Here is a 57,671-nt window from a genome sequence, read left to right as displayed (position 1 = left end):
TCCCTCTACTGATTTTTGTGCTTGATTTCCTGGCACAGCATGTCCTGTAGATTCAAAACCGATCCCTTTGTTGATATAATACTTCCCATCATCAATTTTTTCAGGCAATCCATCCCCATTTAAGTCCATATAAAACACTTGATCTCGAGAGGTACTTTCTGAAAAACTGAGACCTAAGGAAATATCCATATTAGATATTGCCGAGAAACCTCCGCCTCCGCCTCCGCTTTTAGTTTCTGTAATATTTTTTTGAAAAGGTATACTACCCCAAGTAGTACTTCGTCTAAATACCCCTCCATAGTTTAACAATACACTGCCATCATCTTGGACAATATCCACCAATCCATCTCCGTTGATATCAACATAAAAACGCTTGGTGGTATTGGTTGTACTGAAGTGACTACGGCTGGCTGATGCACTTCCTTGATTCCCTACTACCAAATTCATTTTACCTGCATTCGCCGCTCCTGAAGTAGCCCCACTGCGAACACCTGTATAAGATCCTCCTAATAATGCACCAGTACCTCTAATGGACGTAGAGATTGTAAAATTAGCATCAACAACGCGATTAGAAAGCCCGCCTCGCTTAGCTGTTAGTTGAACGCGTTCACCAATAATATCTGGAAAACCATCTCCATTCACATCCATAAACTCATTCAACAATTCACTAGATCCATCTACGTTGGTATCGCCAATGGAGAACATACCAAATCCTAAAGCTCGATTTTTACTCTTGTTCTTTACAGCAGAATATTTGTTAATTCCCGCTGCCCCGTAATTCCCAACGGGTACAGTAGGCGGACGCAAATCTGGAATTTCATCCGTTAAAAATCGCGTATAGGGGCTAACTCCTGTACGAGAAACATACAAATGCTCATGACTTTCCCAACGCTCTTTTTGTTTGTTAGGCAATAACATCGCAAAGGATTCCGTCATATTCCCCGCCATCCCTTGGATATCCTCTATATTCATTTCCACTTGATTTAAGGTCATGTTGGGATCTCCTAAAATATCTTCTGCTGTTGCTCCTGTACTTGTCGTACTCGAAGAATTAAACGGGTGTATATTTTTACCTACAATCGCTTCATACGGTTGCCCAACATCCGCTCCTTTATAAGCGAATTGTCCCCAATTTCGAAACATGGGTCCCCAAGCCGTATTTTGTTCAGAAGTGTAAACATTCGCTTTTACCTTACCTGTATTGTCTACCCCTGCCATATAGGTATAAGGTGCAGGACTTCCTCCTGTTACATAAATTAAGGGAGTTGCTGTACTGTTTTGATAGGCATCCAACAATTCTCCAATTTTATATTCTGTAGTATAGTATTCAAAAAAGAATCGTTCTCCAATACTAGTAGTTAAATTAATATTATTGCTGTTATCTAAATTTTGGTAAACATAATTTTGATTTAAACGTTGTTTTTGTACAATATTACCCGCTGCATCAAATTTATAACGAAATTTAGTATACCCTGATGGAGCACCTGAACTAGAATTCACCAAAGGAACAATTTGCCCATTAGAATAACGTGCGACCAAATACACATAACGATCTCGACAAACAGCCTCTGTACAAGCAGGTAAACTAAAATTATTTTTTATTGTTACTCGAACATTAGGCCCAGAAGCAATAAACTGCAAAGGAGTATAGCTTGTATGAACTTTACTGTAATTACCATAGTAAGGGGTTAAATATACATCCGTATTGTCGCGATTTAGAGAGACTAATTTGGGTTTAAATTTTCGATCTAATTGCCCCCAATCAATTTCAGAATCACTCAATACTTCTACCTTGACATAAAGAAAACTACTCGGTACACTGGTAATCGAACTCATGTCTAAGTCAAGATTAGGTGAATTAAAGCCCGTATACTCACGTATATTACTTGTTTTCTCGTAAATCACCACATTATTTCCTACTACAGGTAGGTTTCCTCCCCCATCGGTTCCCTTTTTGAAAAAAGAAACGCGAATCGTCACGCGATCTTCATCATAATTATTAAAATTAGGCCACTCCAAACGGAATTTTCCTTTCTTTTTAAACGTATGTTCTAAGTTAGTTCCTACTAAAACTCCTTCATCATAGGATGATTCATGACGAGAAGCCGCTTGAATTGGATCTGGATTTTCACCTGTATAGTCAACACGCGGATTCCACTTCACTCCTAGTTCTTCAAAAGGGGTTTGATTGGTATGGGCTCTAAAGAACAACAAATCTCCTTTAACTACTGTCAAGGTATGGGTGTGGCTTTCACGCGTAGATAGCATTAAATTAGGACCTAAAACATAGGTTGCATTTCCCATACTGCTTTCATGCAAACGCTCAATTGAAAACTTCACTCCATTTTCTAAATCCACGTGATCCTTGGTAATGGTTCCTGATACCCTTACTTGTCCTGGTTTTGGCGCACGCCAAACCATAACAATGTCCATCGGACCATTGGTCATATCCACCTGAGGTATTGGATTTAATATAGGCGCTACATCCTCTTCTTTTAGAATAATTACAGGCGTAATCGAACTATCTAAACTATACGATGGTGCTTTCGTTCTTGGATCAATATACCCAAAATACACGCGTTCATTATCCACAACATCCAACAACCCATCCGCATTTACATCCGTCATATAGGTCGTTGTTTTAGATGCACTTTTTGCATCGGATTCGGTATAATTTCCAACCATGATATTGGCACTAAACCCCTTATCACTGTTTGTATTTCTAGAGTAACTTAGGTTAGGAAGATCTTTAATCGGGTAAACCTCTGACGAAAACTTGTCTCCTAAGTTCTTACGATAGAAAAATTTACTTCCATCCTTGAATATTTTATCTGGTAATCCATCCCCATCAATATCCGCCATCATTACTTTGGTTTCAGAATTAGAAGATCCCCCTCCTAAATTTCCTCCAAAGGTAGCAGCCCAACTAAATGGAATCCAAGAACTGGGGAAAACTGGGGTAACAATACCTACAGAAGCCCCACCATTAAAGTTCGTCGATTTTCCTTCTGTTCCACCCAATGCCGAAATATAAATTTTAAAATCATCATAATCCGTCGCATAATCCTTAAATGTATTATAGGTTTTTCCACTTGTTTCAAATAAAGAACCACTTCCTATATCATCGTGATAATCAAAAGTATATTCTTCGACAACAGGCTGTGTCGCATTAAAAGTACGTTCATAATTATTATTGCTATTCTTATTGATTATTTTATATAGCAAACTTCGTCCAAATTGACCTGCCTTATACTTAAATTGATATTCATTAGACATATGACCAAGGGATACAAGTTCATGCTCTGGTGTATAAAAATACCAAGATTTACCTGTTAAACTAATCACTATTTTATCAATCAAATCTACACTTCTGGATTCCTCTCCTGAGCGATTGTTTACTTTCACATCACGACGAGGGCCTGATGGAGAATCAATCGTCGTTTTTCGTTGAATTTCAATTTCAAATTGGCTAAAATCAGAAAACGTAGTTGTATTCGATTCCTGTATATTATACATAATTCTACTCAACTGATAATCACCACTGGCATTTCTTCCATACTCATATCGCATCGCATTTTTGTAAGCATCACTTACCCTGGACAAATACCACTTTCCTTTTGCATAGGTTTTATATTCATAAATCCATCCCGTAGCATAATCAGTCACTTCCCAAGTATAGTTATTCGCAGCTCCCAAGCGTTTGATGACCTGATTGGGGTTGTGCTGTGCTTTTTGGAAGGTCGCATCTGCTACACGGTTAATCAAACGATCTTTATGGGGTGCATATAAGGTATTATCACTTTGAACTAACAACAACTCTTCTCCGTTGTAGAGGTAAGACTCCGTTTCCTTTCCATTGTCATACAACGGAACTCCCCATCGGGTATCTACGGATATGGTCGGCACAGATAAACTCCATCCCAATCCAAAATCCCCTTCATCTGCACTACTGTTGTAATTCACCGAAATATCAGGAGTCATCCCGTGAATTCCCTTAGGTAATAGTAAGGGAAATTGCAAGGCTGCATCTCCTTTATCATTAATTTGAGGCACACTAACCATCGGAATACTCTCCGTTGGATTCACGGCTTGGATGCCGCTTAGTGTGGTTGGAGCAAAAGCTTCTCCATCAGGGCTTTCAGGTTCTTCAATCACGCCTGCTAAATAGTCTGTGAAGTGATTGGTCAATGCCACAACTTGTTGTGTCTCTTCTAGTACCTCAATCACCTTTACTTTAGTCCATTGCTTATTATCGATATCAAAGTAAAACACCTGAATATCTTTCGCGCTATACCCTCGAGGAATGGCCGCTACATCATACGGGATTTTCACTTTGACTTCTTTGTCAAACTGAATTCCATCAGGTAAAAAACGATACGCTCCCTTGTTTGCTGTTACATTGACTAAGGCCATACCCGTCGGAGCATAATCACTCACTCGCAACTCTTGCATAGACAAAATAAAGTCTTCCTTAAAGCTTCCTTGAGGAAATTCAAGAGCCACATGACCAAAACCAAAAACAGCAGCTTCCTCGCTTTTCTGTACCTCAAAGTGATGGCGATCATAAGCTTTAGCGACAGCCTTCGCTTGAGCGAATACTTTGCTTGTTTCTACTGGGATCAATTGGGTATACACCACTTGCCCTTTTTCCTTAAGTTCTACTACTAAGGGTTCTACAACTGCCTTTTCTCCTTGGGTTACATACTCAAATGTATGGTGGGTAATTGGAATGGGCTGTCCTGAAATAAACAGTTCCATCTGTTGATTTGGAGGAACAACCCCTGACACATATACTTTACCCGTCAGGCTATCGCGCACTACATCATTAACCTGAATCTGATTTTCTTGTGGTTGATTCAAGCGTTTTTCAAGCTGTACATTGCGAACCAAATAGTATTTAGTCTGAGTATCTGCAGTAAACAAAATCGTATTCAGGCCTTGTTTTAAATTCGCAGCCGATACAAATTCCTCTACTCGAGTCCACTGATTCGTTTTGCTGGTCAAATATCCCCCCACACTCGTGGTGGTATTGATACTCTTCGCTACTTCAACCGAACTTGAAGCACCATATAATTCATACGAAAGTACATAAGTAGCCGAGCGATCAATCCCATCAGCCAGTTGTATTTTAAATACGTTATCACTTGGGTCATCGTAAGGGAGAAGTTCATTGTGACCAATCACCCCATACGGTATATCCGCTGCATAGAGAGTAGAAGATCCCTCCATTCTTGGAGCCATTCTAGCCTCCGTTGCAGTTTTAGTAACTGAAACTTGAGGTGTAGGTGTTTCCGCTTCTTCTTTTCCTTCTTCAACTGTAAACAAATCCTCTGGATTCAGGGCATACACACCCTCTTCTTCACTCAACTCTTGGCTATTATATGGCTCTTCTTCCGTTAACACAGGAGAAGTTCCATAAAGATACACACGTTCAGCAATAGGAATGGGTTTTGCATAAGCTGTAAAAACCTCAAATACGAAGCTTTGTAGTAAGCTTATCAAAATAAAAGTTGAAATCTCTCTTTGATATCGTTTAAAAAATTGCATCATAGTAAGGTTATTTGACAATTAAGGTTTGAAAAGATGTTTTATTGTTGATGATAGAAACCAATAAATAGGTTGTTCTACTTGCTAGACGATAGGTGTATTGCCCTCCTTCAATGAGGCCTAGCTTCTTGCGTTGGATAAATTTCCCTTCTAGAGTATAGATATAAAAATCAACCTGTTTAGCGGATGCAAAATCATAGTGTACTGTAAATTCCTCTCCTGCCTTCACCGGATTAGGAGTGACTAACCACTGCTCCTCAACACCCATCGTTGTTTTTATTTGCTTGTCTACAGTAAAACCAAAACGCTGGGACTTCCCTCTGACATCTGTAACCTCCAACGAGAAAGTACCCGGGTAGTTTACGCGTAAAACTGGAGCTGTAGATATTAACTTATCTTCCAAATACCAGCGGTATCCGTATTGTTTGTTTTTACTTTTAATTTGGGGTTTAATCTCAATCAAATCACGCCCTTGTAATGCCCAACTCGAAGCTAAACTCAGCTGATCTGTCTCGGAGAAATCCAAAACAACAGATGCTATATCTGCTTGTTGTCCTTGGGTATCTTGCACACTCAAAGCATAGGTAGCACTAGGCAACCCTACTAGAGGAAAGGATGTACTTTCGCTAATAAAAGCATGGGTTTCTTGGGTTTGTAAATCCCTTGCTTGAATGTAAAAAGGAGGCTCTCCTACCTCATTCATCCCCAATTTATACAGGCGATTAATACCTAGTGTATCTTGTTGAATATCTATTTTAAATGGTTTTACTCTGCCGATTGACAAATAAGTATGAGACTGTGGGGATACGGTGATGTTAGCAAAACGCAAGTTTACAGTATCCTGTTTATCATAGGCAATCTCACCGCCTTGTGAAGTATATAAAACATAGGTTTCATCCTTTTCGGGTTGAACCCCAACCTCCATATCGAAAGTCAGCGCGTGTTCTCCTTTATTTTGAACCAACCACTGGCGTTTAAAGCGATTGTTCTGAGAATCAAATGTTTTTTCCTTGCCATTATCCCCGATCAACACATAGGTTTGGTCTTCTAATCGGGTTGTAGCATCTGATTTTTTAAAGGCAACTGCTAGTTCTACATTACTCTTTGTTGCGGTTTGATTCAAACCAAAATAACGGTCTTTTGCCAAACCAATAATGCGATTGTTGAAAGAAGAATCCTGCTTTTCATCCCAAACTTTTACTTCCTGACTACTCCAATACTTTGATTTATCACCCAACGTAATACCATACTTCAACCCCAAATAGGTATCAATTTGATCGCGCTTTAAAGTCGTTGAACAGTCGTTACAAATCAAAACCTCATACAGGGCAGTTGTGGTCTTATCATAGGTATTGTCTAAATACATAATCCCTTTAGATTTTCCCTTTTTATAGTTTTTATTGTAAAAATTAAAATTGACGATAGCCCCTTGATTCAAATAAGACAAATCAACCTTTACTTCTGAATTGGATTTTATTACATCGGTATAAAACGTATGCAACTCATCCGAATCATAGAGTGAGAATAATTTCTCCCCTCCTTTTGTCGTTTTTACCACATAAAAAACATAGCTAAATGTAGAAGAAGTAAATTTCTTATTGAGCACTGGAAATTCACCACTAAATAAAATAGGCGCATGATAATTAAATCCAGTAGAGCTATTGGGTGCATCCACACCTTTTACCCACAACAATTGATGGGTGTCTTTAAACGTTTTTTGTCCGAAACAACTCAAGGTGCCTGAACATAAAATAACAAGAGAATAGAGTAAGGTTTTGTACATATGCTAAGATTTAAATGCAACGATTGAAAGCAAAGAACAGAACAGCCTAATATCCTATTCCTTCCTACTCCAAGTATGAATTTCCTTGTTCTACTTGGGTGCACAATCGCTATTTTTAACTAATATTCTATTATAACTTTAAGAAAAAACAGAAAAACAAATTTAACTACATTCACAAAACATCAAACTACATGCCTTTTTGAATATAAAAAAACATCATTTATGTTTATTTTCAATTAAAACAAAAAATAATAGTAATAATAGCGAATATTTTATTAACTTAAAATTAACCTAACAAGAATTATATCTATTCGATAAAAAACAGAATAAACCAACGATTAAAGCAAAATTTACGTTAATATTAAATCATAAAAACACGCATTAACGTAAAAAAATAAACTATATATACCAAACCTTAAAACAAAATACTAACTTACAGTTGTTAAAAAAGAAAAAAAACGACTTATTGTGAGTCAAAGACTTATACTAGCGGAGCAATTGGAGAAGAGAAAGTGGAGAGGAGAAATGAGAAATCGAAACGTAGTGAAGATTCATCGAATACCAAAACAAATATAAACGTAGTGAGATAAAAGGGAAAGAAGTAAATGTTCTAAATCGTATAAATTTTCTTTAATCAATAAAACCAACAACTTCACAAACTCATCTTCTCACCACCTCACCTTCTCACTGCCTCACAAAGCACAAATTAGAGAGAAGAAAAGGGAAATCGAAACGCAGTGAAAATCGAAACGTAGTGAAGATTCATCGAATACCAAAACAAATATAAAATAGGTGAGATATATTCATCGAACACCAAAACAAATGTAAACGTAGTGAGATAAAAGGGAGAGAAGTAAATGTTCGATTAAAACAGAGTTTCTTCTTGAATCGATAAAACCCACGATTTCACAAAAAAGCAAAAAAGCAACCTACGACTTCACAAACTCACCACCTCACAAAGCACAAACTGGAGAAGAGAAAAGGGAGAGAAGTAAATGTTCTAAATCGTATAAATTTTCTTTAATCGATCAAACCCACGATTTCACGAAAAACCAAAAAAGCAACCTACGACTTCACAAACTCACCGCCTCACAAAGCGCACCCCACTACCCTCACAAAGCACAGTTGAATAACGGATGCGACCCTTCTCCTTCCTTCGTCAGGATGACAAAAGTTGAATAGACCTTTTTATTTTCAGGGGGACATACAGCGCGGAGCAACGGATTAGCGTATTGCTTTTTTGCAACAATCCTCTTTAATCGATAAAACCTACGATTTCACAAAAAAGCAAAAAAGCAACCTACGACTTCACAAACTCATCTTCTCACCGCCTCACCTTCTCACCGCCTCACAAAGCGCAAATTGGAAAAGCGAGAGAAGTAAATGTTCGATTAAAACAGAGTTCCTTCTTTAATCGATAAAACCTACGATTTCACAAAAAAACAAAAAAGCGACCTACGACTTCACGAAGAGCAAAGCACAAAAAAAAAGAGAGAATGATTACTCATTCTCTCTTTGGGGTGATTAATGGGTTTCGAACCCACGACCTTCGGAACCACAATCCGACGCTCTAACCAGCTGAGCTATAACCACCGTGTATTCTTTTTTGGGTGACTAATGGGTTTCGAACCCACGACCTTCGGAACCACAATCCGACGCTCTAACCAGCTGAGCTATAGCCACCGTGTATTTTTTTGTAGGTGTCTTAACACATTCACCTTTTTTGTTTGTATCCGTGATGATTATGATCATCAACTCATACGTGTATTTTTTTTGGGTGATTAATGGGTTTCGAACCCACGACCTTCGGAACCACAATCCGACGCTCTAACCAGCTGAGCTATAACCACCGTATTTGTCTTATTTTGACGCTTGCAAAGGTAGCCATATTTCCTTACGTTGCAAGCATTTTTTTAAAAATTTTATACCAAATCATCTAAACGATTGACTGCCAAATATCTTTCTACTGTAAATCCTTCCGCATGTTCTTTATTTATCAAGCGTCCTAGGTCTTGTGCGCGATACACAATGCTATCCAAGAAATTTTTGGAAGTAATTGGCGTTGAGGGTTCTTTGGAGTTTGCATCATAAAATTGCGTTCCGTACGCCAAAACTGCTTGTACTTTTTGATCGATGAATCCTGTTACATCCACAACAAAATCAGGCTCGATATTTTTCCATTGAATGTAATGATACACCAATTTTGGACGCCAAGCTTCTTGTACTTCTCCATGCACTGTGGTTTCAATACGTCTCAATCCCGCTAGAAAACAAGCATCAGAAACTAATTTACTTCCTTTACTATGGTCAATATGACGATCGTCAATCGCATTACACAATACGATCTCTGGCTTGTACTTGCGGATCATTTTAATGATTTCTAGCTGATGTGCTTCGTCATTTACAAAAAAACCATCGCGAAAACCTAAATTCTCACGCACAGACACGCCTAAAATCTGAGCGGCTGCCGCTGCTTCTTGTGCGCGAATTTCCGCACTTCCTCTTGTTCCTAATTCCCCACGAGTTAGGTCGATAATTCCCACTTTCTTCCCTCCGTGAATTTCTTTCGCTAATGTTGCTCCACATCCCAATTCTACATCATCTGGATGAGCTCCAAAGGCTAATATATCTACTTTCATAGGCTTAAAATAAAACTTTTTTCATGGTGGTGGACTTATTAACGGTTTCGACAAACTCACTAGCTGGATCGCTGTCTTCCGTTACTCCACATCCAATGTATAAATTAACGTGATCTTTCTCTATCTCCATGCATCTCAGGTTGACGAACAACTGACTGTGTAATTCTCCTGCTGCTGTAGCACTATTCAATTCTCCCAGATATCCTGCATAGTATTTACGCGCATATCCTTCTTCTTTCAATAAGAAATCTCGACTTACCTCTTTTGGCATGCCACAAACGGCGGGTGTCGGATGTAAAGCTTCTACAACCGTCTGCACATTGACGTCTTTTAGTGTTGCTTCTATAGTTGTACAAATATGCATCACTTTAGCTGCTCGTTTCGTAAAGGGTTCAGATACTTCAATATGTATACTCAATGGTTGTAATTTATCTACAATAAACTCCGTCACATAGCGCTGTTCTTCTTGCTCCTTTTCTCCCCAAAACACCTCATCTTTGCCATGGTTTACCTGTGTACCAGCTAAAGCCATCGTGTGCAGGGTTTGTCCTTTCAGCTCTACTAACGTTTCAGGAGTTGCCCCCATCCATAGTCCGATTTGAGGGTGGTAAACCACATAGCAAAACGCTTCTGGATAAGCCCTTAACAAATTAGTAAACAAGGGTTGGATATCCTGTATCTCCAATGCGACCTCCTCTTTTCTTGCAGGCACTACCTTACTAAATTTTCCTTCTTTGATTGCAGCAACACATCGTCTAACCAAATCTTCAAAATTGGCCTTTGCAGGTTGCGCCTCATAATCCAACTCAAAGGCACCCGATTCAAAGGGATGTCTAGCAACCTCCTCTTCTATTCTAGTTGCATGAGCCAGGGGTATATAAAAGCGAATGCCTTCGTAAAAAGGCGCTACTATAAATCCGGATGCTGTAAAATGTTCTACTTCGTGCAGGGTTGTATCGTGTTGAAACAATCCGATTACATGGGTTTGACCTGGTTTTTTATAGAGTACAAAAGGTTTATCTTCTGCTATCTGTTGGGTCCATGTCTCGTATAATCTCATTCTCCCTTGTTTTTATCAATTACAATATTGGTGATTTTACACACGGACAACAACACATCATTTTCATCTGTAATTCGAATTTCCCATAAATGTAAAGTACGCCCACGGTGTATCAATCGCGCAGTTCCTGTAACAAACCCCGCTCGCTTACTGCGCACGTGGTTGGCTGATATCTCAATTCCTCTTATTTCTTGCTGCGTCGGATCAATGAGCATCAAAGAGGCACCACTTCCCAAACTTTCTGCTAGTGCAACCATAGCACCACCATGAAGTAAACCTGCTGGTTGATGTACCCGTTCATTTACAGGCATTTTTGCCACTAAAAATTCAGGACCTGCATCAATATATTCAATTTGCAATGTCTCCATCAACGTGTTCTTACACACCTTCGCATACATCGCTAATACCTCTTCTTTATTAAAGTCCTTTCTTCTTTTCACATGCATAATATAACTAATTTTAGGCGTCTTAAAAGTAAGCCAAAAAAGATGGACTTCCCTTAAAAATATTATAATTCTTTCTTTTTTGAAAGTGCCATTGCATTTCTTCTGCCCCAAGGCTCCCGTGTATGCCATTTTTTTAGTATTTTTAAGCCCTTAAAATAAAGAACCAATTTTATTGTAAGGAAACGACAATGGAAGATATCCAAAAAGAAGTTCATAAAGCTTTTGAAGTAATTAAAAATGGCGGTATCATTTTGTATCCCACAGATACCATTTGGGGGATTGGCTGTGATGCGACCAATAGCGAAGCCATTAAAAAAATATATCAATTAAAACAACGTGCAGAAAGCAAAAGCATGATTGTATTAGTAAATGGTGATCGATTGTTGCATCGCGTTTTTCACAATATTCCTGAAGTGGCTTGGGAGATTCTCGAATTTAGCGATAAACCAACAACCCTAATTTTAGATAATCCTAAACTAGTGGCCCCAGAAATTATTTCTGCAGACCAATCTTTAGGTGTACGTATAGTAAAAGATCCCTTTTGTTATAATTTGATTGAGCGCATGAAAACTCCTCTTGTTTCTACTTCAGCAAACATCAGTGGTTATCCTTCGCCTCAAAATTTTATGGACATCGATTTACGCATTATTGAGGGAGTTGATTATGTGGTAAACCTCAAACAGCAGGAAACCAAACCCAATAAACCTTCAACTATCATTAAATTAAAAGAAAACGCACAGGTAACGATTATACGCAAATAGTCTGTGCCATTTGACATTATGACCCAAGAACACCCAACCTATAAAGAAGCACTGCAACATCCCATTTTTGAGATTATTACCCAAGCGGCAACAAACCTAGGGGTAGAAGCTTATGTAATTGGCGGTTTTGTACGCGATTTTTTACTGCAAAGAGATTCGAAAAAAGACATTGACATTGTTGCTGTAGGCAGCGGTATTGCCTTGGCTTTAGAAGTGTCTAATTTATTGCCAAATCATCCGAAAGTACAAGTTTTTAAAAACTACGGTACGGCTATGTTGCGCTACGATGATATTGACATTGAGTTTGTGGGTGCCCGAAAAGAGTCCTATCACTTTGACAGTCGCAAGCCTGTTGTAGAAGATGGTACACTAGAGGACGATCAAAACCGAAGAGATTTTACCATAAATGCCTTAGCAATTTCACTAAGTGCAACTACCTATGGTCAACTCATTGATCCGTTTAACGGCGTTGAGGACCTGAGAAACAAAATAATCCGCACACCGCTAGATCCAGATATCACCTATTCTGATGATCCTTTGCGCATGATGCGTGCCATCCGATTTGCTACACAGCTTCACTTTACCATTGAAGAGGCTTCTTTAGCCTCCATTGCAAAAAACGCTGAGCGCCTTGAAATTATTTCAGGGGAACGCATTGTCGATGAGCTCAACAAAATACTACAGGCAGATGTTCCTTCTACGGGGTTCTTACTCCTATATCAAACAGGATTACTCCACCTTATTCTTCCCGAACTGATTGCTTTAAATCAAGTAGAAGAAATTGAAGGGCATACACATAAAAACAACTTCTACCATACCCTAGAGGTCGTAGACAATATTGCGCGCAATACAGATGATGTATGGCTGCGCTGGGCTGCTTTATTACACGATATCGGAAAAGCACCTACCAAACGCTTTTCTAAACGACAAGGTTGGACCTTTCACGGACATGAATTCTTGGGCGGTAAGATGGTCAAGAATATCTTTATGCGTCTGCATATGCCGTTGAATCAGAAAATGAAATTCGTACAAAAAATGGTGATGATGAGTTCACGCCCTATTGTACTGTCTCAAAAAGAAGTAACGGATTCTGCCGTACGTCGTTTGGTATTTGATGCGGGTGAACACGTAGAAGATTTGATGACGCTTTGTGAAGCAGACATTACAACGAAGAATCCAAATAAGTTTAAAAAATACCACCACAACTTTCAGATGGTACGCCAAAAGATTGTAGAAGTGGAAGAACGAGATCATGTGCGCAACTTCCAACCGCCTATTACAGGAGAGGAGATTATGGCCTTATTTAACCTACAACCTTGTCGAGAAATTGGCACGTTAAAGGAAGCCATTAAAGAGGCTATTCTAGAGGGCGTTATCCCGAATGAATATGAGGCAGCCTATGATTTTATGCTTGAAAAGGCAACTAAAATGGGACTAACAATTGTAAATAAATAATATGATGAAAAGCTCTTTTTTACCATTAGCAAAACTATCCTTGGTATTGGTGTACCTGGTGATTTTTGCTGGGGCAGCAGTTCGAATGACTGGTTCCGGAATGGGATGTCCAGATTGGCCGAAGTGCTTTGGTTACTACATCCCTCCTACGGATGAGGAAGTACTAACTTGGCAACCTAATCGAGAATACAAAAAGGGACAAATGATTATTCACGATGAAGCCCTTTGGAAAGCCAAAGATACCTTCACTACTCCATCGCTTTATGATGAAGCACATTGGGAGAAATACACCAAGCATGACTATGCTAAATTTAACCCCCAACACACCTGGACGGAATACATCAACCGCTTATGTGGTGCTGTAGCCGGATTGGCTTGTTTAGCCCTAGCGATTGCTTCTTTTGGCTATTGGAAAACAAATAAAAAATTAGTCTTCGCTTCTTGGTTGGTGGTCTTTTTAATGGGATTCCAAGCGTGGCTTGGTGCTACAGTGGTTTTTTCTGTATTAAACCCACTTAAAATTACAGTACACATGGTCATGGCGCTTGTTATTGTGGCCTTGTTAATCAACATCATCAAAGTAGCCAAAGCAAAAACCGAGATTAAAAAATACAACGCTACCTTCCGTACCTTAACTGTAATTACCTTATTGCTTACCTTGGTACAAGTTGTATTGGGTACACAGGTGCGCGAATTTGTAGATGAACAAGTAAAGGCCGGAATTACCAATGAATACTTGTGGTTAAACACACCTACTCTCGACTTCTACATTCACCGTAGTTTCTCTATTTTAGTGTTTGTACTCAACTTCTACTTGTTCTTCTTAAACAGACAATTGAACTTGGGCTTCTCTAAAGTAAAATGGGTAGCTATTCTGCTTGTTTTAGAGATTTTAACGGGGGTATTGATGCAATATGCTCATTTCCCATTCGGCTCTCAAACGGCTCACTTAGTGCTTGCCTCTATTCTTTTTGGAGTGCAATACTACTTATTCCTAGAGGCGAGAAAATGTTACTATAGCGGAAAAAGTTCTTTAGATTAGTATCTCATACAATATCCAATAAAAAAAAGCGTTTTTCTAAATAGATTAGGAAAACGCTTTTTTTTACTCCAAACAACCATTCTTATTAAAAGAAAGCTAATTTTCCCTTAAATCATTTGGTACTTAGGTTAAAAACCTTGTAAATTTGGCTAAATATCAAAAGTTTTCTTTGTATTGTATTGCATCTTACAATAACGCATTTCATACAATTATAAACTTTCAACCCCAATGCTATGACAACAAAAAAAATTGGTATCACATTTAGTTCTTTTGACTTGCTACATGCGGGGCACATCAAGATGCTTGAAGAGGCAAAACGCCAGTGTGATTATTTAATCGTAGGTCTACAGACGGACCCGACTATTGACAGACCAGAAAAAAATAAACCGACTCAAACGGTAGTTGAACGCTACATCCAATTGAAAGGTTGTAAATTTGTAGATGAAATTGTTCCATATACAACGGAACAAGATTTAGAAGATATTCTACGCGCTTTCCATATTCACGTCCGTATTCTAGGGGATGAATATGCTGATAAAAACTTCACAGGTAGAAAGTATTGCGAAGAAAAAGGAATTGAGTTTTATTTTAATTCAAGAGATCACCGTTTTTCTAGTAGCTCTCTACGCAAAGAAGTAGCCGAGAAAGAAAATGGTAAAGTAATTGCGATGTAAACGTGAGATTTGCGCTTTGTGAGGTGGTTTTTTTGTGAGAAGGTGAGGCGGTGAGTTTATAAAATCGCAGGTTTTATCGATTAAAGAGGATTCTTACAAAAAAGCATTTTGCAAAAAAGCAACTTTATAAAAAAATAATAACCATTCCTTTTTAGGGGTGGTTTTTTTTTGCGCTTTGTGAGGTTTGTGAGGTGGTGAGGCGGTGAGGTGGTGAGGTGGTGAGGTGGTGAGGTGGTGAGGTGGTGAGGTGGTGAAATCGTAGGTCACTTTTTTGCTTTTTCGTGAAATCGTTAATTTTATCGATTAAAGAGGATTGTTGCAAAAAAGCCTCTTGTAAAAAAGCTCCAAAAAATAGTATCCTGTGAGCGCGAGATGCGACCCTTCTCCTTCCTTCGTCAGGATGACAAAAGTTGAATAGACCTTTTTATTTTCAGGGTGACATACTGGGTGGAATTACTGGATGGTTACTAAGGGTGAATATCATACTTGTTACTCTAACCAGTCACTCCACACAGTACTCTGGCTAGTATGTCACCCTGACGTAGGAAGGGTCGCATCTGTTACTCAACGCTTGTTAATCAACACAGTACCTCACAGTATTGCGTCAGCGCGAGATGCGACCCTTCTCCTTCCTTCGTCAGGATGACAAAAGTTGAACAGACCTTTTTATTTTCAGGGTGACATACTGGGTGTGGATTATGAAACGGTGAGATTTGTGCTTTGTAAGGGTTGCTCTTTTCGCTTTGTGAGGTTTGTGCTTTGTGAGGTGGTGAAATCGCAGGTTTTATCAATTAAAGAGGATTGTCACAAAAAAACAAAAAAGCCCCCTTACAAAAAATCCCCTTACAAAAAAACCTCCTGCAACAAAGCAAAAAAGCTCCAAAAAAAGCCAAAAAAAAACTGCTTCAGGAAAGTATACTGAAGCAGTTATGACAAATACGGTACAAGATCATTCGATGTATCTTATTTCATTAAGATCTTCATAGTAAGGATCGGTGATAAAATTTTAAGAAACTTCAATTTTGTTCGAATACTTCGAATTTTATCTTTCCCCTATTTATCGGTGTAAACAAAAACAAATTTTATTTTGAGGGTCTGACCACATAATAAAGCACACTCTTCTTGAAGAACAAAAGACGTTTAACCGTACGTTCTTCTCTTTTAATAATAAAGTCTTCTTGAATTAGGCGATAATGCAACCCTTTGGGTAGCGTGGATAAAGCAACATAATTCTGTCCTTGTTTCTTCCCTTTTTCTAGTAGGAGTAAAAACTGTTCAAAATCATCAGAACATTCTGACAATTTCAATTGTTCAAATGCTGATTCTAACATTTTATTAATATTTTTGTTTTAGTAAGATGTTGTAAATATATCAATTAATTTGACAAAATCAACAATTTTTCTCAACAAAATAGAGCTTTTAGAGCATTTTCACAAATAAAACAACAAATTCCTACTTTAACAAAAAACTAACATTATTATATTGTTCTTTCAACTTTATTTTGACTTATATTGAAACATTATGATTATTTCTTATTTTATTTTAAAGCGAACTTCTTATTCATTCTTTTTTTTTCTTTCTTCACTTATATTCTTTATTATTCTTTTACCTTCACTTTTTTCTATTTTTCAACTTTAAAAGAGTAAACCGTTTTTTTAAAAAAAAGGAAATATCGGATTGTTTTTTTAATCCGTTTAATGGTATAATTTTCCTGAATTAAACGATAATGTAAAGCAATTGGAATGGATGATAAAGTGAGGTAGTTTCTTCCTTGTTTTTTTTCTTTTTCTAATAAAACTAAAAACTCCTCAAAAAAATCATTCCGTTTCAATGCTTCTAAATGCAAGACAATTGAATCTATCATATTCTTTAGTTTTAGAAAATTAATATCCTTGCAAATATAACAATAATTGCACGAAAAATAAATATTATATTCAACAATAAAACGAAAACACAAAATAATCCATTAAATAAACAATAAAAAGTCACATTTTATACCTAAAAAAATACTAATTTTTAAACACTTTCATTCTTTGCGAGAAAAAAACGCAATAAAAGTCTTTTTTTATTTATAAAAGCATAAAAATAACTTTATAACAACCTGAAAACAAAGTGGTTATATGACAAAACAGGACTTTTAACTACGCACATATGCTATAAATCTCTTCCTGTAAGGATAAGTGATTTTTATACTACACAAGATGTGAATAAACAGCATTTTATATGATCATCTGTAAAAGGAAGTTCTAGAGATGAATACAGGATGCAATACTGGCTGGAAAATACTGAGTGGATACTAGGCGTGAATACAACACTTGTTACTCTAATCAGTCGCTCCACACAGTACTCCGGCTAGTATGTCACCCTGACGTAGGAAGGGTCGCATCTGTTACTAAACGCTTGTTACTAAACGCTTGTTACTCAACGCTTGTTACTCTAACCAGTTACTCTACACTTGTTACTCTACACAGCACCCTCACAGTATTGCGTCAGTGCGAGATGCGACCCTTCGTGCCTCAGGGTGACATACGGGGTGGTTACTGAGCGTGCATACAACGCCTGTTAATCAACACAGTACCTCACAGTATTGCGTCAGCGCGAAATGCGACCCTTCGTGCCTCAGGGTGACATACGGGGTGGAATTACTGGGTGGTTACTAAGGGTGAATATCATACTTGTTACTCTAATCAGTCGCTCCACACAGTACTCCGGCTAGTATGTCACCCTGACGTAGGAAGGGTCGCATCCGTTACTCAACGCTTGTTACTCTAATCAGTCACTCTAATCAGTCGCTCCACACAGTACTCCGGCTAGTATGTCACCCTGACGTAGGAAGGGTCGCATCTGTTACTAAACGCTTGTTAATCAACACAGTACCTCACAGTATTGTGTGAGCGCGGGATGCGACCCTTCGTGCCTCAGGGTGACATACTGGAGGGCCATACTAAAAGGGAATCACAACTCCAACGTTAGTAGCATCGGATTACTCAAACGAACTAAATTCAGTTTTTTAGCTCTGGACCATCCTTTCAATTCCTTTTCTCTTGCTATTGCGTTTTGGATCCAAGTAAACGTTTCGAAGTAGATTAAATCAGTTACAAAATACTTCCCTGTAAAGCTTTTAGGGTTATTGTCTTTATTCCTTTGATGTTCTCCTACTCGTCTTGTTATACTGTTTGTAACACCAATATAAAAGGTTGTTCGATACTTGTTTGTCAGGATATACACATAGTAGGTATGGAAACCCGCAGGACTGTTTTCATTAAAATCTTTGTACATACTTTTCTTAAAAACAATACAAATCGTGTACCAGTTTTTATTACATTGTATTGCGTGAGCGCGGGATGCGACCCTTCTCCTTCCTTCGTCAGAGTGAATATCATACTCATTACTCTAATCAGTCGCTCCACACAGCACTCCGGCTAGTATGTCATCCCGACGAAGGAGGGATCACATCTGTTACCAACGCTTGTTACTCTACGCAGTACCTCACAGTATTACGTCAGCGCGGGATGCGACCCTTCTCCTTCCTTCGTCAGGATGACAAAAGTTGAATAGACCTTTTTATTTTCAGGGTGACATACGGGGTGGTTACTGAGCGTGAATACAACGCCTGTTACTCTACACAGTCACTCTACACAGCACCTCACAGTATTGCGTCAGTGCGGGATGCTACCCTTCTCCTTCCTTCGTCAGGATGACAAAAGTTGAATAGACCTTTTTATTTTCAGGGTGACATACTGGGTGGGTACTGAGCGTACATACAACGCCTGTTAATCAACACAGTACCTCACAGTATTGCGTCAGTGCGAAATGCGACCCTTCGTGCCTCAGGGTGACATACGGGGTGGTTACTGAGCGTGAATACAACGCTTGTCACTCTACACAGTCACTCTACACAGTCACTCTACACAGTCACTCTACACAGCACCCTCACAGTATTGCGTCAGCGCGGGATGCGACCCTTCGTGCCTCAGGGTGACATACTGAGTGGAGAATACTGGGTGGTTACTAAGGGTGACATACTGAGCGGAATTACTAAGACAAACACTCAATCTGAACCACAAAAAAAAGGATGTTCATGTGAACATCCTTTTTTATTATCTTATTTATGCTTTAAAAAAAGCTTGAATTGCTTTTGCTATTCGCTCGCGCTCTTCAGTAGTCATATTACTACCAGAAGGCAAACAAAGTCCGATGTCAAATAACTCTTCTGCTACAGTACCTCCATAATAAGGAGCATCTACGAAAATAGGTTGTTTATGCATTGGTTTCCACAACGGACGTGTTTCGATTTCTTCTTCTAACAACGCTAAACGCAATTGTTCTCTATTTTTACCACATACAGCCTCATCGATTGTAATACAACTCAACCAATGGTTAGAGAAATAATCTGCCGATGGTTCTGAAAATACGGTTACTCCATCAATAGAAGCGAATAATTCTTGATAGAATGCATGATTAGCACGACGAGCAGCGATGCGATCATTCAGTACTTCCATTTGTCCTCTTCCTACACCTGCTAAAATATTACTCATACGATAGTTATATCCGATGTGTGAATGTTGATAATGTGGTGCATTATCTCTTGCCTGTGTTGATAAGAATACGGTATAGTCTTTTTGTTCTTTGGTGTTGCAAACTAAAGCTCCTCCTCCAGAAGTAGTAATGATTTTATTTCCATTGAAACTCAATCCTGCCATCGTTCCAAATGTACCACATTGTCTTCCTTTGTATGTACTACCTAAACCTTCTGCTGCATCTTCTAAAACAGGAATTTCATAGCGATTCGCTACTTCCATGATTTCATCCATTTTAGCAGGCATTCCATATAAATGCACCGGAATAATTGCTTTTGGCTTTTTACCTGTTGCAATGGTACGCGCTTTAATTGCATCTTCTAAGGCAATAGGACACATGTTCCACGTTTGTTTTTCGCTATCTACAAAAACGGGTTTTGCTCCTAAATAAGCAATCGGATTTGCGGATGCAGAAAAGGTCATCGTTTGACAAATTACTTCATCTCCTGCTTCTACGCCTAGGTTAATTAACCCTAAATGCAACGCTGCAGTTCCAGAACTTAACGCTGCAACTTGAACCCCTTCTCCCAAGAATTGTTCTAAATCACTTTCAAAGCCATTTACATTTGGCCCTAAAGGAGCCACCCAATTCGTAGCAAAGGCTTCGTTTACATATTTTTGTTCGTTCCCTCCCATATGCGGAGAAGATAACCAGATTTTTGTTTTCATTCTGCTGTTTTTTATCGAATTTGGAAGAGTTAAAGGTAAGTAGTTTTAACTTAAGTTTATCTGCTTTTTCCACCAAAACACTTTTTTATACAAAAACACGAATATCCTATGATACTAAAGAAAACAAATCCTTTTCTTTCTTAAAAATTTTATAGAATTCAGACAAAAAACCTTATTTTTATATTTTAAATCCAAAACAAATTTATTTTCTGTCAGAATATTTTTAGTATTTACCATCAAAAAATAATTCAACACAGCTACGATTACTTTCTTTTCTTCCTTACGCCTAAAAAATGCACATTATTCCTTATACTGAAAAATAAGTGAAGAAGGTCTTTTTACATTTTCATTTTAAAAATATTCCTAATTTTGAAATAACTAAATCAAATGATATATGCAAAAGAAAACAATTTTACTTTACATGCTTAATCTTTTATTCTTCACTTCTCTAACAGCATGTGCACAAGACAAAATTTTATATGCGGGAATAGCTAAAACAAGCCTACTTCCAGAAACAAAAACGTTACTGCAAGGCGAAACAGTACACGATACGTTATATGTTAAAACTATCATTCTAGACAATAAACAAAACAAAGTTGCTTTTATGATTGCTGACTCTCAAGGTATTGCACAATTTATCATTGAAGAAGCAAAACAAAAAATCCATGAGGCCACATCTTTTCCTATTGAAAACATTGTAGTGGCTTCTACTCATACCCATTCTGGCATCGTAGCAAGTACATCTCCTGAAAATTTTAAAAAGAATAAACTCACAGCTTACCAAGAGTTTTTAGTTCAAGCTTTAACTACTAGTTTTATAACCGCTTATAATACCCTACAACCAGTTGAAATTGCATGGGGTTCATTTGATAAACCTGATTATGTTTTTAACCGCCGTTGGTATACCAAAGAATTAAACGTAAATCCTTTAGGAGGAATGGATTCTGTAAAAATGAATCCAGGCAATCAACTTCGCCCTGATTTAATTAAACCAGCAGGGCCAACGGATTCTCAGATTGGTTTTATCGCACTGCGAACATTAGATAAAACTCCTCTCGCTATATTAGCCAATTACTCCCTGCATTATGTTGGAGGGATTGAAAAAAACACAATTTCAGCAGATTATTTTGGAGTCTTTGATACAGAAATTAATAAGCTATTAAATCACAATAAAATTAATCCTCATTTTATTGGAATCATGTCAAATGGTACTTCAGGTGATGTAAATAATAATGATTACAGTAAAAAATTACCCACCTATCCTCCCTATGAAAAAATGAAAAGTATTGCTCATAATATCGCAGAGAGCTTAGCGAAAGAATATCAACAATTGAGTTTTAAAAATTGGATTCCACTTCATGTAAACTATGAGGAAATTGCACTTGAAAAAAGAATCCCTGACGTACAACTAAAAGCGAATTTCAAAAAAATCAATACCAATAAATCTAGTAAACAAGTTTTTCATAGTGATGAAAAATATTATGTTACTCGATGTAATTATTATGAAAAAACATATCCCAATACCATTACAGTTCCTTTGCAAGTTATTGAGTTAGGTGATATAGTCATTAATACCATACCCTTTGAAGTTTTTGCAGAAACGGGTCTAGAACTCAAAAAAAGAAGTGCATTTGCTCAATCCTTCACTATAGGTTTAGCAAATGGACATTGGGGCTATTTACCTACACCGGAGCAACACCTAAAAGGGGGTTATGAAACCTGGTTAACAGTAAATCGAGTGGAGAAAAATAGCTCGCGCATCATTACAGAACAGATCATCAATATGCAAAACCAAATAAAAAAAAGGTAATCTAATTAGATTACCTTTTTTTTATTTAATTATTTCCTTTAAATGCTTGCATGGTTGTATTATCATCTGCATTTACACCACTGCGCATAAACACCTTTTTCACGGTAAGCAATAGAATTTTCACATCTAATATAAAACTAAGATGCTCTACATAATATACATCTAAGGTGAACTTTTCATTCCAAGAAATAGAATTTCGCCCATTGACTTGTGCCCAACCTGTAATACCTGGTCGAACTTCATGTCTTCTATTCTGAAAGTCATTGTATAATGGCAAATATTTAACTAGTAAAGGCCTTGGTCCTACTAATGCCATATCACCTTTTATCACATTCAACAATTGAGGTAATTCGTCCAAAGAAGCTGCGCGTACAAATTTACCTACTTTAGTAATTCGTTCTACATCAGGAAGTAACGCCCCTTCTTTATCTCTCTTATCATTCATTGTTTTGAATTTAATCACTTTAAATATTCGGCGATTCATACCAGGTCGCTCTTGGAAAAAGAAAACACCAGCTCCCTGATTCGCAATCGCTAAAAAAACAACCAGAATCAGAAACAAAGGACTAAAAACGATAAACGCAATTAACGCAATTAAAAAATCAAAAAATCTCTTTAAAAAACGACTATACATTATTTTAACTGTTTGATTATATCTGTAATGGTATATTTTGGTGTCCAACCTAAATCTTTAATTAAACTACCGTTGACCAATGAAGAAGTTTTAATCTCTTTACTTTCATTTAAAATAAATGTACCTCTCCCTTGCATATTGTCTTGGATTAATCCAATATATTCACGTAAACTAATGTCTTTTCCACTTAAGTTCAGTGCTGTTGGAAATTGTTGTTCATCCATTTTTTGAACTACAAATTGCAATGCTTCTAATACATCATCCACATGGATAAGGTTGGTATTGTTTTCTGGATACTCTATTTTAATTGTTTTCCCTTCTAAGTAGTCTTGAATCATCTTTCCGAAGAAACCAGCCTGACCAGCCAAACTAGGAATAATTACGCGCGGTAAACGAAGCGATACAATATTAGATAAAGGTGAAAATTCTTTAATTGAACTAAATAAATTTTCAATAATCACCTTTTGGAACGCATAACTATTGTTATAGGTTAACGGGTATCCCTCTGTTTTACTCTCATTTACATATTGTGGATATACCGATTGAGAAGAAATATTAATTACTTTAGCAATACGTGCTTTGGCAATTTTCACAGACATTTTTTGTAAAAATAAAACGGCGTCATACTTCAATTTATCCTCTTCATAAGCTAAAGCACTCACAAAATTCACCAATACATCTGTTTGACACAATACTTGTTCTAAATTAATATCATCTTGTACAATTAATTTTACATTATTCAATTTACCGAAAAGTAAACGATATTTGCCTAATGAACTTGCTCGTACAACAAGATTGACTTGTTTAAACAAATGAAATGTATCTTGTACAAATATTTTTCCAATATTACTTCCACCACCAAGAATGGTAATTGTTTCTTTTTCTTGGCGCTTTCCTTGTCTTGCAATAACTGTACAAGCTACTTGACGAACCCCCACTTTATTATAGGCATACTGATCTAGTTCACATTTCATCCCTAAGAAATCGCGTACCAAATAATCCACTTCATTAAACCCTAACAAGGCACGATTCCCTGTAATACCAGTAAAACGCATATTCATTTCAAAGAAGAACAATCCTTTCGGTGTTACACGCCCTTGGATATTTACAGGTCCTTTTACCCCATGTTCTTCTAAAATAGGCACAAACTTCATGATTTCATGCGTATAAGCAAAGGAATCTGGGTTTATCGGATCAACATAAACAGGAACTCCATTCTTCAAGGAGTTTTTAGAAATAAAAAGGCCTGAGAATTTCGATTGTTTATTAAAAATCAACTGAATTGAAATTTCTGATAGTTGCAAGAACTGTCCTTTCTTAACAGCAGCTGTAATTTGTTGATAATTTTTATCTGTTTCTTCTGGGAACAAATACGGTTGAATAATATCATCTCCATTTAATCCTTCTACCTCAACTAACTCGTTAATAATTGAAATTCCTTGTGAAGCAGAACCACCAGAAGGTTTTACAATAGCGGGTAAAATACTCAAATCTGGATTAGCTAAAAACTCTTTTACCGATATAGTAGGGACAATTTTACATCCTAACGGAGCAAAGAAATTATACCAATCTTGCTTATCACGACTAATAGCAATAATTTTAGGCTCAGATACCAAAACTTCAATACCAGCAGCTTTGAACAATTCATAATCTTTCGCAAATAGCACCAATTCATGATCGTGTCCAGGTACTAAAATATCTACCTTGTTTTCAATACACAACTGTAAAATATGTTGGGTATACCCTTCGGCATACAACCCTGGTACAACGATAAATTCATCGCAATAACTATGCGCATATACGTTGGGATTACCATCACATCCAATTATTTTACATTCTCTTTTTAGGTTTAATGAATCAATTACGGATTGACCAACACCTGAACCTACACAAGTTACTAGTACTGTAATCATAGCTTTATTTTTTTATCTTTTTATATATTTCAGTCAACTGTTGACCAATCGCTTCGGGGGAATATTTGGTTTTAATATCTTCCGAAATTTGACTTTGATTGTAATTGTCTATATTTTTAACCATATCCTTCATCGCGGCTGCCATTTCTTCAACATGCCCTACCTCTACCATAACAGCATTGGTATCATCAACAAAATCTTCAGGCCCACCACACTTTGTCATGATAGCAGGAACACCTGCTGATAAGGCTTCCATACAAGCCGTTGCAAAATTTTCCGATAAGGAAGATAAAACATATACGGATGATTTACTCATAAATTCCATAATCTCTGCACGTGTTTTTCTACCTTCTAAAAACACTTGTTTCTCTACACCCAAGGATTGTATCAATTGTTGCAAACTTCCCCTCATGCCGCCATCACCAATAATATGAAAATGTACATTTGCAGGTAGATTTGCTTTAGCAAACGCGCGAATAGCCGTATCAAACCCCTTGATTTTAAATAACGAACCTACTGCAATAAAGCGGAAGATTTCATCTTTTTTACCAGGCACATAACTAAACACACTATCAATAACACAACCTACAAAAACAGAATCTACATTAAATTCTCTTTTAATAATTGTCTTTAGTGGCGCTGAAACGGTGATTAACTGATCCACTTTCGGATAGGCTTCCTGAGCATCAGCATATACACTAGCTTTTATTTTCTTTCTTTTTAACTCACTCCAATGTTCTGTACCTACTACAGGTATTCCAAATAAACCTTTTAAATAAGTACCAATTCTAATATTAGGTAAATAATGACTGTGAATCACTTCTATATTTCCTTCTTTCTTTTGAATGTGCTTGTATAATTTTTTCGAAAATCGATTTACAAAATAATTATTAATGAAACGAGGCAATATACGATAGGGCAAAGGAAAAAAGTAATTATACATTTTCACACCATCAATTACCGTCGAAGTTATTCCAATTGATCGCCAATATAAGCGAATTCTGCGGTCTACTGACATCGAAATTACTTCATGCCCTTGTCCTAGAATAGCCTTAGCTTGATCTAGTTCAAAGTTCCCCCACATCGGGTCTTTTTTAGATGGAATTCCTCTGGAAATCAATAACACTTTCATTTAGTTCTTTTCTAAAAGTTGTTTAATTCGCGTAATATTTTCAAACGAAAACAGTTTTGTACTTATTTCAAAACAGCCTATGGCATTATTTTTATATGCTGTTGTTTGGACTAACTGCAGCAGCTGCTCCTTTAATTGTTTCCCACTCCCCTGTGTACAAGCGCCTAATACTGGATGTTTTATAAAAAGTTGATCTGGATCCGAATTTAAGGACAATACAGGAATCCCTCTTAACCAGCTTTGAATAAACACATTAGAAAACCCTTCACTCACACTTGTATTCAGTACTAAACTGGCGTTTTTTAACAAGTAATCATTAACAAAAGTATTGTCTTTGCCTTGATAATGAGTGATATTATTCAATCGTGCCATACGTTCTAAGATTGGTTGAGCATATGCTTGATCTTGAATACTTCCTATTAAATCAAAATGAAACGCAGGATTGTCTTTCAGTTGTTCTGCTAACTCAACAAAAATTTCCAATTGCTTAATCGGTTTTATATTCGCTACCCAAACAATATGAGCCACCTCTTGCTGTATTTTCTGCTCGATAAATGGCATAATATCTTCATTCAACGTAGGATGCATATTATAAACCTGTAGTATCGGTTTCACCTGTAATTGTTGCAACGCTTGCTCCTGTTCACCTGTTTGTACAATAAATTGACTCTTATTGGCTACAGTCTTTTTGAAAAAGTGATAATTAAATTTTCCTCTTAAGCTTTCTGTATTGAACTGCAAGGTGAACAAATCTGCCACATGAATGAAATGTTGATACCCTAACTCCTTTTGATATTTTGAAATATAATATGACATAAATTTCAATACCCTTTGGTAGACAAAATCAGGCTTTTCTTTTTTGAGTACGTCATAGATACGCTTACCATACGTATATTTCAAAGTAAGTGAATCTAACTTTGTACAACTCTTAATAAAATAAGTTTTATATCCTTCAATCTCTTCTACTCGTGTTTGTGCCACCTGCTGTCCTGGTACGTCCCCTAAATATAAAAATACAATCTCGTATTCCTCTTTTAAGCGATCCGCTATCAAGCGCATTTGATATTCTGCACCTCCTTTAAATAAAGGATATATTCCCGTTACGAAAACTAGTTTTTGTTTATTTTTCATCTAATAAAAATCACGTTGTGAATAGGTTGAGTCTAAAATAGAAACCAATAATAATTTACCCACGCTCAAAAATCCTTTAAAACTCTCACGATAAATAATATAGAACGTATAGAAATAGTACATGGCATAAAAAACAGTCACTATCAAAACAATCCTCCTCAGAAGCATTACTTTTTCCTTATTCAATACTTTGTTACTATAATAAGTCGTCATTATAGTCAGCGCAAAAACGGGTTTAAAAACTTGGATATATCGATCATAAATAATCATATTAGTAGGTAAACAAATGAGTACTACTAATAGAGCTCCTAAAAAAACTTGTAACATCTTTGAAGGAATATACTTATAAAATCGCATATAAAAAAAGAGAGCTATCAAGATTGGAGTAATCAACATCAAGGATAAAATCTTAATATTTGTTTCTTCATATACCGTTAAATAGGTTTGTGCTTTCGTTGCTAAAAATGGGATGTATTGAATCAACCCCATCAATCCTCCAGTCAAGCTCAATAAAACAGCAAATGTACCTACTCCTAGTAATAAAACATTGATTTTCACTCTATTTCTAAAAAAATAAAATAGAATTAAAAAAGGAACATAAACAGAAAAAGCAAAATGAGTAAAACAACTTAACAAAAGAAAAAACAAAGACATTTTTCTTTTACTCTTTAAGTGATAATAGACATAAAGCATGAAAAAAACGAAAGCAATAGAAAACCTCGTTAATGATATCATTGATAAAATAGGTAAGCTCAAAACAAAGCTTATCATCAAAACAAAGTAAGATAATCGAGTTGGATTAAATCTACGGATAACAAAATCACCTACTCTAAAGCAGGAATAGAAACACAGAGTAGAAACAATTAACATATAGGTTTGAAAACCTATTCCAAACCGCGTAAAAATGAAATAAATAAAGAAGAAAAAGTAGTCATTTTGTTCTTCTAATACTTTCTTTAATCCATTAAAATTTACAGATGCGATTCGATCATACATAAAATAATAGCGGGAAATATCTAATTCCCACGTTGGTATCAAGTAGAAACTTAAAACACCAAAGAACAAAGCTAACACGAATAAAGCTATTCGCTCTCTATTAAATATAGACAACAACAAAAAAGGAAGAGAAACTAATGGTGATATCAAGAACAATACAAATGCTAGTATAGCATATTTCTTATTCTCATTTTGTACACCTTTCAATAAAACACTTTTTTCAGCCATAGCTTTCTATTACTTATTCTACTATATTTAATTGCAGAACTACTTTTTACCAACAATATTTTCTTTCAATACCTCTTTTAATGTCAACTCTTGAATCCAATACTTTCCTTCTTTAAATTGGTATTCCCCTTTAGCTGTACGTTCATAATACCCAGCTACACCATTAATTTCCAATTGCTTAGGCGTATCAACTCCAATAAAAATAGAACTTTCAATAATATAGTACTGCTTGGTTTTCTCGCTATACAGTAAATCCGTAGCTAAACAAGTAGCACCGTATAATTCTTTTACTTGAAAGGCTAAATCCAAAGCCGCTGAAGGAATTTCTTTCTTTTCATAATTTCCAGCCCCAGAAGCTCTAAAATCCCCCTCATTGGGATATCTATAGTAGCCTAATGCCTTATTTCCAATAGTTATTATACGCAAATCAAAAGTAGCATCGGCTATAAACTGTTGAAAATACACATAATCTTTTTGACGTTCAAACGGAAAATATGTTTTCAACCCCTTATCACTAAATACCTTATTTACTAAACACATTGCTTCTTCTTTATTATTCATTTTTTCTACACCAAAAGAAGCTGATCCTGTTGTCAATTTAGAAATAATAGGATACTTGGTTTGATTTAAAAAGGTAATAACATCTTGTTTATCATGCGACACAAACGTAGGTATTTCAGGTAGATTATGTGCCTTATAAAAATAATGAGCATTAACCTTATCCTCATACCCCCAAATTTCATCATATGAAGGTAAACAAGTCTTATTTAATATCTTATCTAAGACATACAATTTATTCTTCGCTATTTTTTGCGTACTTGGATCAGAAGCGGTGTGCCAAATAATCAAATCAAACTTTTTAGCCTCCTCTAACCAATTAGATTTTAAGATATTATAAAATTCATATTGAATTTTATTATTTTTTAAAAAACGCTCGTATTTTGGAAAATATGCTCTTTTATATAAATACTTTTTATCATATCTAAAAATGTCATCTTGAACCAAACCAACTGTAAAATTTTCCTCCTTCAATGGTTCTTTTAACAATACAACATTAGCGCTCTCTAAATACAGCACATGTTCATCATAGGTTGTTATACGACCAGATTTTTTTTGCCCTTCAATAAATTTATTTACGACAAAAGGCACTTTTAAAGCTATTTTTTTTACTATACTTCTCAAAGACATAATCTCTTATATTGTTTTAATAATATTACCATTCGCTCTAAAATCAATATCTAATAATGCTCCTGATAAATTAATAATTGCTGTTGCTATAGGTGTTTCAATTTCTAATAGTTTACCTAATGATTCCATCATCACCACTCCCATAGGTATATCCTCTTTTAAATAACGATGATTTAAACTATTTGGCCCTTTACTCGCTTCTTCTGAAAATGATCGAAATACTTCTAAAGAATCTTTATTCAAATCCTCTTCATTTCTCCACTTTGCAGCATCAAAATAGGATAACTCTGGACATTTTAGCGCTTTAAGAATCTTGTTCTTTTCAACATCAAATTGTTTGATTACATTGATGATAGCAGGAGTAAAAGCTTCTTTATACAACCAAAATTCTCCTTGTGAATATTCAATACGTGAAGCTGATAACAATACACCAATGGTATGCACAATCATATTTGGATTATGCAATGCAATATCATAGGATGATTTTCTTTCTAAATCAATTGTAAAGAAAACTGATTTAAACTGCTCTTTTTCTTCTTCAGAAAAATTAGTAAAACTTGCTGCTACACGACAATTTTGAAAACTTACATTCACCTTAGATGGAGATAAGATTCGACCATTATAAACAGTTGTTTCAAACTCAACGTATTTGATATTTTTATCGATATAACGCTTAAAAACAGCCATACTTGCGTAACTTGGCATCAGACAGATAATTTGTCCATCTTTAACATAAGGAGCAATTCGCTTGGCGATATCCTCATGTTGTAACGTTGTAGTAGTCACTAAAATAACGTCTGCTCCAGGAATAGCTGCTTCAAAACTCGTCGTAATATTGTGAATGACGATTTTATGATCATACTTATGAAAATCATTAATAGTATACTCCTTTTTATCACACAGAACATTAAATGTATCTGAATTTATCGTTGAAGATTTTAAAAAAGTTACCTCATGACCTAATAAATGAAGATAAGCTCCATGAATTAATCCTACATTTCCTGTACCTATAACTGTATATTTCATTTTCTATTTTTTAAATATTTAACGTATAAACCTCCTCCCATCATCCATCTAGAAAAACTTAAATTGATAGCTGCACCAATTATTCCAAAATACGTAATAAGAGGAAAAGCTAAAATAAATCCCAACAATGAAGCTCGTATCGTATTCTTCATAACCAACTTATCCATTCGTTTAATTAAAAAATAATTTAATCCAAAGATATTAGAAAAAGCATAACCATTTAAACCTATAACTAAAATCAACAACACCCAAAAAGCATGCTCATATTTAATATTCAAATACCAAAAAATCAATTTAGAAGATGCAAGAATTCCAATACTTAAAACAGTTGTAACAGCTAATAATAATTTTCTGTACTTAGGAAAAGCATCTTTTTTTCGATTTAAAAAAGGAAAGAATACTCTAGAAAATACATCTATAATTGTAACAGCTAAATTAACGATAGTTAAAATCGCTTGGTACATTCCGACTAGTGATTTTGTTCCTAAAACTCCTAATAAAAATGTACTTGTATTATTGTATAAGGTAGGAACAAATTGATTAATAAAAAGCGGGAAATTATTCTTTATTGTATCAATAATTATCTTCTTTGGCAACCAAATTAATTTTAACTTGTATTTCCTCATTAATAAATATTGTCCTATAATTCCTGCTCCAATAAATCCCGCACCTTGTAGCAAAGGATAAATCCAATAATCCTCTTCTGATCGAATAAAAACAAAAATACAAATGGTAAAAAACGCTTTAATTCCTAGATTCAAATAGGTGATGTAACGCATTTTTTCAATTCCCTGAAAAAACCACTCAGGAAATAGAGCATACCCTATAAGCATCAAAGAACTTAGAGCATAGATTTCTTTATATTCATAAAAAGAGGATACACATAATACAATGCCTGTAATAACTAAAAGAGAGATTAATAAGAAAATTCCTTTAATCCATATTACTTTGCTATAAATTAAATTGAGTTTACTAGGACTATTTCTAAAGATAGCAACATCTCTAACGGCTGTAATACGAAAACTGAAATCAGTCAACGATTGAAAATAAGCAATTAACGATGCGGAAAATACAATAACACCATATTTTTCGAATCCCAATACACGCAATACATAGGGTAAAGTTATTAAAGGTAACACCATCCCTACTAATTGTAGAGCAGATAAAGAAATAAAATTCTCTAATAATGTTTTTGCATCTTTATTATGTAACTTCTCTTTTATCTTTTTGATTAATTCCACAGCCTACTACAATCTACGATCTACTCCTCCGTCTAAAACTCCTTTCACATCATAGAGTACAGCTACTTCTTTTTTCAATTGATCCAAGTCCAACGTCAATAGCTCTTTGTGTGCAACCCCCAATACAATCGCATCAAATTTTCCTTGTGGTAAAGTGGTATGACTTACTACCCCATATTCGTGCATTACTTCTACTGGATTCGCCCAAGGATCATAGGTTATTACTTTTACACCATAATCTTCTAAAGCAGCAATAACATCTACAATCTTCGTATTGCGTACATCTGGACAATTTTCTTTAAAGGTAACCCCCAACATCAATACCTCAGCTTCACTTACCTTGATACTCTTTTTGATCATGGTTTTAATAACTTGAGCAGCTACATATTCACCCATAGAATCATTTAAACGACGACCGGCTAAGATGATTTCTGGGTGGTAGCCTTTTTCCATGGCTTTTTGTGCTAAATAATATGGATCAACCCCAATACAGTGTCCTCCTACTAATCCGGGTTTGAATGGCAAGAAGTTCCACTTCGTTCCAGCTGCTTCTAAGACAGCATGGGTATCAATATCCAATAAATTAAAGATTTTCGCCAACTCATTCACAAAAGCAATATTGATGTCACGTTGTGAATTTTCAATCACTTTTGCTGCTTCTGCTACTTTAATTGTCGGAGCTAAGTGTGTTCCTGCTGTGATAACCGCTTTGTAGATATCATTCACTACGACTCCAATTTCTGGCGTACTACCCGCCGTTACTTTTAATATTTTTTCAACCGTATGTTCCTTATCTCCAGGGTTAATACGCTCTGGAGAATAACCTGCATAAAAGTCTTCGTTGAATTTTAATCCTGATACACGTTCTAGAACAGGTATGCATTCCTCTTCTGTTACACCTGGGTAAACTGTTGATTCATAAATTACGATATCTCCTTTTTTCAATACTTTTCCCACGGTCTCAGATGCTTTATACAACGGAGTCAAATCAGGACGATTGTGTTTATCTACGGGAGTAGGTACCGTTACAATATATACATTACAATCTGTAATATCTCCTAAATCATACGAACAATACAATCCTTTGGTTTCATTCGCTAAAACAGGATTTGTTTTTACTGTTACCGCTTGTAAAATTTCATTTTCTACTTCTAATGTACTGTCTTTTCCTTCTCTTAATTCAGCGATACGTCCTTGATTAATATCAAATCCTACGGTTGGGAATTTTGTAGCGAATAAACGCGCCAAAGGTAATCCAACATACCCTAATCCTATTACTGCAATCTTATGTTGTGTATTCATACTTCTAATCTATTTCTATATTTAAACAGTTCTGTTTATATAACCCACAGAACCTTTCATAGACAAAACTTTTGCAGGTATTCCTCCAACAATGCAATTATCTTCAACATCGTTAACAACTACTGCATTAGCTCCGATAGCTACATTATTGCCTATTTTAATATTTCCAATAATTTTAGCTCCAGGTCCTATATAAACATTATTTCCAATTTGAGGTGCACCTTGCTTATCACCTACGTTTATTTGTCCTATTGTAACTCCATGAGATATATTGACATTATCACCAATAACTGCAGTATTATTTACTACAATACAATTATAATGACCTATATAAAAACCTTTACCTATTTTAGTACCTACTGGAATCTGAATACCAAACTTATAACTCAACCTTCTAACGATCAATTTGTATAGTAAATTTCTAGGACTTTGGGTTGCGAGGCGAAACCAAAACATAAACCTAAATCCAGGAACAAAAAAATAACACTTAACTAACTTTGATAAACTATAGGTACCACTGTGTCTAAATAAGTCTTCCTTAATACTTTTATTCATAATACTATTACATGTTAAAGTTTGTGCACTCCATCAAAAAATTTAATTCAACAATTCTTACAGCATCTCTTTATGTTCCCAATACCATTTCATTGCTTCACGTAAGCCGTCATCTAATGTATGGCTAGGGTCATATGCCAATAATGCTTTTGCTTTCTCAATAGAAGCTAATGAATGTGGAATATCACCTACTCGATTTGGTCCGTGTTTTACTTCCACTTGTTCAATAGCTGCATCATAAGTAGCTAAATGTTTTTTCAAGTAAGAAACTAACTCATTTAAAGTCGTACGATCCCCCACCGCTGTATTATAAACGGTATTAATCGCCTCTTTGTTGTCTGTCAACATCGCACGTTCATTCATTTGAACTACGTTGTCAATATAGGTAAAGTCACGAGAGTAGTCACCAGTTCCATTAATGGTAGGACTTTCATGATTAATCAATTGTTTAACGAATAAAGGAATTACAGCTGCATAAGCTCCATTTGGATCTTGACGACGTCCAAATACGTTAAAATAACGCAATCCAATCGCTTCAATTCCATACGTTCTAGCAAATACATCAGCATACAATTCATTTACATACTTCGTTACAGCATAAGGAGATAGTGGTTTACCAATAATATCTTCCACTTTTGGTAAATTTTCAGAATCTCCATAAGTAGACGAACTTGCAGCATACACAAATCGTTTTACTTCTGCATCACGAGAGGCCACCAACATATTAATAAATCCAGACACATTCACTTCATTTGAAGTAATTGGATCTACAATAGAACGTGGTACAGAGCCCAAGGCAGCTTGATGCAATACATAATCAACCCCTGTTACGGCTTGTTGACACGTAGCCAAGTCGCGAATATCCCCTTCCAACAACTCATAGTTCGGGTTGCTTAAAAATTCTTCAATATTGTAACGATAACCTGTTGAGAAGTTATCTAAACAGCGAACAAAGTACCCTTGATTTAAAAAGTACTCTGTTAAGTTGGAGCCAATAAATCCAGCTCCTCCAGTAATTAATATTTTTTTCATAATTCTATTTTCCTTTTCCAATGGTATACACTTCAAACCCTATTTGTTCTAAAGCTTCTCTATTGAGGATATTACGTCCGTCGAATACGAAGGCCGGTTTTTGCATGTTGTCATAAATGCGTTGCCAGTCGTAAGTAACAAACTCATCCCATTCCGTTAGTACGGCAATACCGTGTGCACCTGCAAGAGCTTCATACGGATCTTGGTGTGCTGTTAAATGCTTGCGATTTGCCTCGGGTTCACGGGTTGCTAAATAATCCAAATCAGACAGCATTTGCATGGCTGTCACTTTAGGGTCATACACGTGAATTTGGGCCTCTTCTTCCATTAAATCATTGGCTACATAGATGGCTGCTGATTCGCGTGTATCGTTTGTATCTTTTTTGAATGCCCATCCTAAGAAGGCAATTTTTTTATCATTTACGGTATTAAACAAGGTATTAACGATATTCTCAGCAAAACGACGTTTTTGGTAATCGTTCATGAGAATCACTTGTTCCCAATAATCTGCTACTTCTTGTAAACCATAAGAAGAAGCGATATACACTAAATTCAAGATGTCTTTTTGAAAACAAGATCCCCCAAAGCCAACGGAGGCTTTTAAGAACTTGCTTCCAATACGGCTATCTGTTCCAATAGCACGCGCTACCTCACTCACATCTGCCCCAGAAGCTTCACACAGTTCTGAAATGGCATTGATGGACGATACGCGTTGCGCTAAAAAGGCATTGGCGGTTAATTTAGATAATTCGGATGACCATACATTGGTACGCAAGATGCGCTCTTGTGGTACCCACGCGCTATAAATAGTTGCTAAGGCTTCGATTGCTTCACTTCCGGCTGGGGTTTCTTCTCCTCCAATCAATACGCGATCAGGATTCATCAAATCGGCAATGGCCGTACCTTCCGCTAGGAATTCAGGATTGGATAGAATTTGGAATTCCACCCCATTCCCTGTTTGGTCTAAAATGCGTTTGATAGCTTGAGCCGTACGCACGGGTAGTGTTGATTTTTCAACGACAATTTTATCGGTCTTCGCAACTCTGGCAATTTGACGAGCACATAGTTCGATATACTTTAGGTCAGCCGCCATCCCTTTTCCTTTTCCGTACGTTTTGGTTGGCGTATTCACTGAAATGAAGATCATATCGGCTTCCTCAATTGCTTGGTCTACGTTGGTATTGAAAAATAAGTTGCGCCCTCTGGCTTCAGCCACAATGGCATCTAGCCCTGGTTCATAGATTGGCAATTTATTCAAGTCAGCCTCATTCCATGCCTGGATACGCGCTTCATTGATATCCACTACTGTAATTTGAATATGAGGATTTTTCTGTGCAATGACAGCCATCGTAGGCCCCCCTACATAGCCTGCACCCACACAACAAATTTTAGTAATCTTTTTCATTTTTATCGGACCAACTTATTATAATCTACTATCTACTTCGTTTGGTTTTAACACACTCTTGGTGTCAAACACTACGCCAGAGGATTGAACCAATTCTCGGACGTTAAATTTATTAAAATCGCGGTGTGCTGTTGTTAAGACAACCGCATCATAGTGTTGTTTTACAATGTCTAAAGAATTCACTAAGGTAATTCCATATTCGGCTTTCACCTCTTCTGGATTCACCCAAGGGTCATACACCTCCACAGTTAAACCATATGAAACTAACTCATCATAGATCATGGCTACTTTGGTATTGCGGGTATCTGGACAGTTTTCCTTGAAGGCAAAGCCCAACAACAACACTTTAGACTGACTTACATTGATGTTTTTTTGCACCATCAGTTTGACTACTTTGCTTGCAATAAAAACGGGTATTTCATCATTCACTCGTCTTCCTGAAAGGATAACATCAGGGTAATACCCTAATTGAATGGATTTATGTGCTAAATAATACGGATCAACCGAAATGCAGTGTCCTCCAACTAAACCGGGTTGAAACTTAAGGAAGTTAAACTTCGTTCCGGCTGCTTCTAGTACTTCTTGGGTATCGATTCCGATGCGATCAAAAATCAAGGCTAACTCATTCACAAAAGAGATATTGACATCGCGTTGGGCATTTTCAATTACCTTAGCGGCTTCTGCTACTTTAATAGAGGAAGCTTTATGTGTACCTGCTTGAATGATTTGTTGATATAATTGGTCGATTTCTTCTGCTATAGCGGGTGTGCTACCCGAAGTTACCTTGACAATGGTTTCTAAGGTATTGATTTTATCACCTGGGTTGATGCGCTCTGGTGAATATCCGACATAAAAATCGCGGTTGAACTGTAGTTTTGAAGTGGCTTCTAATACGGGAATACACTCTTCTTCGGTACAACCTGGATATACAGTAGATTCATAGATGACGATATCGCCTTCTTTGAGGACTTCGCCTACTAAACGGGAAGCGCTCTTTAAGGGAGATAAATCGGGTGCATTAAATTGGTTGATGGGTGTTGGAACGGTAATAATGAAGACATTGGCTCCTGCTAAGTCTTTTCTTTCAAAACTAGGCAAATATCCTTTTATACCCCCAGAGGTTTGGTATGCGATAAGGGAAACACTAAGCTGATCTTGGTCGGCTTCTTTGGTTTCATCTTGTGCTTTTTGTAGGGCTTCAATGCGTTGAGCATTGATATCAAATCCCACTACAGGGTAGTGTTTAGCGAATGCTAGCGCCAAAGGCAAACCCACATAGCCTTGTCCTACAACTGCAATCTTATATTCTTTTTCCATTTTTTTATTACTTTCTTATTTACTTAGGGACGGGATAAAAAAGTAAGGTATTTTAGCCATAGGCTACTCCCTAAGCTCACAAAGGTACATTTTTTAACCTTTTCTCTAGCATAGATTTGATTATTTTTAAGGAAAGTCGCACGTTGCGCTTTCCTAAAAACACACACATAAAATGAATTAATTGTTAAAATTATTTAAATAAAATGAAATATCCTTAGCGTCATACACTATTCGTATATTTTATTGAAAGAAATTGTTTTTTATTGAAGGTGATTTTTGTGAGGGGGTGAGAGGGTGTGGCGGTGAGAGGGTGAGGTGGTGAGGTTTGCTTTTTTGTTTTTTCGCAAGAGGCTTTTTTGAAGGTTTCTTCGATTAAAGAAGAATATCTCATTATTATGGGGTTATGGGTAAAGCCTGATCTCATCTTCTCACCGCCTCACCGTCTCATCGTCTCATCGCCTCGTAATCCACACCCAGTATGTCACTCGCATCTCGCGCTCACACAATATTGAGCGGAGCGACTGGACGGATACTGGATAGAGTTACGGATGCTAGGTAGAGTGACGAATGCGACCCTTCCTGCGTCAGGGTGACATACGGAGTGGAGCGACTGAACGGACACTGAACGAATGCTTGGTAAAGCAACGGATGCGACCCTTCCTGCGTCAGGGTGACATACGGAGTGGAGCGACTGAACGGATACTGGATAGAGCAAGGGATGCGACCCTTCCTGCGTCAGGGTGACATACGGAGTGGAACGACTGGACGGATACTGATTAGAGTAACGAATGCGACCCTTCCTGCGTCAGGGTGACATACAGAGTAGAACGACTGGACGGATACTGGACGGATACTAAATAGAGTAACGGATGCGACCCTTCCTGCGTCAGGGTGACATACAGAACGGAACGAATGAACGGATACTGAATAGAGTAACGGATGCGACCCTTCCTGCGTCAGGGTGACATACGGAGTGGAGCGACTGAACGGACACTGAACGAATGCTTGGTAAAGTAACGGATGCGACCCTTCCTGCGTCAGGGGGACATACAGAACGGAGCGACTGGACGGATACTGGACGGATGCTAGCTAGAGCAACGAATGCGACCCTTCCTGCGTCAGGGTGACATACAGAGTGGAGCGACTGAAAGGAACGACTGAACGGATACTGGAGAGAGTATTGTTTTTTTGCAAATCTTCTTTAATCGATAAACCAACGATTTCACAAAGCACAAATCTCACCGCCACACCCTCTCACCTCCTCACCTTCTCACCGCCTTACAACAACCCATGTTTCTCAGCAAAAGTCATAAAATCTTTTCCAACCCTATCCCCTATTTTTCTGCTGCCAAATGTATTCAGGTGGTCTTCATCATAATACCCTAAGGTATCATTGAAATAGGGCAATGTTGTGGCACTATCGAAATCAAATTGCAAATACAGCACTTGTTCGGGGTTCTTTTGAATAGCATCGAGTACATATTGCGGTTCTGAAGATTGAACAACCTGGATTTCTTCACTATCAGCAGTATAGAGATAATCACGGGTAGCACGAATAGGATTGCGGTCGAGCGTAGGGTAATCACCTAAAATAACCAAACGCTGCTCAGGTTCTAAACTTTCTACAAGGGAGGTAAAAGCAATGGATAAAGAAGGTACATCTTCTAACCACGCACTAGCTACAAAAATGGTTTTACTCTTTTCTGTTACTTCTTTTACTTCTTCCATCAGTTTTTCATAGGTTTCATAATCTCCTTCTTTATCAAAATCACTACGATTGATATTAGAGAAAAGCGGATATCGATTATTACTCACCGACCAAAAGGAAAAGTGATGATCCTTCCCTATTTCATCTAGAATAGCTTTATAGACTAAGGCATGGCTATCGCCAATCAGGCAAATAGAATCGGGTTGTTTTTTGGTATCGTCTCCATATAAACCAACTGCTACGAATTGATGCGCATGAGAATCCATACCGAAGGTTGGTGTTGCATAGGTTTTAGGAATAGGAAACAAATAGTGATTCATGCGGTAAATTCCACCTCCTGCCAGTACAACAAGCACCGCTAAGCCGATAAATCGAGGGAAGAATACCTTGTTGGGGTATGTGCGAAATACATTTTCTACGTAGGTATAAGACAACCAAGACAGTCCATAGGTCAAGGCGGTAATTCCGATCATCTCGTAAAGCGTGAAGTCCAACCGCATAGTATAATAGCGCCAAAAAGCCATAATAGCCCAATGCCACAGGTAAATTGCATAGGACAGTTCCCCTAAATGCACCATCACCTTGGTTGTAAAGAGTGTATTCACCTGAGAGGTTGTCGTTAAGAGTAAACACCCCGTAAATACACAAGGAAGTACAACCCATAGTCCTGGAAAAACAGTTTGTTCTGAAAATCCTATGGCACAGGCTACAATCCCCAACAAGGCCATCCACGCGATGGGATTTTGGTATTTTCCAACCCATGCTTGTAGAGATTCTGCTCGAATAGCGAAGAGGGTGCCAATCAAAAATTCAGGAATTCGCGCAAGTAAAGAAAAATACATCTCACTCTGCTGATTGAGGTATACACTGGAGTAAAAGGAATACCCCAATACCCCAACAATAAGCATCAAACTCACCACGAATAGATAGGACTTGCGAACAAAGAATAAAAACAAAGGCAACAGCAAGTAGAACTGCATTTCAATGGACAACGTCCAGGTATGCAACAACGGATTCTCTTGATTTGAAGCACCAAAATAGGTATCGAGATGAGCAAAGTAATTATTGGAATTGAATAAACCTGCCGCGACTAGGGTTTTGCGTAAATTGAGAATATCGACCCACACATATACCCAAGCTCCCACTAGCCCCACACAGAGTAACAGCAATAGAAAAACTGGAACAATGCGCTTAATACGCCCCAAGTAAAACTCCAGGAAGCGAAACGTTCCTTTATCTTTCTTGTGCAAAATAATACTGCTTACTAAAAAACCTGAGATAACAAAAAATACATCTACACCTATAAATCCACCACTGAGCCAAGAAGGATTCAGGTGAAAAATAAAAACTAAAAGTACAGCTAGTGCTCTTAATCCTTGTATGTCGGGTCTATACTGCATGGTGTGTCTATGGTTTTGTTATGGTATGCATTATACTTGTGTCCCTTTTCATATTAAACCTCTTTACCCATGAGAATACAAGAGCGTAAATATAGTTTTTTTTCGTGAAGTTGCACGTTGTAAACTTGTCCCATCCATTACTCAACATCGGTTACTACATTCAGTTGCTCCACTTAGTATCCTGTGAGCGCGGGATGCGACCCCTCCTCCCGTCGGGGTGACATACTGAGGGTGATATACGAATCAGAAAGACAACACTTGTTACTCCGTTCAGTCGTTCCCTCCCGCATGTCCCCCTGACGCAGGAAGGGTCGCATCCGTCACATCGCAAAAAAGCCTCTCACAAAAAAACCTCTCACAAAAAAACCTCTCACAAAAAAGCCTCTCACAAAAAAGCCTCTCCCTTAAAATCGAAAGTCTCTTTTTTGGATTTTGCGTCTTAAGGCATAGTAACTCATGAGCAGCTGATCGTACCAAAGGGCAAACAACAAGAGTAAAGCAGCAAGCAGCAAAGTTTTAAATTGGTAGTGAAAATAAAGGAATCCTCCTGCTACACAGCCAATAAAGAAACAGCTAATAATTGCAAGCATCAAAAAGATACTGCGATAGAGTTTAATGCGCTCGGAGCGGTTCTTATAGAAGAACAGTTGAGACAGTACGATTCCTAAATCGGTAAACAATCCTGTTAAGTGGGTAGTACGCACGACAGCACCGGATACTCTAGTTACGAGTGAATTCTGTACCCCCATTGCAAATAGTAAAACCAAAGCGGTAAATATACCGTATTTCACCAAGGCATTGGGTGCATTGATATCAATAATACTGAGTCCCACCAAAAGCGCCATTTCTAATACAATGGGAATCACATAGGATACTTCGGGCTTATGCTTTAATACCCATTCCATAATCAAACTGGAAACGAAGGATCCCAAGAGAAAGAAAAAGGTGTATACCAGATAGACAATCGCACGGTTGTAGTTTTCTTCAATGACTTCTTCTGCAAAAAAAGCAAAATGACCTGTTACGTTCGTCGTCAAGGTATGCAACCCCAAAACCCCCACACTATTAACAATACCCGCCACACATGATAGTAAGGATGCCAATTTGAGGTTATGGGAATACGCGCGATTTTTACCCTGGTGTCTAAACATAAGGAAAAGTGAATTTACACAAAGTTACAAAAATTCATTGGGTAAGGATTTTGTGGGGTTTGTTTTTTGTGAGAGGGTGAGGTGGTAGGCGGTGAGAGGGTGAGGTGGTGAGAGGGTGAGAGGGTGAGAGGGTGAGGCGGTGAGCCAACATCCCGAAGCACAGTTGTGTGAGCGCGAGATGCGATTTATCTCACCTATTTTATATTGGCTTTGGTGTTCGATGAATATATCTCACCTAATTTATATTTATTTTGGTGTTCGATGAATCTTCACTACGTTTCGATTTTCACTACGTTTCGATTTCTCCTTCGTCGGGGTGACATACTGGGTGTGGATTACGAGGCGGTGAGGCGGTGAGCAAACCTCACGAAGCACAGTTTGAGCGCGAGATGCGATTTATCTCACCTATTTTATATTGGCTTTGGTGTTCGATGAATCTTCACTACGTTTCGATTTCTCCTTCGTCGGGGTGACATACTGGACGTGGATTTGCATGCCCTGCTGACAAAGGAATTACCCTCTCACCAATCTCACCCTCTCACCAATCTCACCCTCTCACCGCCTCACCAATCTCACCCCCTCACCGCCTCACAAAAAAACCTCTTCCTCCTTTAAAAATTATGAATTATGTTTGCATCATCTTAACATCTGGTGGTACATTATCGCTATCACCTCATTTGTTTTGGATTAAAAAAGGGTAACGATTTAGGGATAATCTCCTATTTTCTTATGGTTTCATTTAGGTATACATACTTCTTCGTGTTGGTTCTTGTTTTGGTGTTGAGCTGTACAAAACGGCCAGCGCTTGAATCGTCTCCACGGCGAGCAACTGCTGCAACGGAACAGAGCATTAAACAAAGTTTGGATTTCTACTTGAGTTTAGATACGATTCCGACTTTAGCGCGAAAGGAATATATAACGGCTTTTCTACATCAACAGGATACGGCCTTTACTTCCTCGCCCTACGGTCGTTTCCTAGAAGGATTGCCTTTTTATTATGCAAAAGCACAAGACAGTTTTGCCGCTTATTTTGCACCGGCACTCACCCACTACGCTACGCTAGACTTTCCTTGGAAACGCCTAGTTACCTATACTAAACTACAGCAACAGTTGACGCAACAAGGGGTGGCGACTTCAGACTTTATGGCTTTGCTCTATGCGCAACTCGACAGTGCGAAACAACGCCCTACTCCTGTAGATTATCAGCTGTATGACTTACTAGCTAAGGCGTATTTTACGCATCGCGATATTCCCCAAGCCTTAGAATATACCACCTTGCATTTTGAACATCATCCATTTCAAGGTCATCGCGTCATTCAATCTCGTTATTACGATATTTCTTTTTTATTGGCGGCCGAATTAGAGGATAGTACAAAAACGCATCAGGCTTTACTTCAACTGAAAGGCCTCTTGCAGCATTCTACGGATTCTATTGCTATAGCGCGGTATTATGATATGGAAGCACGTTATTTTGCACTGGTTGGCCGCTATGATGAAGCCTTAAAAAGCAGCAAGCGTTATGTTGAAGTGAATGAACAAATCAACCAAATCAATCCTGTTATTTACAACAACTTAGCGACTAGTTTTGAGCGAAACAATCAGTTGGATTCTGCGATTTTCTACTACAAGAAAGGGATTGCCATTGCGCAACAGATGAAAATTAAAGAACAACACCTTCTCTATGGTGGATTGAGCAATGTGTATAAACGCAAAGGGGATTATCAACAAGCCCTACTTGCCTTAGATTCTTCTTTTGCACATGTTACGCGCCTAAAAGAGCGAATGAACGCCAATAAACTAAAGGAACTAGAGCTGCAATACGAAACAAAGGAAAAGGATGTAGAAATCTCTACCTTAAAAGATAATTTTCAACTCCAACAAAAGAACTTCCAACAACAACGTTGGATCACTTGGTTGGTTGTCTTTTTTATTATTGGGATCTTATCCTATGGTTTAATTCTTTATCGCCAGCGTTTGCTACAGGAAAAAAACAAGCACTTGGCGCTTCAAAATAAGAAAATGCAGTTGGAACAACGCATCTTACAGGTGCAGTTGAATCCTCATTTTATCTATAATGCTATTGCGAATTTACAGGGGCTTATCAACCAAGAGAATAAAGCAGTAGCCAATCGTTACCTCATCGCCTTATCCAAGTTAATTCGCCATATTTTAGAGCTGAATCGCCGTGATTTTGTTCCTTTGTCGGACGATTTACAGGCCGTTGAGAATTACCTTCAGGTGCAACAGATGCGCTACAGCAATCGATTTACCTATTGCATTCATACGGAAGATATAGCTGTGGACGATATACTCATCCCTCCGATGTTGTTGCAACCCTTTATTGAGAATGCGATTGAACATGGTTTTCAACATATTGATTATCAAGGCGAGCTAACGCTTACCCTAGATCAACGAGATCAACAATTATTCATCTATATCCGCGACAATGGCCGTGGGTTTCAACCCACAACGGAAACAGCGAAAAAACAATCGCTTTCCCAAATTATTACGCAAGAACGCTTGGATGTCTTGTTTCACGATCAGCCACAGCGTCCGTTTTTTAAGCTACGTGAAATTCGAGATACTTCTTCTTCCTCTGGGGTAGAAGTTATCTTGTGCTTACCGCTTATTTATTCTTAATCTCCACTTATGAAAGTATACATCCTTGAAGACGAAGCTGCTATTTTAAAATACCTCCTAGCCCTAGTTGTTGATATTCCCTACCTCCAACTTGTTGGGTATTCGGACACCATCGCAAAGGCATATCCGGAGATTAAAGCCTTACAACCCGATTTAATTCTCGCAGATATCCAATTGAAAGACGGCTGTAGTTTTGAATTATTGCAACAGGTTCACCATCCGAATCTGCAGTTGATTTTCATCACAGCTTATAGTCAATACGCGATTAAAGCACTGAATCTGGGTGCGTTGGGCTATTTACTGAAACCAGTAGATGATATTGAATTTACGCAGACCATTGAGCGTTGTTACCAAAAAAAATCTACACAAAAGGTGGAGGAAGTACAGCTGCAAGTGGCGATAGATCACCTGCAGTCATCGACTTCTCCCAAACGCCTAGCATTAAAAACGTTTCACTTTACACAAATTGTTTCCATCGCATCGATTATGTATGCACAAAGTGACAAAGGGTATACTACTTTTTACTTGCAAAATGGCGAAAAACTCATGGTATCGAAAGTATTGAAAGAATACGAAGATTTGTTGTTACCGGAGGATTTTATCCGTTGTCATCAATCGTATTTAGTGAATACGGCTTTTATCAGTAAGTATTACAAAGAAGGCTACTTGGAATTAGTGGACCATACCAACATCCCAGTTTCTGAACGCAAAAAAGAGTTGATTCTAGCCTATATTCAACGCATCTCCTAGTCCACTGTAAACGAAAAAATCCTCAATTCCTACGAATATTAATTCAAGAGGCACGAAAATCAAGAAGCGCTTACTTCTTTGGTCTATCCCTTTACCTTTGCACCCAAGAAGAAGTTGATCGATTGGCGTGTAAGTACATCGTATACCTAGGAGAAGAATAATTGTAATGTTAACTATCTAGTCCCCTATTTTTCTCAGGTTTACATCCTTACTTCAATCATCATACAGCTAGTATAGCCTGCTATACTAATGGATTAATGGCTAGGAATAAAAAATATAAAAATGAGAAAATCAGTTCTTTTAATGGGTTCCATTTTCGCTTGGTTAGCGGTTTCTTGTGGAAGTGATTCATCAACTATTCACCTACAGGGAGAAAACAATGCAACCACTTTACAAACAGCGGTTGAAACAGCATTTCCTTCAGATAAGGTAGTGAGTGAATTGAGTTTATACACCCCTGCATTGGATACGAGATTGCAATTTATTGCCGTAGATTATTGGGAAGGAGAGGAAGAATATCATCAAGTATATGACCTCAAGGAGGGACTACAAGAGAAAACAGAAACACTTGCCTCTCAAAACATAAAACGCTTGCCTCAAATTACCCACAAGTCAAAAGATTGGGTCTTTACCTTAAAGGATGTTGATTACACCAAAATGAATGAGAATTTCTTGAAAGGGGTTACACTTGTTATGGAGGAATATCCGGAGGACACGGATGAAACATATAACAATTTTATCTTACACCGCTATACGTTCAAAGCGGATAAGGAAAACAAAATAAGAGAATCTCTAACACTTCATGCCAAAAAAGTAGGTGAAAGTGTTAGACAACATAAACGATCAACTACAACCAATTATTATGAATTTACGTTTGTCGTTTTGGAGAACGGTGAACTTGAATGGAGATAGGATGCGGTTGACGGTGAACGGTTGACGGTTTACGGTTTACGGTTCACAGTAGACGGTGAACGGTTTATAGTTCACGGTGGACAGTTGACAGTTTACAGTACAGGGGAAACAGTTGATGGTTGATAGTAGATAATTTTCGGTGAATTATTTACAGTAAATGACTAATAGTTAGTAAGGTCTATGCTTTTTTACTCCTCCATCAGCTGTCATCCTATTTTGCTCATTATTTTACAATCTATAATTTGTTTTAAAAAACTTTGAAAAAGAATTTTTGCGTTTAGGGAGTGCTATAACCTAAAACTACAAATTAAAAAACGCGAGATGTTTGACATACTCGCGTTTTTTTTTGTTTTTTGTGAGGTTCGTACTTTGCTCTTTGTGCTTTGTAAAGTCGTAAGATTTATCAATTAAAAAAGGAACGCTGTTTTAAACGAAAATTTACTTCTCTCCCTTTTCCCTTTTCCTCTCTCCAGTTTGTGCTTTGTGAGTTTCGCTCATCGCCTCACCATCTCACCTCCTCATCGTCTCATCTCCTCACACCCCTTAACTATCTTTTTTCACTCCACAGAAATCAAGTACAACTTTATCACTTGGAATTTCTAGTGTTTTAAATTCATTATGTGCAACAAGAAAAACAAGGATATCTGCTTTCGCTACTGCTTCTTGGTAATTTGTTAGTTTAAATATCTTATGTTCTGCTACATTGGGTTCTACAATATATAAATCTGCATCGCCTGAATCTTGTAGAATGCGTTCTGTAATATAAATGGCTGGGGATTCGCGTAAATCATCAATATTCGGTTTAAATGCCAATCCCATTACTGCGATAGATGGTTCTCTTCCTTCTTTTAATTCAAAGGCTAAACGTGTTGATTTTACTTTTTCTGCACACCAAAACGACTTATAATTATTGATTTCTCTTGCTTGGGCAATAATTCTAGATTCCATCGGAAACTCAGAAACAATAAAATACGGATCAACCGCAATACAGTGTCCACCAACTCCGCAACCGGGTTGTAAAATATTTACACGCGGGTGTTTATTGGCTAATTCGATTAATTCCCATACGTTGATTCCTGCTTTATCACAGATAAGCGACAACTCATTAGCGAAGGCAATTTGCACATCGCGAGACGAGTTTTCTGTCAACTTGCACATCTCTGCTGTACGGGCATTGGTTGGGTGCAATGTACCTTGTACAAATTGGCTATAAAAAGCCATTGCCTTTTGGGTTGAAGCTTCATTTACGCCTCCAATTACACGGTCATTGTGCACCAATTCATACATCACATTGCCTGGTAGTACACGCTCTGGACAATAGGCTAAATAGATTTTACCTTCTAATTCTGGGCGTTCCGTGAAAATATATTCCATCATCTTCTCCGTTGTTCCTACAGGAGAGGTCGATTCAATAATGTACAAATCCCCTTCTTTTAACAAAGGAATAATAGCTGTAGTAGCTGCCTTCACATACGAAATATCAGGTTCGTGATTCCCTCCCTTGAAAGGGGTTGGCACAACTACCAAATAGGTATTCGCCTGAATAGGTTTCGTTGCAGCTTTCAAATATCCTGCCTGTACGGCCTGTGCAACAGCCTGATCTAAATCTGGCTCTACAATGTGTATTTTACCTGCATTAATAGTATCTACTACATGTTGAGAAATATCTACTCCATGTACGTGTATTTTATTCTGTGCAATTAAAGCCGATGTTGGCAATCCTATATATCCTAGTCCTATTGTTACTACTTGTGCACTCATGTTAGTTGTCGTTTTTTTGTTTTACTGTATAGGCAAATTGCCATTTGCCTTCTTTATATCCTCTGTATTGGGGCTTACACCCACTCATAACCCTTCACTCATAACCCTTCACTCATAACCCATAACTCATAACCCATAACTCATAACCCATAACTCATAACCCCTTACAATTTCCCAATAAACTCAACAATACGTTGACAGGCTTTTCCATCGCCATAAGGATTATGCAGGGCAGACATTTTTGCATAGCAATCTGCATCGGTAAGTAAACGATGGGCCTCTTGAACAATTTTTTGTTTATCGGTTCCAACTAAGATTACTGTACCTGCTTCAACAGCTTCTGGTCGTTCGGTAGTATTGCGCATAACCAATACAGGTTTACCCAAACTGGGTGCTTCTTCTTGCACTCCTCCACTGTCTGTAATAATCAAATAGCTTTGATTCATCAACCAAACAAAAGACGGATAAGCTAAAGGATCAATCAGCTTAATGTTGTCAATATCGGAGAGAATTGCATATACGGGTTTCATCACATTGGGATTCAAATGTACAGGATAAATAATTTGTACCTCCTCATGATGGATTGCAATTTCTTTTAATGCTTCACATATACGAATAAATCCATCGCCGTGATTTTCACGTCGATGTCCTGTTACTAAGATTAATTTTTTCGTTGGATCTACCCATTCTTTCAACTGTGCAATCTCGTCATTTTGGATTTCCTTTACGCGCTCTACACTGTCCAATAAGGCATCAATGACTGTATTACCCGTAATACTAATATCTTGTGGATTGATATTCTCACGCAATAGATTCGCTTGAGAAGCTTCTGTTGGTGCGAAATGATAATCACTGATTCTCCCTGTAATTTGTCTGTTCATCTCTTCTGGAAAGGGGGAACGTTTATTATAGGTACGCAATCCTGCTTCCACATGACATACTTTAGCACCACTATAAAAAGCAGCCAAACTCGCGGCCATCGTAGTGGTGGTATCCCCATGTACATAAACATAATCTGGTTCAAAGTCCTCCAGTACCTCTTTTAATCCCATAATAATATCTCCTGTTAGGCTATATAAATTTTGATTGGGCTTCATGAGATTCAAATCATACTCTGGTACAATATCAAAAAAGTCCAATACTTGATCCAACATTTCTCTATGCTGAGCTGTTACACACACTCGAGTATCAAATTGATGATTTTCTTTTTTAAACGCCTTTACCAAAGGAGCCATTTTGATTGCTTCTGGTCTAGTACCAAATACAATTAAATTTTTTTTCATTTATTACATTCTTAAAAAGGGAGAACTTAGGGCTTGTTTTATCTTAGTTATCGCTATTTTCAATACGCATTGCTAGCGAAACAACCCGTTTTAACACCCCATAATACTCAAATTTGACAACTAAACGAAGTATTCGTTTGAATCAAACGGTTTTATTAAAAAAAAATTATTATTCTTCCGTATTTTATCTTCAAAGGTACATTTTTATCCCCTTTACACCCAATTTAATTTCTTCTTTATTTAGGCCTTTGTGCTACTATCCTATTTATATTGATCGCTTTCTTTACAGGTGCTTTTCTTTAAACTAGAAATCTAACGTACAACATGTCGTTTCCTTTTTCTACTAAACTGCTCTTTTTTCACATTCTTACAAGAAAAAATGAAAAAAAAACAAGCTTCGACTGCTGAAATTATGACACCCCGTCTATTTTATATCGAATAACACTTAAATAAAGAATAATCTTTTTACTAAAAAACCCGTTGCTAATTAAAAAAACTCTACCTTTGCTTCGATTTTGGCAATTAAACAAAATTGTATAGCCTGGTAAATTTCATCCACAGCTCTAAACTGTGTTTATTTTTTTCAAACCTTTACTACTGTTTTTGCATTTATCAACCAAGGATAAATATTTTTTTATTTTCATTCGTAGTAAGTAGGTTTTTCAAAACAACTTTGCAACACATGCTCGTTTCTAAACACAGAAACGTTCTAAATGATGACTACTAATTTAATAATCAAGTGTTCTTCTGTATCGTTTGCAAACGATAGCTATTTACAAACTAACGAATACCGCAAATATTTGTTCACTTATAATTCAATTAATGGCAGACTCATTTTTTAAGAAAGAAAACAACAAAAAGAAAAAACAAAAGCAAGACGAAAAATTAAAACGCCGCGAGGAGCGTAAACAAAACAACAACAAAGGGAAGGATTTAGAGGATTTATTTGTTTACGTGGATAAAATGGGACAATTAACCCACCTTACTCCTGAAGAACAAGCTGCTCAAGAGAAAAAAGAAGCAGTAAAGATCGAAAAGATCACACAAGAAGAACACGAAGGCATTATCAGCTATGTAACAGATAAAGGATATGCGTTTGTTATTGATTCTCAAACAAGAGAAAGCATCTTTCTTCACCAAAATGAATTAAGTGTCCCATTAGAAAAGGGATTAAAGATAAGCTTTAAGCTAGAACAAAGTAAAAATGGAATACGCGCGATAAACGCCGCTAAAAAAGAATAAATTAATTTTAATACATTATGCAACAAGGAACAGTAAAGTTTTTTAATGAAACTAAAGGATTTGGTTTTATCACACCAGACGATAACGGAGCAGATATTTTCGTTCACACTTCAGGTTTAGTTGACCGCATTCGTGAAAACGATGTAGTTACTTACGAAGTTGAAAAAGGTAAAAAAGGATTAAACGCAGTTGAAGTTAGAAGAGTTAGATAATTAACGATTCTCTACTTACGACTTACCGTAAATAATCTTAAAAAAAAGCCAGTCAATGTATGTTGACTGGCTTTTTTTATTGGTGAAGAGAGAGGAGAAATGGGAGAAGGGAGAGAATTTTCTAATTAAAACAGAGTCCCTTCTTTAATCGATAAAACCCACGACTTCGCAAACTCACCGCCTCACCCTCTCACCCCCCAACAAAAAGCGAAAATACAATACAAAAAAACCACCCCTATAAAGGAATGGTTTTTTTATCATGATAATCTACCGTAAACTGTAAACCGTCAACTGTTACTTATACATCTTATCTCTTAATTCTTTTACTTTTGGATCATCTAAGTAATCTTCAAACGTCATATAACGATCAATTACTCCATTTGGCGTTAATTCCAAGATGCGTGTTCCTACAGTTTGAGCAAATTCCTTATCATGTGTCGTGAACAATACAGTTCCTTTAAACCCTTTTAATGAGTTATTGAATGCTGTAATCGACTCTAAGTCTAAGTGGTTTGTTGGTTCGTCTAACATTAATACGTTAGCTCTTAACATCATCATGCGAGACAACATACAACGCACTTTCTCTCCTCCTGATAATACTCGACCTGTTTTCAATGCTTCTTCACCTGAGAAGATCATTTTCCCTAAGAAACCACGTACATATACTTCGTCTCTTTCTTCTTCTGTTTTAGCCCATTGACGTAACCAATCTACTAAAGTCAGGTCATTTTCAAAAAAGGCATGGTTATCAGCTGGTAAATAAGATTGAGAAGTTGTAATTCCCCACTCTACTTTTCCTGCATCTGCCGCACGATTTTCGTTGATAATTTCATAAAAAGCAGTTGTTGCACGTGAGTCACGAGAGATAACAACAATTTTATCTCCTTTAACTACGTTTAAGTCAACATCTTTAAATAAAACTTCTCCGTCAATTGAACTAGCCAATCCTGTGATATTCAAGATTTGATCTCCTGCTTCTCTATCTTGGTCGAAGATAATTGCTGGATAGCGACGAGAAGAAGGTTTAATATCATCTAATTTTAATTTATCAATCATCTTTTTACGAGAAGTTGCTTGTTTTGACTTGGCAACGTTCGCACTAAAACGACGGATAAACTCTTCTAATTCGGCTTTTTTCTCTTCTGCTTTCTTATTTTGCTGTGCTCTTTGTTTCGCTGCTAATTGGCTTGACTCATACCAGAACGTATAGTTACCTGAATAGTGTGTAATTTTTCCGAAGTCAATATCTGAAACGTGCGTACAAACCGCATCTAAGAAGTGACGGTCGTGAGAAACCACTAATACTGTATTTTCGTAGTTTGCCAAGAAGTTTTCTAACCAACCAATGGTTTCAAAATCCAAGTCGTTGGTAGGCTCATCCATAATCAACACGTCTGGGTTACCAAATAAAGCTTGTGCTAATAACACACGTACTTTTAATTTAGCATCCATTTCTGCCATTAAGGTATAGTGAAATTCCTCAGAAATTCCCAAGTTAGACAACATGGTAGCTGCATCAGATTCTGCATTCCATCCATTCATCTCATCGAAACGAATTTGAAGCTCCCCAATACGGTCCGCATTCTCATCTGTATAGTTCAAATACAGCTCATCCATTTCTTTCTTTACCGCAAACAGGTCTTTATTTCCCATTACTACCGTTTCTAATACGGTATTTTCGTCAAACATATTGTGGTTCTGATTTAAAACCGACATACGTTTGCCCGGCTCTAGAATAACGTGTCCAGATGTTGGATCAAATTCTCCAGATAAAATTTTCAAAAACGTTGATTTACCAGCACCATTTGCACCGATAATTCCATAGCAATTACCTTGTGTAAAGGTTACATTTACTTCATCAAATAAAATTCGTTTACCGAACTGAACTGACAGATTTGAAACTGTTAACATTATTTCTCGTTTGATTTAATTTGTGCAAAATTACTAAATATATATGAGATTTAATCCCTCTTATTTATTTCAATTTTGAATTACTTATTTTAACCATATATTAACAATTTTAAATAATCGTAAAACTTACTTTTGCTTTCGACGTCAATTTTTAACTAGCATTATTCCCCAAACAATGTGTAGTAACTTTTTACATACCAGTATACGCTATGGTTTATTGCCTTTAATCACGTTGCTATTTTCTTGTCAGAAGAAATTTGAAGCAACGGATTACTCGGCCTATTTCAGTGGCGAAATACAAAACCCAACGAGCAATTATATTTTATTTTTCAAAGATAACGACTTGTTAGACACCATCTATCTCGATGAAAACAATCGCTTTGAGAAGAAATTTGATTCGCTTAGCCCAGGCATGTACATCTATAGAATCAATCCTGAATTTCAATACGTGTACTTTGATAAAAACGACAGTTTACACCTGCGTTTAAACGCTAGAGATTTTGATCATTCTATTATCTTCTCTGGTCGAGGTTCTGAAAAGAACAACTATCTTATGAACTTAACGGTGAAGAATTTAGTAGACGAATCAACTCGCTATGAGAATTACGATGTCGGTGTAGATCGATTTATACGTTTTATAGATTCGACGCATGCCGCTCGTACAACCAATTACTTAAAGAGCAAGGCAATCATTGGCTGGGGACCAGAATTTGACGTATACGCCAAAACGAAATTAGACCTTCATTTTTACAGTCAAAAAGAAATTTATCCTATTGCTCACTACGTGCGCACCAAAGAGGATATTCGCGAACAACTACCAGCGGATTACTATGCTTTCCGTAATAAGGTAGATTTTAACAACGAAAAACTCATTCGCTATTCATCCTTTACCAAATACTTGGCTATCATGTTAAGTTCAATTAGCGATGAATCCGATATTGATTTTGACAGTCAAACAAAATTCGATAAAAACATCACCAAACTCAATGTTGTAGATACCTTAATTCGCAATGAAAAGGTAAAAAATACAATTTTAGACAATATTGCACTGATTTACTTATTGGAAGACCAAAATCTAAACAACAACGATAAATTTTTTGACGCCTACTTTAAACTCTCTACGGACACTACGCAACACCAAGAGATTATAAAGATTCAGACTGCTGTTCAAAATCTAAAATACGAAAACCGCTTACCAAAAGTTGATTTAGTTGACTTAGACGAGAAACCTGTCGATTTTAAGAAGTTAATCCACAAAAAAACACTGATGTTCGTTTGGACAAAAAACGGCGCAGCACATGCGGAAGCTAGTCATAAAAGAGCCTTAGAGTTGCTAGAAAAACTTCCACACATTCAGGTGATTTCTATTTGTATTGATGGAGAACATCAAGAATGGAAAGAATTAGTTACCCCTTATCAGTATCCAAATCTCATCGAATTGCGTTGTACCAATTTCAACGACATGAAAGATAAATGGATTATTACGAAGATTCAACGCAGCATCATCTTAAATAAAGATGGCAGCATTCAAGAGGCTTTCGTTAATATCTTCGATCGCAACATGGAGCAATTGTTGAAGTAAAGGGAACGGTTTACGGTTGACAGTTTACGATTTACAGTGAATAGAAGAAAATATACCCTATAAAAATAGCCAATCCTATACAAGGGTTGGTTTTTTTTTATCCTAGTATTGATTCGTATAATTATTCTGTCTGGTATGTCACGCTAGCGCAGGAAGAGTTGCATTTGTTACTCAACGCTTATTATTCCGCACAGTTATGGTGTGAGCCCTGGATGCGACCCTTCGCAGCCTCAGGGTGACATACTGTGGGTGATAAACCGAATGGAAATACGAGGGGTATTCAACGCTTGTTACTCAACGCCAGTCATGCCACCCAGTTATGGTGTGAGCACTGGATGCGACCCTTCGTAGCCTCAGGGTGACATGCTGTAGGTAACATACTGAATAGAAATACGAGGGATAGTTAATACTTATTACTCAACCTTTGTTACTCAACGCTTATTATTCCGCACAGTTATGGTGTGAGCCCTGGATGCGACCCTTCGTAGCCTCAGGGTGACATACTGTGGGTGACATACTGTGGGTGATAAACTGAATGGAAATACGAGGGATAGTCAACGCTTTTCATTCTGTACAGTTCTCAACGCTAGTCATGCCACCCAGTATGTCACGCCGACGCAGGAGGGGTCGCATCTGTTACTCAACCTTTGTTATTCAACCTTTGTTATTCAACGCTTGTTACTCAACGCCAGTCATTCTGTACAGTTATGGTGTGAGCACTGGATGCGACCCTTCGTAGCCTCAGGGTGATTACTATGACTACCAGATAAATTAAAGGAAAAACAACTTTTCGGCTTGACAAAAAAACCCTTCAATAGCAAGAAGAAGTTTGAGGCTATTAAAGGGTTTATATATTTTTAAGAATTCAGTATAATATATTTAGTCCCCACTAATATTTTTATGATATCTTAAAATGTTCATACACAAGTAGATTTTGTGCATTATTTTCAAACTTCTACGACAAAATTACACGTAGTTTTGTAAAAACAAAACACATCTCTTCTTTTTTTTACTTCTTTCGCGCCGCTCTCCCACTCACTTAGTAAAATACTAGGGGTAAAAAGCAGTCAACCATTTTAAAACCAGTACTATTAAGAAAATAGTAAAAAAATGAAGTTTTTCTTTCAACTTTAATTATTCCTTCTTCTTTTATTTTTTCGATGCACAAACATCTTATATCCAATAGGGGAACTTCTGATTTCATTTGGTACATCTTTCACTTTGCACAATGGAATTTCAGGTATAGGATTTAATAATTCACAATCTTTCCTTGCTTTTACGTTATAAAATGAAAATAATTCTAATTCTAACGGCATAAATCATTATTTTTATTTTTTTTATAGATATAAATCCCTATTTTATAAAAGAATAGTAGTACCTTTGTGGCTATTTTTAAATTTTATATGAACAATTTCGAACTATTAGGTCTAAATGAATTGCTAGTATCTGCAATTAATGATTTGGGATTTGAGAATCCCTCAGAAATCCAAGAAAAAGCAATTCCTTTATTATTAGAAAAAAATACCGATATTGTTGCGTTAGCCCAAACAGGGACTGGGAAAACCGCAGCATTTGGTTTTCCGCTTATTCAGAAAATTGACCTGTCTAAAAAACACACTCAAGCGTTGATTTTATCACCAACGCGTGAGTTATGCTTGCAAATTGCAAATGAAATCAAACAATACTCTAAGTACGTAAAAGGACTTCATACAGTAGCTGTATACGGTGGGGCGAGTATTACAGAGCAAGCAAGAGAAATCAAACGTGGTGCACACATCATTGTAGCTACTCCAGGTAGAATGCAAGATATGATTAACCGCGGAATGGTTGACATCAAACATATTGAGTACTGTGTGTTAGATGAGGCAGATGAAATGTTGAATATGGGGTTTTATGAGGACATCACCTCTATTTTAGCTGACACACCAGAAGACAAAAGTACTTGGTTATTCTCTGCAACCATGCCTGCTGAAGTAGCAAGCATCGCAAGAGAATTTATGTCTAATCCTGCTGAGATTACAGTTGGACATAAAAATCAAGGTTCTACTAATGTTAGTCACGAGTATTATGTAGTTTCTGCAAGAGACCGCTATTTAGCGTTAAAACGTTTAGCAGATGCTAATCCAAATATCTTCTCTGTAATCTTCTGTAGAACAAAGAGAGATACACAAGCGATTGCTGAAAAATTAATCGAAGACGGTTATAACGCAGCAGCTTTACACGGTGATTTATCGCAAGCACAACGTGATTCGGTAATGAAAGCGTTTAGAGGAAAGCAAATTCAAATGTTAGTAGCAACTGACGTTGCTGCACGTGGAATTGACGTGGATGATATTACGCACGTAGTAAACTACCAACTTCCGGATGAAATCGAAACGTACACACACCGTAGTGGTCGTACAGGACGTGCTGGAAAATCAGGGGTTTCTATGGTGATTATCACGAAAAGTGAGGCTCGTAAGATTTCTCAAATCGAACGCATCATGAAAACGAAATTCGAAGAGAAACCAATTCCTTCTGGAATAGAAATCTGCGAAATTCAGTTGTACCACATTGCTAATCGTATCAAAAATGTAGCGGTTAGTTCTGAAATTGATACTTTCTTACCTTCTATCATGGAGTTATTGGAAGATTTAACAACGGAAGAATTAATCAAAAAAGTAGTGTCTGTTGAGTTTAACCACTTATTAGAATACTACCAAAAATCAGGTAATAGCTTAACTAATGTAGGTTCAACAGGAAGATCTTCTAAAGAGGTTCCTACAGATGGAGCAGTTCGTTTCTTCTTAAACTTAGGAGCAAAAGACGGTTTCGACTGGATGAGCTTGAAAGATTACTTGCGTGATACCTTAGAATTAGGACGTGATGACTTATTCAAAGTAGATGTAAAAGAAGGATTCTCTTTCTTTAATACAGATGCTGAGCATGCGGATAAGATTATGACGATCTTAAACAACGAAACGTACCAAGATCGCCGAGTAAATGTTGAAATCTCGAATAATGACGGCGGTAGAAACGCTGGTAGAAGAGACCACAACAGACGCGGAGGCGGTGGACGTGGCGGAGATGGAGGTTTCCGTTCTGAGCGTAGAGATCGCGGGGATCGAAACGACAGAGGTGACAGAAGAGGTGGTGATCGTTCAACGAGCAACCGTTCTGACCGTGGAGGACGTTCTAATGATCGCAGCGACAGAAATGATCGCGGTGACAGAGGAAACAGAAACGACAGAGCACCTCGTAATGAGAGAAGTTCTTCTAGAAGAAGTGGTGACAACAACGCACCAAGACGTCCAAGAAGAAGTTAATCTGTTAATTTTTTTCAAATAAGATATAAAACTGTAAAATATCCACTATTTTTAAGCAATTTTAAAAATGATGAGAAATTTTACAGTTTTTTTATTTACATGCCTAATCTCTTTCGCGGCATGGAGTCAGACTTCACAAGTGAAAGGTACAATCTACAACGACAAATCTCTTTTACCAGTTGATGATGTCAACGTGATTAATATCACCCAAGTGAAAGGAACAGTCAGCAAAAGGGATGGTTCATTCT

General features: G+C 37.2%; 41 protein-coding genes and 3 tRNA genes (2 of these 44 running past the window's edge). 13 read left to right on the top strand and 31 right to left on the bottom strand.

The window, feature by feature from the left end:
* The 8 genes from AWV75_RS06490 to AWV75_RS06455 form a co-directional block, all read right to left on the bottom strand.
* Positions 1 to 5,550, bottom strand: partial view of an RHS repeat-associated core domain-containing protein gene (locus AWV75_RS06490; RefSeq protein ID WP_060873607.1) — the 5' portion only. It extends 5,169 nt beyond the left edge of the window; 5,550 of the gene's 10,719 nt are visible here — the first part of the coding sequence; its start codon is at positions 5,548 to 5,550; the stop codon falls past the left edge of the window.
* A 7-nt stretch (positions 5,551 to 5,557) separates the two neighbouring features.
* Entirely contained in the window at positions 5,558 to 7,330 is a 1,773-nt protein-coding gene (locus AWV75_RS06485; RefSeq protein ID WP_060873606.1) for a hypothetical protein, read from the bottom strand.
* A 1,516-nt stretch (positions 7,331 to 8,846) separates the two neighbouring features.
* Positions 8,847 to 8,923 (bottom strand) — tRNA-His (locus AWV75_RS06480).
* Positions 8,924 to 8,939: 16 nt separating this feature from the next.
* Positions 8,940 to 9,013, bottom strand: a tRNA-His gene (locus AWV75_RS06475).
* A gap of 93 nt (positions 9,014 to 9,106) precedes the next feature.
* Positions 9,107 to 9,180: transfer RNA gene (locus tag AWV75_RS06470), tRNA-His, on the bottom strand.
* A gap of 72 nt (positions 9,181 to 9,252) precedes the next feature.
* Entirely contained in the window at positions 9,253 to 9,969 is a 717-nt protein-coding gene (bshB1, locus tag AWV75_RS06465) for a bacillithiol biosynthesis deacetylase BshB1 (RefSeq protein ID WP_060873605.1), read from the bottom strand.
* Positions 9,970 to 9,973: 4 nt separating this feature from the next.
* On the bottom strand, positions 9,974 to 11,029 hold the full coding sequence (locus tag AWV75_RS06460; protein ID WP_060873604.1) for an isochorismate synthase: 1,056 nt from the start codon (positions 11,027 to 11,029) through the stop codon (positions 9,974 to 9,976).
* Positions 11,026 to 11,475: a PaaI family thioesterase gene (locus AWV75_RS06455; protein ID WP_002991767.1), complete on the bottom strand. Its 450-nt coding sequence runs from the start codon at positions 11,473 to 11,475 to the stop codon at positions 11,026 to 11,028. Before AWV75_RS06455 ends, AWV75_RS06460 begins: the two co-directional genes overlap by 4 nt.
* 188 nt (positions 11,476 to 11,663) lie before the next feature.
* Here AWV75_RS06455 and AWV75_RS06450 point away from each other — a divergent pair, with 188 nt between their 5' ends.
* The 4 genes from AWV75_RS06450 to AWV75_RS06435 all read left to right on the top strand — a co-directional run bounded on the left by AWV75_RS06450 (position 11,664) and on the right by AWV75_RS06435 (position 15,407).
* Positions 11,664 to 12,236: an L-threonylcarbamoyladenylate synthase gene (locus tag AWV75_RS06450; RefSeq protein ID WP_002991765.1), complete on the top strand. Its 573-nt coding sequence runs from the start codon at positions 11,664 to 11,666 to the stop codon at positions 12,234 to 12,236.
* 18 nt (positions 12,237 to 12,254) lie between these two features.
* Positions 12,255 to 13,691, top strand: a complete 1,437-nt coding sequence (locus AWV75_RS06445) for a CCA tRNA nucleotidyltransferase (protein ID WP_060873603.1) — start codon at positions 12,255 to 12,257, stop codon at positions 13,689 to 13,691.
* A gap of 4 nt (positions 13,692 to 13,695) precedes the next feature.
* Positions 13,696 to 14,733 (top strand): COX15/CtaA family protein, encoded by a 1,038-nt coding sequence (locus AWV75_RS06440; protein ID WP_197429562.1) that lies wholly within the window; start codon positions 13,696 to 13,698, stop codon positions 14,731 to 14,733.
* Between the two features lie 233 nt (positions 14,734 to 14,966).
* Entirely contained in the window at positions 14,967 to 15,407 is a 441-nt protein-coding gene (locus AWV75_RS06435; protein WP_060873601.1) for an adenylyltransferase/cytidyltransferase family protein, read from the top strand.
* A 1,082-nt stretch (positions 15,408 to 16,489) separates the two neighbouring features.
* Here AWV75_RS06435 and AWV75_RS06430 read toward each other — a convergent pair.
* The 4 genes from AWV75_RS06430 to AWV75_RS06415 all read right to left on the bottom strand — a co-directional run bounded on the left by AWV75_RS06430 (position 16,490) and on the right by AWV75_RS06415 (position 20,656).
* Entirely contained in the window at positions 16,490 to 16,738 is a 249-nt protein-coding gene (locus tag AWV75_RS06430) for a hypothetical protein (protein ID WP_060873600.1), read from the bottom strand.
* Between the two features lie 290 nt (positions 16,739 to 17,028).
* Positions 17,029 to 17,271 (bottom strand): hypothetical protein, encoded by a 243-nt coding sequence (locus AWV75_RS06425; protein WP_060873599.1) that lies wholly within the window; start codon positions 17,269 to 17,271, stop codon positions 17,029 to 17,031.
* A 1,091-nt stretch (positions 17,272 to 18,362) separates the two neighbouring features.
* On the bottom strand, positions 18,363 to 18,686 hold the full coding sequence (locus tag AWV75_RS06420) for a GIY-YIG nuclease family protein (RefSeq protein WP_060873598.1): 324 nt from the start codon (positions 18,684 to 18,686) through the stop codon (positions 18,363 to 18,365).
* Between the two features lie 830 nt (positions 18,687 to 19,516).
* Positions 19,517 to 20,656: a DegT/DnrJ/EryC1/StrS family aminotransferase gene (locus AWV75_RS06415; RefSeq protein WP_060873597.1), complete on the bottom strand. Its 1,140-nt coding sequence runs from the start codon at positions 20,654 to 20,656 to the stop codon at positions 19,517 to 19,519.
* 394 nt (positions 20,657 to 21,050) lie between these two features.
* Between AWV75_RS06415 and AWV75_RS06410 the strand changes: the two genes are divergently transcribed.
* A complete protein-coding gene (locus AWV75_RS06410) occupies positions 21,051 to 22,466 on the top strand; it encodes a neutral/alkaline non-lysosomal ceramidase N-terminal domain-containing protein (RefSeq protein WP_060873596.1) in 1,416 nt (471 codons plus the stop codon).
* A 25-nt stretch (positions 22,467 to 22,491) separates the two neighbouring features.
* Here AWV75_RS06410 and AWV75_RS06405 read toward each other — a convergent pair whose 3' ends face one another.
* The 15 genes from AWV75_RS06405 to AWV75_RS06335 form a co-directional block, all read right to left on the bottom strand.
* The gene (locus tag AWV75_RS06405) at positions 22,492 to 23,100 is read right to left on the bottom strand and encodes a sugar transferase (RefSeq protein WP_060873595.1); all 609 of its coding nucleotides are present in this window, start codon (positions 23,098 to 23,100) and stop codon (positions 22,492 to 22,494) included.
* On the bottom strand, positions 23,100 to 25,013 hold the full coding sequence (locus AWV75_RS06400; RefSeq protein ID WP_060873594.1) for an NAD-dependent epimerase/dehydratase family protein: 1,914 nt from the start codon (positions 25,011 to 25,013) through the stop codon (positions 23,100 to 23,102). Before AWV75_RS06400 ends, AWV75_RS06405 begins: the two co-directional genes overlap by 1 nt.
* A gap of 4 nt (positions 25,014 to 25,017) precedes the next feature.
* The gene (locus AWV75_RS06395; RefSeq protein ID WP_060873593.1) at positions 25,018 to 26,145 is read right to left on the bottom strand and encodes a glycosyltransferase family 4 protein; all 1,128 of its coding nucleotides are present in this window, start codon (positions 26,143 to 26,145) and stop codon (positions 25,018 to 25,020) included.
* Positions 26,146 to 27,276, bottom strand: a complete 1,131-nt coding sequence (locus AWV75_RS06390; protein WP_060873592.1) for a glycosyltransferase — start codon at positions 27,274 to 27,276, stop codon at positions 26,146 to 26,148.
* Entirely contained in the window at positions 27,277 to 28,500 is a 1,224-nt protein-coding gene (locus AWV75_RS06385; RefSeq protein ID WP_060873591.1) for an EpsG family protein, read from the bottom strand.
* A 39-nt stretch (positions 28,501 to 28,539) separates the two neighbouring features.
* On the bottom strand, positions 28,540 to 29,688 hold the full coding sequence (locus AWV75_RS06380) for an ATP-grasp domain-containing protein (RefSeq protein WP_060873590.1): 1,149 nt from the start codon (positions 29,686 to 29,688) through the stop codon (positions 28,540 to 28,542).
* 6 nt (positions 29,689 to 29,694) lie between these two features.
* Positions 29,695 to 30,714, bottom strand: a complete 1,020-nt coding sequence (locus tag AWV75_RS06375) for an NAD/NADP octopine/nopaline dehydrogenase family protein (protein ID WP_060873589.1) — start codon at positions 30,712 to 30,714, stop codon at positions 29,695 to 29,697.
* Positions 30,711 to 31,955 carry an oligosaccharide flippase family protein gene (locus AWV75_RS06370; protein WP_231738019.1) on the bottom strand — a complete coding sequence of 415 codons (1,245 nt, stop codon included), beginning with the start codon at positions 31,953 to 31,955 and terminating at the stop codon, positions 30,711 to 30,713. The genes AWV75_RS06375 and AWV75_RS06370 overlap by 4 nt, the downstream gene beginning before the upstream one ends.
* Before the next feature lie 6 nt (positions 31,956 to 31,961).
* Positions 31,962 to 33,257: a nucleotide sugar dehydrogenase gene (locus AWV75_RS06365; protein WP_060873588.1), complete on the bottom strand. Its 1,296-nt coding sequence runs from the start codon at positions 33,255 to 33,257 to the stop codon at positions 31,962 to 31,964.
* Between the two features lie 21 nt (positions 33,258 to 33,278).
* Complete coding sequence (locus tag AWV75_RS06360) at positions 33,279 to 33,812, bottom strand: serine O-acetyltransferase (RefSeq protein ID WP_197429560.1); 534 nt, start codon at positions 33,810 to 33,812, stop codon at positions 33,279 to 33,281.
* 57 nt (positions 33,813 to 33,869) lie between these two features.
* Positions 33,870 to 34,844 carry an SDR family oxidoreductase gene (locus tag AWV75_RS06355; RefSeq protein WP_060873675.1) on the bottom strand — a complete coding sequence of 325 codons (975 nt, stop codon included), beginning with the start codon at positions 34,842 to 34,844 and terminating at the stop codon, positions 33,870 to 33,872.
* Between the two features lie 4 nt (positions 34,845 to 34,848).
* Complete coding sequence (locus tag AWV75_RS06350) at positions 34,849 to 36,249, bottom strand: UDP-glucose 6-dehydrogenase (RefSeq protein ID WP_060873587.1); 1,401 nt, start codon at positions 36,247 to 36,249, stop codon at positions 34,849 to 34,851.
* A gap of 18 nt (positions 36,250 to 36,267) precedes the next feature.
* Entirely contained in the window at positions 36,268 to 37,566 is a 1,299-nt protein-coding gene (locus AWV75_RS06345; RefSeq protein WP_060873586.1) for a nucleotide sugar dehydrogenase, read from the bottom strand.
* Positions 37,567 to 38,844: 1,278 nt separating this feature from the next.
* Positions 38,845 to 40,674, bottom strand: a complete 1,830-nt coding sequence (locus tag AWV75_RS06340) for an acyltransferase family protein (RefSeq protein WP_060873585.1) — start codon at positions 40,672 to 40,674, stop codon at positions 38,845 to 38,847.
* A gap of 404 nt (positions 40,675 to 41,078) precedes the next feature.
* The gene (locus tag AWV75_RS06335) at positions 41,079 to 41,825 is read right to left on the bottom strand and encodes a YoaK family protein (protein ID WP_060873584.1); all 747 of its coding nucleotides are present in this window, start codon (positions 41,823 to 41,825) and stop codon (positions 41,079 to 41,081) included.
* A 729-nt stretch (positions 41,826 to 42,554) separates the two neighbouring features.
* Here AWV75_RS06335 and AWV75_RS06330 point away from each other — a divergent pair.
* From AWV75_RS06330 to AWV75_RS06320, 3 genes are all read left to right on the top strand, one after another.
* Positions 42,555 to 44,465, top strand: a complete 1,911-nt coding sequence (locus AWV75_RS06330) for a histidine kinase (protein ID WP_060873583.1) — start codon at positions 42,555 to 42,557, stop codon at positions 44,463 to 44,465.
* A gap of 9 nt (positions 44,466 to 44,474) precedes the next feature.
* On the top strand, positions 44,475 to 45,215 hold the full coding sequence (locus tag AWV75_RS06325; RefSeq protein WP_060873582.1) for a LytR/AlgR family response regulator transcription factor: 741 nt from the start codon (positions 44,475 to 44,477) through the stop codon (positions 45,213 to 45,215).
* 282 nt (positions 45,216 to 45,497) lie between these two features.
* Complete coding sequence (locus AWV75_RS06320) at positions 45,498 to 46,127, top strand: hypothetical protein (protein ID WP_060873581.1); 630 nt, start codon at positions 45,498 to 45,500, stop codon at positions 46,125 to 46,127.
* Positions 46,128 to 46,670: 543 nt separating this feature from the next.
* Here AWV75_RS06320 and wecC read toward each other — a convergent pair.
* Together wecC and wecB are read right to left on the bottom strand one after the other, a co-directional pair.
* A complete protein-coding gene (gene wecC / locus AWV75_RS06315) occupies positions 46,671 to 47,888 on the bottom strand; it encodes a UDP-N-acetyl-D-mannosamine dehydrogenase (protein ID WP_060873580.1) in 1,218 nt (405 codons plus the stop codon).
* Positions 47,889 to 48,052: 164 nt separating this feature from the next.
* Positions 48,053 to 49,171: a non-hydrolyzing UDP-N-acetylglucosamine 2-epimerase gene (wecB, locus tag AWV75_RS06310; RefSeq protein ID WP_060873579.1), complete on the bottom strand. Its 1,119-nt coding sequence runs from the start codon at positions 49,169 to 49,171 to the stop codon at positions 48,053 to 48,055.
* A gap of 822 nt (positions 49,172 to 49,993) precedes the next feature.
* Here wecB and AWV75_RS06305 point away from each other — a divergent pair.
* Both AWV75_RS06305 and AWV75_RS06300 read left to right on the top strand, forming a co-directional pair.
* A complete protein-coding gene (locus AWV75_RS06305) occupies positions 49,994 to 50,413 on the top strand; it encodes a cold-shock protein (protein WP_060873578.1) in 420 nt (139 codons plus the stop codon).
* Positions 50,414 to 50,430: 17 nt separating this feature from the next.
* Entirely contained in the window at positions 50,431 to 50,625 is a 195-nt protein-coding gene (locus AWV75_RS06300; RefSeq protein ID WP_002991706.1) for a cold-shock protein, read from the top strand.
* 294 nt (positions 50,626 to 50,919) lie between these two features.
* On the opposite strand, the gene AWV75_RS06295 is transcribed toward AWV75_RS06300, so the two are convergent.
* Entirely contained in the window at positions 50,920 to 52,536 is a 1,617-nt protein-coding gene (locus AWV75_RS06295; RefSeq protein WP_002991705.1) for an ABC-F family ATP-binding cassette domain-containing protein, read from the bottom strand.
* A gap of 175 nt (positions 52,537 to 52,711) precedes the next feature.
* On the opposite strand from AWV75_RS06295, the gene AWV75_RS06290 reads away from it, so the two are divergent.
* Positions 52,712 to 54,118: a TlpA family protein disulfide reductase gene (locus AWV75_RS06290; protein ID WP_060873577.1), complete on the top strand. Its 1,407-nt coding sequence runs from the start codon at positions 52,712 to 52,714 to the stop codon at positions 54,116 to 54,118.
* A 1,130-nt stretch (positions 54,119 to 55,248) separates the two neighbouring features.
* Here AWV75_RS06290 and AWV75_RS18445 read toward each other — a convergent pair.
* Positions 55,249 to 55,434 (bottom strand): hypothetical protein, encoded by a 186-nt coding sequence (locus AWV75_RS18445; RefSeq protein WP_082711046.1) that lies wholly within the window; start codon positions 55,432 to 55,434, stop codon positions 55,249 to 55,251.
* 87 nt (positions 55,435 to 55,521) lie between these two features.
* Here AWV75_RS18445 and AWV75_RS06285 point away from each other — a divergent pair, with 87 nt between their 5' ends.
* Both AWV75_RS06285 and AWV75_RS06280 read left to right on the top strand, forming a co-directional pair.
* Positions 55,522 to 57,423, top strand: a complete 1,902-nt coding sequence (locus AWV75_RS06285) for a DEAD/DEAH box helicase (RefSeq protein WP_060873576.1) — start codon at positions 55,522 to 55,524, stop codon at positions 57,421 to 57,423.
* 67 nt (positions 57,424 to 57,490) lie between these two features.
* On the top strand, positions 57,491 to 57,671 hold the 5' end (the start) of the coding sequence (locus AWV75_RS06280; RefSeq protein ID WP_060873575.1) for a carboxypeptidase-like regulatory domain-containing protein. The gene runs 575 nt beyond the window's last position; 181 of the gene's 756 nt are visible here — the first part of the coding sequence; it begins with the start codon at positions 57,491 to 57,493; its stop codon lies beyond the right edge, outside the window.

The organism is Myroides odoratus (assembly GCF_001549985.1).
Taxonomy (GTDB): domain Bacteria; phylum Bacteroidota; class Bacteroidia; order Flavobacteriales; family Flavobacteriaceae; genus Flavobacterium; species Flavobacterium odoratum_A.
The sequence above is the reverse complement of the archived record's forward strand: the minus strand, read 5'-3'. Positions and strand labels throughout refer to the sequence as shown.

Coding starts and splice junctions, on each gene's coding strand:
- AWV75_RS06485 (WP_060873606.1), bottom strand. CDS start 7,330: ATGTACAAAACCTTACTCTATTCTCTTGTTATTTTATGTTCAGGCACC.
- bshB1 (WP_060873605.1), bottom strand. CDS start 9,969: ATGAAAGTAGATATATTAGCCTTTGGAGCTCATCCAGATGATGTAGAA.
- AWV75_RS06460 (WP_060873604.1), bottom strand. CDS start 11,029: ATGAGATTATACGAGACATGGACCCAACAGATAGCAGAAGATAAACCT.
- AWV75_RS06455 (WP_002991767.1), bottom strand. CDS start 11,475: ATGCATGTGAAAAGAAGAAAGGACTTTAATAAAGAAGAGGTATTAGCG.
- AWV75_RS06450 (WP_002991765.1), top strand. CDS start 11,664: ATGGAAGATATCCAAAAAGAAGTTCATAAAGCTTTTGAAGTAATTAAA.
- AWV75_RS06445 (WP_060873603.1), top strand. CDS start 12,255: ATGACCCAAGAACACCCAACCTATAAAGAAGCACTGCAACATCCCATT.
- AWV75_RS06440 (WP_197429562.1), top strand. CDS start 13,696: ATGAAAAGCTCTTTTTTACCATTAGCAAAACTATCCTTGGTATTGGTG.
- AWV75_RS06435 (WP_060873601.1), top strand. CDS start 14,967: ATGACAACAAAAAAAATTGGTATCACATTTAGTTCTTTTGACTTGCTA.
- AWV75_RS06430 (WP_060873600.1), bottom strand. CDS start 16,738: ATGTTAGAATCAGCATTTGAACAATTGAAATTGTCAGAATGTTCTGAT.
- AWV75_RS06425 (WP_060873599.1), bottom strand. CDS start 17,271: ATGATAGATTCAATTGTCTTGCATTTAGAAGCATTGAAACGGAATGAT.
- AWV75_RS06420 (WP_060873598.1), bottom strand. CDS start 18,686: ATGTACAAAGATTTTAATGAAAACAGTCCTGCGGGTTTCCATACCTAC.
- AWV75_RS06415 (WP_060873597.1), bottom strand. CDS start 20,656: ATGAAAACAAAAATCTGGTTATCTTCTCCGCATATGGGAGGGAACGAA.
- AWV75_RS06410 (WP_060873596.1), top strand. CDS start 21,051: ATGCAAAAGAAAACAATTTTACTTTACATGCTTAATCTTTTATTCTTC.
- AWV75_RS06405 (WP_060873595.1), bottom strand. CDS start 23,100: ATGTATAGTCGTTTTTTAAAGAGATTTTTTGATTTTTTAATTGCGTTA.
- AWV75_RS06400 (WP_060873594.1), bottom strand. CDS start 25,013: ATGATTACAGTACTAGTAACTTGTGTAGGTTCAGGTGTTGGTCAATCC.
- AWV75_RS06395 (WP_060873593.1), bottom strand. CDS start 26,145: ATGAAAGTGTTATTGATTTCCAGAGGAATTCCATCTAAAAAAGACCCG.
- AWV75_RS06390 (WP_060873592.1), bottom strand. CDS start 27,276: ATGAAAAATAAACAAAAACTAGTTTTCGTAACGGGAATATATCCTTTA.
- AWV75_RS06385 (WP_060873591.1), bottom strand. CDS start 28,500: ATGGCTGAAAAAAGTGTTTTATTGAAAGGTGTACAAAATGAGAATAAG.
- AWV75_RS06380 (WP_060873590.1), bottom strand. CDS start 29,688: ATGTCTTTGAGAAGTATAGTAAAAAAAATAGCTTTAAAAGTGCCTTTT.
- AWV75_RS06375 (WP_060873589.1), bottom strand. CDS start 30,714: ATGAAATATACAGTTATAGGTACAGGAAATGTAGGATTAATTCATGGA.
- AWV75_RS06365 (WP_060873588.1), bottom strand. CDS start 33,257: ATGAATACACAACATAAGATTGCAGTAATAGGATTAGGGTATGTTGGA.
- AWV75_RS06360 (WP_197429560.1), bottom strand. CDS start 33,812: ATGAATAAAAGTATTAAGGAAGACTTATTTAGACACAGTGGTACCTAT.
- AWV75_RS06355 (WP_060873675.1), bottom strand. CDS start 34,844: ATGAAAAAAATATTAATTACTGGAGGAGCTGGATTTATTGGCTCCAAC.
- AWV75_RS06350 (WP_060873587.1), bottom strand. CDS start 36,249: ATGAAAAAGATTACTAAAATTTGTTGTGTGGGTGCAGGCTATGTAGGG.
- AWV75_RS06345 (WP_060873586.1), bottom strand. CDS start 37,566: ATGGAAAAAGAATATAAGATTGCAGTTGTAGGACAAGGCTATGTGGGT.
- AWV75_RS06340 (WP_060873585.1), bottom strand. CDS start 40,674: ATGCAGTATAGACCCGACATACAAGGATTAAGAGCACTAGCTGTACTT.
- AWV75_RS06335 (WP_060873584.1), bottom strand. CDS start 41,825: ATGTTTAGACACCAGGGTAAAAATCGCGCGTATTCCCATAACCTCAAA.
- AWV75_RS06330 (WP_060873583.1), top strand. CDS start 42,555: ATGGTTTCATTTAGGTATACATACTTCTTCGTGTTGGTTCTTGTTTTG.
- AWV75_RS06325 (WP_060873582.1), top strand. CDS start 44,475: ATGAAAGTATACATCCTTGAAGACGAAGCTGCTATTTTAAAATACCTC.
- AWV75_RS06320 (WP_060873581.1), top strand. CDS start 45,498: ATGAGAAAATCAGTTCTTTTAATGGGTTCCATTTTCGCTTGGTTAGCG.
- wecC (WP_060873580.1), bottom strand. CDS start 47,888: ATGAGTGCACAAGTAGTAACAATAGGACTAGGATATATAGGATTGCCA.
- wecB (WP_060873579.1), bottom strand. CDS start 49,171: ATGAAAAAAAATTTAATTGTATTTGGTACTAGACCAGAAGCAATCAAA.
- AWV75_RS06305 (WP_060873578.1), top strand. CDS start 49,994: ATGGCAGACTCATTTTTTAAGAAAGAAAACAACAAAAAGAAAAAACAA.
- AWV75_RS06300 (WP_002991706.1), top strand. CDS start 50,431: ATGCAACAAGGAACAGTAAAGTTTTTTAATGAAACTAAAGGATTTGGT.
- AWV75_RS06295 (WP_002991705.1), bottom strand. CDS start 52,536: ATGTTAACAGTTTCAAATCTGTCAGTTCAGTTCGGTAAACGAATTTTA.
- AWV75_RS06290 (WP_060873577.1), top strand. CDS start 52,712: ATGTGTAGTAACTTTTTACATACCAGTATACGCTATGGTTTATTGCCT.
- AWV75_RS18445 (WP_082711046.1), bottom strand. CDS start 55,434: ATGCCGTTAGAATTAGAATTATTTTCATTTTATAACGTAAAAGCAAGG.
- AWV75_RS06285 (WP_060873576.1), top strand. CDS start 55,522: ATGAACAATTTCGAACTATTAGGTCTAAATGAATTGCTAGTATCTGCA.